The organism is Corallococcus sp. AB011P (genome assembly GCF_003611605.1).
GTDB lineage: Bacteria > Myxococcota > Myxococcia > Myxococcales > Myxococcaceae > Corallococcus > Corallococcus coralloides.
Genome location: NZ_RAVX01000003.1, coordinates 225115 through 282785, shown reverse-complemented (window position 1 = coordinate 282785; position 57671 = coordinate 225115). Strand labels below are relative to the sequence as shown.

Below are 57671 nucleotides of genomic sequence, written 5' to 3'. Positions count from 1 at the left end.
CCCTCCCCGCGAACATGGACGTCATCGACGTGCAGGGGAACATCATCACCGCCGCGGACCGCAAGGTGTCCGTCTGGCGTGCCGTGCCGAGCATCGCCGACACCGGCTTCTCCGGCCCCTTCCAGTTCGACGGCCGCGAGACCGACCTGGTCACCCAGGCCCAGAGCGCCGTCACCAGCCACAGCCAGGGCGGCACGGTGGCGCCGGCCGTGCTCCAGCGCATCGCCGCGTTCGAGCGCAGTGTGTTCAGCTCCCCGCGCGCCCGCTTCGTGTCGGAGCTGCTGGAGCGCGGCTGGCCGCTGAGCGCCATCCCGGATCCGGACGCCCTGCTCCTGCTCGACGCGTCCGAGCGGCGCGGCCGCGACGTCTATGCCCTGGCCTGCGAGGCCTGCCATGGCGACCGCACGCGCAACCGCATCGTGAACCGCGACACGCACGACGCGCTCTTCTACGCGCTCAAGCCCGACGGCAACATCCAGTACACCGTCACGCCCGGCGGCCTGCCCGAACCCGTGCGCGCGCCCCGCCCCCACAGCGAGTTCCTCAACGCCGGCTACGCGTACATGACCTACCTGGGCCAGCGCGGCGTCGTGCCCCTCTACAACACGACCGTCGACTTTCCCCAGTACCGCTTCCGCTTCTACACGGATGGCACGCGCCAGCACGCCGTCACGGACCTGCCTCCCATCCCCGTCACAGCGAGCGGCGACCCGGATGACATCAACCCCGCGCTGGATGAGAACGGCGCGCCCATCGTGGGCCCCGCGCTCGCGGCGCAGTGGTACTCCACCGACCCCGGACGCGCGCTGATCAGCGGCGACCCCGCGGAGTTCGAGGCCTTCGACGTGCCGTCCCTGCGCGGCATCGCCCGCACCGCGCCGTACTTCCACGACAACAGCCACGCCACGCTCGCGGAGACGGTGGACACCTACAGCCGCTTCATCCTCCCGGGCATCCCTTCCGTGGGCGCGCTGCCGGTGCACCCGCCCGAGTTCCCGGGCGGGCCGCCGGAGTCCCTCGGCCCCGCGCAGAAGAAGGACCTGCTGCGCTTCCTCCAGCGGCTGTAAGCGCCCTTCAGCGCCGCCACTCCAGCTCCGGCGCCGGCACCCGGGGCGGAGGCGGCAGGAAGGTGTGCGCCAGTCCCCGCAGGCCCCGCGCGAAGAACTCCTCGCGGATCCACTGGCTCAGCGCCGCCGCCTCGCCCTCGTGCCCCGGCATCAGGCCGAAGGTCGCGTGCCACTCCACGAAGGTCTGCCCGGTCGCCGTCACCGGCGTCACCCGCAGCTTCGCCACGTAGTCGCGCACGGGCAGCGGGCCCTCCACCATCGCGTACGCATAGCTGCGTGCATGCGGGTCGTGCTCCAACCGCGCCTCCAGGTACACCTCGCCGTCGCGCGTGGTGAGCCGGCGCAGGGGGCCGGAGTCGGGACGCGTCACCCGCTCGCTGGAGACGACGCCCGGGTGCCAGCGCGGGAGGCTGTCAAAGCCTCCCACGCGGTCCCAGACCACGTCCGCGGGTGCCTGGATGAGCTGACTCGCATAGGCCTCGGCCATCAGTGCCTCAGGTCGTTCTTGCATGGACATGCTCAAGAAGGGGCTCCGCCCCGGGGGCGGCCATGCGACTGGAGGGCGCCCCACCGTCCACGGGCGGGCCTCCGGGCGCAGGGCGTGCCCCTTGGACGGAACGCGCTCCCCTCAGGCCGTGCGGCCCTGGAAGCCCTCGTAAAGCCATACAGTCAACGGACCCGATCCCCCACCACATCGCATCGCATTCATGCCGCCCCCCATGTCAGGCATTGAGGCGCGTGATGTGGAGCAAGAGCAGCGGAGTCGGAATCGTCCGAAAGGGCTGTTGTAAGCGCTCCGCATCCCGGGTCAGTCTGCGTGTGGCCCCGCGATCACCGGCCCACCTGGGGGGACTCGCCCTCCAGGGCATCGACTGGCGGGATGTGAAGCATTGTCCCGGCATGTCTGTTGAAGGCGCATGGTGCATGCCCCCTTGCCGAGGAGATGCCCGATGACCTCCGCTTCCATCACCGAGTACGAAACGCGCCTCTACTGGCAGGGAGACCGGGGCGCGGTGCTGACGAGCGACCATGCGCCCCCCGTTCCGATTGGCCGCCCGCTGTGCGGCCAGCAAGGCGGGCCCGAGGACGGGCGGTGGGACCCGGAGGCGCTGCTGGTGGGCGCGGTGGAGGGGCGCACGCTGCACGCGTTCCTGGACGGGGCCCGGGAGGCGGGCGTGGACGTGCTCTTCTACCAGAGCTCCGCCACGGCCCGGCTGGTGAGCGGGAGCCCTGAGCAGGCCGCCCACTTCACCGACCTCATCGTCCGGCCGCACGTCGCCGTGGGCAGTCCGCGGGAGGCGGAGGACGCACGCCAGCTCTTCGCCCGGCTGCCGGAGCGCTGCTTCCCCAGCTCCATGCTCCAGCTCACCCCGCGCATCGAGCCGGTGGTGGAGGTCTGGGCCCACGCCCGTCGTGTGGACACCCCCGCAGCTGTCGAAAACCACGCAACTGCTCCCGGCGAGGCGGACGCGGCGGTTCCCTGGGGGAGCGGCATGCGCAGTGTGGAAGGACATGCCGACGAATCCACAGACGAATCCGCCCACGAAGCCGGTGAAGGAGCCGGAACCGAAACCCACGCCTGAGGTTGATCCGCCCCGGCCGCCCGCGCCGGAGAAGGATCCACCGCCGGGTGAGCCCCAGCGCCGGGAACCCCCTCCACCCCAGCAGGACCCGGAGGTGGAGCCGGGCATCCAGGACCCACCCGCGCATGACCCCAACCATCCGGGGCCGCCGACGATCATCGCGTGACCGGCCGCCCGAGGCGCCCGTGCCGCGCGGCGGGTGAGCGCCCGCCCGCGCGGCGTCGCGGATCACCACAGGCCTGACACACACTGCGTCCGAGCGCGTTCACCAAGAGGAAACGACTTACGCTCTCCCCTGGACCTTCGTCCAATGACTGCGTTGGATGCCTTCACGCGGCGATGCACGTCGATGCGAGGAATCATAGAGTGAGGTGCGCTCGTCGCGCGCCATGCTCCCGTCCTCCTCGCCCTCTCACCTCCTCCGGATTCTCGCCGTCGCCGCCGCGTGCGCGGTGCTCATGGGCCTGGTCGCGGCCTGGAGCGAAAGCCAGTCAGCGGGTGTCCGCATCGCCCTGCTGGCGGTGAGCGCGTTCGTGCTGGCGGCGGTAGGCGCGGGGGCCGCGCTTCGCTCGCGGGCCCGGAGCGAGCGCGAGTGCGCCCGGCTGCTCGACAAGGCGGATGACGCGCGGGCGCTGCGCGACGCGGTGATGGACATCACGCCGGTGGGCTTCGCGTTCTACGACCGCGACCTGCGCTACGTGCACGTCAACGCCGCGCTCGCCGCGATGAACGGCCTGCCGGCGGACGCGCACCTGGGCCGCCACGTCTCGGAGGTGCTGCCGGCGCTGGGCACGGCGCTCGCGCCCCGGCTCGCCCGCGCGCTGGAGTCGGACGCCCCCCTGCAGGACCTCAGCCTCCAGGTGGAGACGCCCGCCGCGCCCGGCGAGACGCGCTTCTGGTTCGGGAGTTACTCGCGCGTGCGCGGCTCGGGCGGCGCGGTGCTGGGCGTCATCGCGTCCCTGTCGGAGGTCACCGAGCGGATGCGCGCGGAGGCGTCCCTCCAGGAACACGAGGGGCGCCTGGATGTGCTCACCCGGTCGCTGCCGGACTACCTGTGGGGTGGAAAGCTGCGGGACGGCGTGTTGCGTGACTTCTATTGCACGCCCGTCGTGGAGCGCACCACCGGCTATCCGGCCAGCGCCTTCACCGGCGGCGGTCCCGAGGGCACGCCCTCGCCGCTGTGGGCGGAGATGATCCACCCGGAGGACCGGACGCGCTATCGCGAGTGCATCGAGTCGCTGGCCCTGGCCCCGAGCACGGAGGTGGAGATTGAACACCGCATCATCTGCGCGGACGGGCGCGTGCGCTGGGTGCGCAGCCGCGCGGCGGCCTCCGGCCTGGATGCCCGGGGCGGCGTGCACCTGGGCTGCGTCGTCACGGACGTCACCGACCGGCGGCTCGCGGACGATCTGCGCCAGCGATTGAACGACAGCTTCCGCCGCTCCGCGACGGAGTGGAGCCGCACCTTCGACGCGGTGTCCTCGCCGCTGCTGGTGCTGAGCGCGGAGGGCATCATCCACCGGCTCAACGACGCGGCCCGCGTGCTCTTCCGGGAGGCGGACCCCTCCGGCCAGCCGCTCTCCGCGACCGCCGGGGCGCCGCCCTGGTCCAGCGCGGGTCCGCTGGTGGAGGAGCTGCGCGCGACGCACGGCCGCACCAGCCACGAGGTGCACGACACGGAATCCGGGCGCACCTGGGAGGTATCGGCCGCCTGGGTGGACGAGAAGGCCAGTGAGGACCCTCGCATCATCCTGGTGGCCACCGAAGTCACGCGGTTGCTGGAGCTGCAGGCCCACGTGCGCCGCGGTGAAACGATGGCCGCCATGGGCGCCATCGTCGCGGGCGTGGCCCACGAGGTGCGCAACCCCCTCTTCTCCATCTCCGCCGTCGTGGACGCGGTGGAGGCCACCTACGGCGCCCGGCCGGAGTTGAAGCCCTACCTGGACGTGTTGCGTGGCGAGGTGCGCCGCCTCACCCACCTCACCCAGGAGCTGTTCGAGTACGGCCGTCCCACGCGGGGCGAGTGGACGGACGGCGCCGTGGGCGCGGTGGTCTCCGAAGCCCTGTCCGCCTGCACGCTCACGGGCGACAAGGCGGCCGTGAGGCTCGAGCGCGAGGTGTCCGACGCGCTGCCCCCGGTGCGCATGGACGCGCGCCGCCTGTTCCATGTCTTCCGCAACGTGGTGGAGAACGCCGTGCAGCACTCCCCCCAGGGCACTACCGTTCACGTGACGGCGGAGGCCGTGGAGGAGGCGGGGCGCCCCTGGGTGCGCTGCACCGTCCACGACGGAGGGCCCGGTTTCAAGAGCGAGGACCTGCCCCACGTCTTCGAGCCCTTCTTCAGCAAGCGTCGAGGAGGGACCGGGCTGGGGCTGTCCATCGTCCAGCGCATCCTGGAGGAGCACCAGGGGCGCATCCGCCTGTCCAATCACCCCCAGGGAGGCGCGGAGGTGACCATCCTGCTGCCCGCCCTTTCCCCCGCCGGTAGCACCGGCCCAACTCCGCAGTCACAGGTGTCATGACCCGCACCCGCATCCTGCTCGTGGACGACGAGCCCGGCGTCCGTCTGGGTATGAAGGGCTACCTCACCCAGCACGGCTTCGACGTGGATGAAGCCACCAGCGTCGCCGAGGCCCAGGAGGGCTTCCGCGCGCACCGGCCCGATGTGGCCGTCATCGATTACCGCCTGCCGGACGGCACGGCGCTGGAGCTGTTGCCCCGGCTCAAGGAGCTGGACGCGGCGGTGCCCCTGGTGGTGCTGACCGGGCACGGCTCCATTGAGTTGGCGGTGCAGGCCGTGAAGGAAGGCGCCGAGCAATTCCTCACCAAGCCGCTGGAGCTGGCGGTGCTCAAGGTGGTGCTGGAGCGGCTCGTGGCCCAGCGGCGCGAGCGGCAGCGGCTGCTGGCGGACCGCTCGCGCGCGGTGCGCACGCAGGTGGACCCCTTCCTGGGGAACAGCCCCGCCATCCGCGCGCTGCGCGACCAGGCGGAGCGCGTGCGCGACAGCGACAGCCCGGTGCTCGTCACGGGCGAGACGGGCAGCGGCAAGGGCGTGCTCGCGCGCTGGCTGCATGAAGGTGGACCGCGCAAGGAGTCCCCCTTCGTGGACCTGAACTGCGCGGCGCTGTCCAAGGACCTGCTGGACTCGGAGTTGTTCGGCCACGAGAAGGGCGCCTTCACCAGCGCGGTGGCCGCGAAGCAGGGCCTGCTGGAGGTGGCGGACCGGGGCACGCTGTTCCTGGATGAGATTGGCGACATGGACGTGGCCGTCCAGCCCAAGCTGCTCAAGGTGCTGGAGGAGCAGCGCTTCCGGCGTCTGGGCGACGTGAAGGACCGGCGCGTGGACGTGAGGCTCGTGGCCGCCACGCACCAGGACCTGCAGGTGGCCGCGAGAGAGAAGCGCTTCCGAAGCGACCTGTACTTCCGCATCAGCACGCTCCTCCTCCACGTGCCGCCCCTGCGCGAGCGCGCGGAGGACGTGCCGGTGCTCGCGAGACACTTCCTGGCGGAGATGGGCGCGCACCGGGGCCGCGGCCAGGTGGAGCTGGAGCCCGACGCGGAGCGGGCCCTGATGGCCTACAGCTGGCCGGGCAACATCCGCGAGCTGCGCAACGTGCTGGAGCGCGCGGTGCTCTTGTCCGGCACGTCGCGACTGTCCCGCGGCGCCCTGCGCTTCGAGTCCCTGCTGCCCGCGGAGGAGCCGCTGGGCGAGGACCTCACGTTGGAGGAGCTGGAGCACCGCCACATCGAGCGCGTGCTGGCGCGCGAGGGCGGCCACGTGGAGCGCGCGGCGACGAAGCTGGGCATCTCCCGCAGCTCGCTCTACGCGAAGCTCAAGGGATGGCAGCACAAGGGGTGAGAGTCCCCTGGGCATGATCCGCTTCAGTGGGCTCCACGTCTCATTGAGTTCGTGGAGCCCCCGCCCGGCGCGAAGGAACGGTAAACGCCTAGCGCGCCCATGGGGCACTTGTCTTCCATCCGGCCATCCGCCTGATGTGTTGAATTTCTTTTAGGTTTTCCTTTCGCACGGGGTGGGCTTTACGCAGAAAGAGCAAGTGCCGCTCTGCTTCATCCAGCTTCCGCCGCGCCCTCTCTGACTGGCCGGGAAACTGCTTGATGGTCAATGCAAAAATACACGCCACGTGGGCTCGCCTTGCTGGATTGTCGTAGCCCAGCTTCTCAGTGCGACGCAACGCGCGGCTGAATTCAGCCCAGGTGCACTCGCGCCCGTAAGCGCCCAGCAGAATGTCTTCGGCCGTCCTTCGCTTGATGACAAGCTGCTCTTTCGGCGTCTTGGCCTTGCGCAGCCATGCTCGCTGGTGTTCCAGAAATGTGCGCTCGAACTCCGCAAAGGTCGCCTTTGACAAAGAGAGGTGAAGCCTACCGCTCTCCAGTGCGCCAATGGGCTCGCGTCCTGTTTTCTGCGACTGGCGGTTTCTCATCCTCCTGGACACCTTTTTCCGTTGGCAGAGCTGGGCCAAAAACCTCTGCGCGTGCAGTATTCGTAACAGGCTTTACATTGCGTCTCACTGTGGACGCGGCCGGGCGTTTTTCCGCCCCCTTTGTCTACGCACCTATCGTAGTGTGGCTCGCATATTTCTGATCGCCAGCGTTCTCTCTCCGCAGGTGCTGGTAACTCTTCTGCGCTTGCGGGGTCCGTAGCCCCCGGCGGCGGGAGGAGGATGGGAGGTTGAGGCGATCTTACAGGCGCTTCAGCTCCGCAACTCTCTGGGCTGTACGGATGCCTCTTGAGGCAACAGGAAATAGTAGAGTCGCCTTGGTTGCACTCAGCTTGCGCCAAGGCAAACGTCGTCCGGCCTATTCCATGAGAGTTGGCGGAAGTACAGCCGAAGGAAAACAATAGTGCTGCGGCTGCCAAGAGCGAGGCGAAGTGCGCTCGGGCTGGTCTATCTGCTATTGAATCCCGCATAACTGCCTCACCATCGAGTAACTCAGCGAACTGGGAATACCAAAACACCTGACACAGGGAATCCACGCCGAAGACCGCCCCCAATACCGGAGGCCGTCCTAAACAAAACCGTGCACGAAAGCGCATGGGCGTGCAGCGCTTGCGGAGACGGCAACGTCTCGGTCATTCTCCACCACATTGACGAGTGGTCCGACTCCAGAAATCACGACGAGTCCAATCTAATTACACCATGCCTCAACCATCATGGCAAGGAACATACAAAGCGCGAACTTGGACAGAACCTGACTCCAAGCCGACTTCGCGAAGCCAAGGCACCATTGAATACCAAAGTGACCCCAAAGAGAGCCACAGCCATCCTTCAGCCCGCCAACGAGATGACATATGCAGCCTGGGATTACCTCAATCACACCCGGCTCCCACAATGCCTCCAACTGGCAGGCATCGACGTCTCCCTTCAACAGCCCATGCACCAATGACTGCGGGGCCTTGGCGCAATAGATGAAGACGGCACGGCCCGCATTCCTGGCGGCAAAGATCCAGCAAAACATCATGTAACCGTTCACCGGCTCATGCTGCGTTCGCGAACTGAGGGGCCTCCGCGAGAGGCAGCAGCGAGGGTGGCAGTAGGCCCCAACGGTGCGTGCGCAGCGTGTCCGTCAGGAAGTCCAGCCAGCAGGGCTTGGGCCACCTTGCCGCTACGGTTTCGCGCGATGTGGAACACCACCACCCGGGCCGTGGCTGCCACCCACAGCCAGGCACGATGGCTCCGGCCTTCCTTGCGCCCCTCCACCCATCCCCTCTCGTCCGCGTGGGCCTTGTCGGCCGCCTGCACATACGCGCGGGCCCCGGCTACTGCTGGGGCCAGCGCGTCGGTCATCTCCGCTTCGAGATTCACCACGCTGCCCACCGACACGTCCACGCCCAGCATGTCCGAGAGGGCGTCTTTCACCAGCCGTCTGGACAGCCGGTACTTGCCCACCAGCAGACTCGCCAGCGCGCCCAGTCGCTCGCCGAAGGCGCTGCGCGCGTGCGGGCACGGGCGCCCGCGTCAGCGTGCCGCACGCGCTGCACGCCAGCGCATGGCTGCGGTACTCGGTGACGATGGCCGACAGCGGCGGCACCTCCACCACCTGGTGGCGGCGCGGCTCGCAGTCCCTGCCCACCAGCCGCCGCCGACAGCCCTTGCACTGACGGGGCACCAGCTCGACGACGTGCTGCACTGCCTCGGGCGGCAGCAAACGCCGCGCGTGCTTCTTGTGCCCTGGCTGGCCACCGGGGCCGCGGCCCGTGCGCTTCTTCGGCGGGCGCGGGGTACCAGGCGCATCCGAGGAGGGCGGCTTCGAGGAGTTGCTCGAATTGAGATTCAGCCGATCCTTCAACTGCCGGTTCTCTTCACGCAACTGCCGGTTTTCTTCCTCCAGGTGCGCGATGCGCTCGAGCGCCGCTTCCAGCAGCGCATCCAGCTTCGCAATTCGCACGTCCCTGGGGTCGAGTTCCGCCACGAGTGGCGGTGTGCCACTCCGCGGCCCCGCCGTCGAGCGCCGCCCCGCCCACCGTCCGCTGCCCGGCAGTCCCTTCAAGCAGCCTCCAGCCGGTGAACGAGTTCGAGGCGAGGGCCGTGTTCCACGCACGGATGCCTGTCTTTGTCGCACCAGCCATCGGGCTGTTCGCGGACCAGCTCGGCATCGACATCGGCGCGAGCACCACCGCGGAGCGCACCCGGGCCTACGTCAACGCGTTCTTCGACCAGCACCTGCGCGGCTCTGGCCGCAGCCACTGCTGGCCACGCCCTCGCCGTGGTACCCCGAACTCATCTTCTGCCACTGAGCACACGAAAGCGGCGCGCACTTCATGAAGTAGCATTGCGTCTTGAAACGCTGGACGCCTACCACTGCCCTGCCCTCGTCTGTCCTGCCTGATCATGGATCAGCGCGAGCATCCCGGGCTGCGCCAACCCAGGCGGGTGGAGCTGGACTCAACCCCTCGTCCCGCCACGCATTTGACATTCAATACACATACTCCGTATACGCCGCCCGTCTGTCGCAAACCCACTGTCAGTGAAGGCCCGGTGACCTGGTGATTTTGAAACTCGGAAGACTTTCCACGGTCCTCGCATGTCTGGCGGGGCTGGTCGCATGTGAGGAGCGAGCGCCAGAGGAGGGCTCCGGTGACTTCTTCGCCCAGAAGGAAGCCGCGCTCGACGCAGGGGGCGTGGTGGAGCTGGAGTCGAACGTGCTCCAGGGATCGGTGCGACTCACCAACATGAATCCGCAGGTGCTGGCGCTGCTGGCGACGGACTCGTGGATCCACGGCTCCAACAGCGTTTCCGTATCCAGCACATCGCCTCCGGGCTTCAGTGCCACCACCAGTTCCACCGTGCGGGTCAGCCCCTCGGAGTTCCGCTTCGAGATGCAGGTCGAGGCAGGGGCTGGCGGCAACCCGGGCGTCGTCTACAACCTCAGCGCCAGCCGGGGGACCTACGCCATCCCTGTCATGTCCGGGGTGACGGTCCGGCCCGTCGAGGTGCAGCCCGCCCCCACGGAAGTCACGGTCCAGAGCTGCATTGGCGTTGTCCAGTTCCAGTTCGGAACGGATGCGACCTGCCAGACCCTGACGGCGGTCAGGGACGTCCGGCTCGACGGCGGCCTGTATCTGTCGGATTGGGGCGCGGGGCGCTACATCCACTACGTGGCGGGCGGCACGAGCCAGACCGCCTCGCTCGCCTACAGCGTCAGTACCTCGACGGGACCGGTGAGGAGCACGTATCCCGTGCAGCTCGCCGCGGGTTGCGATGAGATCGTCCAGGCGTGCATTCCCGTGGGGACTCCCGTTCCCCCCGCGCTCGGCGGCCTGACCGGTGCCTTCGAGATCCACGGGGAGACCGCCTCCTCCAAGAGCATCTATTTCGGTGGGCCCGCCCAGGCGCACACCCTGAACCTGCCCGGCGGCTGGTCTCCCGTGAACGATGCCGGGAGCTGGTGGACGAGCCCCAACCTCACCGTCGGCACCTATTCAACGTATGCCAGGGCCAGCCTGCGCTCAGGGCGGAACTTCACGCAGGTCAACACGCCCTATTACGCCTTCCCGGTGTCCGTCACCGAGGGCCCACCGATGCCGCTGACGCGGCAGGTGAATGGGCAGACACGCCACGCCTATGACATGCACCCCGCCTATTTCTACGGCTCCGTCCATCTGGCGGACCCCTTCATGCGCCAGCATCCGGGGGCCTGGAGCTCGCTCCAGGCGCTCTACTTCGAGGGGGATCACGACAGCAATGGCGATGGCGTGCCCGACTCCACGGCCATTGGAAGCAGGGGCACCTACTTCCATACGACCGGTTCGGGCGGTTCCAGCCACACCGCCTTCCCCGGCACCTTCGACGCGAACCTGGGCGAGCTGGTCTCCACGTATGAGCAGGTGTTGCCCCTGACCTTCGACCTGCTGGTCCTGGACTGGACCCAGCACAAGCTCGCCCTGAGCTTCTGGTCCGAGCCGACCGGCAGCGGCCCCTTCACCACCCGGCCTGGGCTGTATGACCCGGCGCGCTTCCGCTACGGGGCGCTCGCACTGCGCTCAACGATTGATGGCGCCAGGAGCGCCCGGCTCAATCCTGAACAGCGCTTGCGCATCAACCACGAGTACTGCTTCAACGAGGTGCAGATCCAATACACCTCCACCACGGGCCGCTTCTTCAATCCCTTCGCGGACGTGTCCGGCAGCTACACCGGCAGGGATTGGCGCAACCAGCCAGCGGCCTACGTGGCTTCGGGAACCGCCTACGGGACGCCCGCGGTCTGGAACACGCCGAATCCCGCCTCGTACGCGCAGACGAGCGGGCAGATCTCCATGGCACTCCCCCAGGGAACCTTCACCCTCCAGCCCGGCGCCTTCATGGTGAGCGACTCGGGCGCGGTGAACAAAGCCAGCTTCGCGCCCATCGGTGTGACGCTGGGGTGTGGACAGCGGCTCAAGCTGGTGCCCCCGCTGTCCGTCAGCCTGGCCTCGCTGGCGGGATGCGCCGCATCGGATTCCAAGCAGGTCTCCGGACAGGTGAAGAGCCGGCCCGCCCAGGTGGACCGCGTCTGGTACCGGCTCAACGGAGGGCCGGACGTCACGCTCTGCACCGACTGCGGCTTCGACCCGACCTTCTCCTTCCAGGTGCCGTTGCAGGCCTGCGACAACAGCATCCAGGTCTTCGCCTTCACCGAAGGAATGAGCGAGCCCGCGAGCGCCATCGAGCAGCTCGTCTGGGATGATCCGGCGGACGGTCCGAGCTGCCCCGGAGCCTTCTGTGTCAACCGGCCCCCGGTGGCCCGCTGCAAGGGAATCATCGTTCCCGCTAACAGCGCGTGCAGCGGCTGCGGCTCGGTGGATGACGGCTCCTTCGACCCGGACACGGGCGACACCGTGAACTGCGTGCAGACCCCTGGCTGTCCGCACGCGCTGGGCTCGCATACGGCGACGCTGACGTGCACGGACAGCAAGGGACTCGGCTCGTCGTGCACGGCCAGCGTGACGGTGCGGGACACGCAGCCGCCCACCCTCACCTGCCCCGCGCCCATCACCGTCCAGGGCACGGGCCCGGAGGGCGCCCTGGTGACGCCGGGCGTGGCCACCGCGGAGGACGCCTGCGCGCCGCCCCAGGTCTCCGGCCCCGCGGCTGGCATGTACCCGGTGGGCACCACGCCGGTGACGTACACCGCCACGGACGTCGGCGGGAATCAGGTGCAGTGTGTCTCCACCATCCAGGTCACGGAGCCCCCGCCGGACGACACGCTGAACGTCACGATGTGCAACCTGCCGCGATACACTCGGGAGACGACCCTCATGGCCTGCGGTTGGACCACGCCCCGTCCCGGCGGCGCACCCGTCACCCAGGCCTCCTTCCAGGTGGACGGGGGCGCCCCCATCCCCGTGACGCCGGACCTCAGCGGAGGCTTCGTCCTCACCTTCCTGAACCTGGGGGAAGGCCCCCATGTCGTGGAGCTGACCGCCACCGATTCGAGCGGTGCCGTCACGCGAAAGCAGCTGCCGGTGACGGTGGACCTCACGCCTCCCGTCCTCGCCATCCTCGCTCCGCGGGGGGACGAAACGCTCTCCAGTCCCCTGGTGACCGTGACCGCCTCCGTCCAGGACGCCACGCCCACGCGTGTGACGACGCAGTGGCTGGAGACCACCATGCTGGACAGCGGCACGGGCACGGTCAGCCACACGGTGGACCTGGTCAACCGGGGATCCGTCCCGCTGCTGGTGCGCGCCACGGATGCAGCGGGAAATGAAACGCAGGTCGTGACGCAGGTGCACATCGGGCCTGCTCCGGGCCTGACGCGCCTTCAGGAATCCGCCGGGGGACCGCGGTAGACGGCCCGTGTCTCAGAACGCGACCTGGAACCGGGACATCACGACGTTCTCCGCTTCCCTGTCACCGTCCAGGGCCCCGCCCACGTACGTCGTGTGGTGATAGTTCAACGCGACGCGCACGCGCCGGTTGAAGGCGAAGAGGGCGGCGACACCGAAGCCGCGGGCCTGGCTCACGGAGACGGTGGGGTCCGCGAAGATGGGGAACGCGTCGTTGTCCATGTCCAGGCCCTGGTAGCGCACGGAGAGCTCCAGCGCGCCGCCCTTGCCTGTCTTGGGATCGAAGGCGCGGTGGGGCTTGGGGCCCGTGAAGGACGCTTCCCCGCCCAGCACATACGACGCATAGGCCTGCCACGCGTGGTGGCGCAGGCGCGCGCGCTGGTCACCGACGCTCACCTCCTGGGACGACAGGACGTACTCCGCGAGGAGCCCCACCGGGCCCCAGTAGAAGTAGCCCTGGGGCGACAGACGCACGTGCTCGCCGTCCGCGACGACGGTCGGTCCGGTCGTCCCATTGTTCAGGAAGCTGAAGATGATCTCCTGGCCGGTGCTGCGCTGCGGCACCAGGCCGGTATTGGAGGTGGTGGAGGAGGGCGTGCCGAACTGGAGGCCCCGGGAGACGGCGACGCCCAGGCCCAGGCCCTGGAGCGCGGAGTTCGTATCGCCCTTGAAGGGCTGGGCGAAGACGCGGGCCACCAGGTCGAAGCTGTCGTCGGTGTTGACGTCGATGCTGGCGCCGTCGGGATCGCCGTTGACCACCGCGAACGCATAGCTGAGGCGCCCCCCGGCGATGTCGCCGTACAGCTGCAGGCCGGCGTCGCGGACGGGGACCAGGTCGAAGGTGAGCGAGCGTTCGATGAAGGGGACGTCCGTGTTGGCCTGGAGCAGCTCCAGCCCGAAGGGCGTCTTGAAGCGGCCGGCGCGCAGGCGGAGCCACTCGACGGGGCGCAGGTCGATATACGCGTCCTGGATGAGCGGCTGATTGACGCCGAAGTCCGGCATGATCCGGAAGTCCACGAAGCCGAAGAGCGTCCCGTCCAGGAAGGGGCGCAGGCGGCGGATGAGGAACGTGTTGTTGGCGCTCCGGTCCGAGTCCGCAATGTAGAAGCGGCCATCCCCCTGGAGCTGTCCGCGGATCTTCAGCACGAAGGCCTTGTCGGCGGTGGAGAAGATGTAGCCCTCCTCGGAGAGCTGAATGCTGGGGGGCTCCGGGGGCTTTTCGGGCTCGGTCGCCTGGGCGCGGGCCGGGGGCGCGGAGAGCAACAGCAACCCCAGGGTGGCGAGGTGGGCGGCGGAGAAGGCGGACACGCGGGACCTTTCAGGCGAGGGGCGCCAGGGCTGGAGGGGGCGCCGGGCGTGCACCCTCTCCGCGTGCAGGTGATGCTGTCAAGAATCGCCGGGCGGGCGTGTTGTCACCTTCACTTGCCGGATCCGGATCAGTGGGGATCCGCCTGGTAGCCGCTGGGAATGAAGAAGCGCTCCGCCCGTTGCGCACCCACCTGGATGTCCGTCAGCTCCCGAAACATGACCGGCCGGGGATTGACCGTCCCGGAGGGCTTGCACAACACGCAGGCCGCCACCTACACCCTGGTGCCGGATGGGCTTGCCAACGACGCGCTCAAGGGTGCGGTGACACACGAGCTGATGCACGCCATCCAGTGGTCCTACAAGACGAAGGGCCCGCAGCCCCGTTACGGATGGATCCGCGATGCGACCGCGAACTGGCCATCGACCAGGTGTATGGACAAGCGCTGCAGCTCGAGCACGACTACGCCGACAGGACTGGCTGTCGCACGCCTCGCGCTCGGACACGTCGGCGATTGGTGATGGACGCATCGTGGACATCGCCGTCAGCGGTGGCCCGGACTGCCGGGGCCCGGAGAAGGATGCCCCCGGGAACATCCTCTTCACGGACTCGGGTTCACCGCCGCTCGCGAAGCCCAATGGTGAGCTGTCCGGGACGTTCCCCTACGCGGACGCCACCTTCACCTGGACGCTGCAGCCGCGGAGCGAACCCTGAGGCATGCTGGGGCGGGCGTCGCTCGGGTTTACGCGTCCCGAGCGCGCGTGAGACAAGGCCCCATGCCCGACTGGAAGCGGTTGCAGAAGCTCAATGGCGGGGATCCCATCTGGTACTCGGATCCCCAGCTCGACACGAAGGACGAGGTCTGGCTCTACAACCAGGGCGGCGCCCTGCGTGTCTGGAGCGAGGGCACGCTCACCCGGGAGGACCCGAACGTCTTCCAGGGGCTCGCCCCCGTCGAGCGGCGGCACACCCTGTACCGGCTCAGCACCCTGCTCCACGTCGATGTCGAGGTGCGTGGCGCGCAGTCGCTCGTCTGCCGAGGGACGCTGAACGGCGCGCACCTCGTCTCCCGCATCGAGACCTCCCGCGTCGAAGCCCTGCTGGCGCGCTACCGCAAGCTGGGCTTCAAGGATGGCGCGCCATGGAACGCGACGAAGAAGCTCGTGACACGCCGCCAGTATCACCGGGCTCCGGACAAGTACTGGGAGGTCCGCGTGGACGGCGAGCATGTCTTCGAGGACTACTCGGAGCAGACGACCCTCGCGAGCCGTGAAGCCGCCCTTGCCCGGGCCGAGCAGCGCGTTCGTGCCAAGGAGAAGGCGGGCTTCGTGCTCCGAAACATCGAGCTCACCGAAGCCAGGTTCTCCAATCCGGAGCCCAAGCCCGCACCCGGCGCGCCCAGGCGTGCGCCCCTGCCCAAGGGGCCCTCCTTCCCGCAGCCCCAGGACGCCTTCGAGGCCGTTGACGTGGCCATCTCGATGCTGAAGGACCTGCACGAGCGCTTTCCCACGGGGCACTTCGTCGCGGAGCAGCTTGATGCCGAGAAGGAGAAGAAGCGCATCGCCACGGCCGAGGAGCATGCGTCCTTCTTCAAGCGCATGCACAAGGCGCGCATCGGTCGTTGGAGGACTGCGAAGCCAGGCAGGCCGAAGAAGCGCGAGTCCAGTTGGGACTACTTCCTGCGCGTGTATGGCTCCATCACCTGGATTGTGGGCAGCGGAGCCGACCAGGACCTGCCCATGTTCCTGTGCGGCAACGTCACCGGCGGAGGCTGGAGCTGCCTGGAGGTGGCGGAGGACCTCTACGCGATGGACGACCTCGTCGAAGCCACCGGAAATACGGACCTGGAGGAGCTCCTCGTGTTCCACGGAGGGTGGCACACCTCCAGGTCCTTCGCGTTCGACCCCCGCGTGGTGTCCGCCACCGGCGAGCTGGCCATCATCCCGTTCGACGAGGGCATGGAGAAGCTCCCCAGGCCCATGAAGCGCGAGCGCGTGCAGCCCTTCGGCCTGTGGCTCCACAAGCGCGTCACCCAGCTCGTTCGCATCGCGGAGCGGAACCTGCGCGAGGCGCTGTGAGCCGCTGACGCCCGAAGCCCCGCTCAAGGGCTACGGCGTGACATCGGAGATGCTGTATGTGAATTCCGTGTCGTAGTAGGTGACGTAGACACCGAACCCCTGGAGGCGACGAAGCGAGAGGAAGTAGCGCGCGGTGGAAGGCGCCGTGAACTCGGCAATCAGACTCAAGCTATCGGGGTCCTCGATGTCCTTCGCGAGGACGGTGCCCTGGGCATCCAGCACCGTCGTGGAGGGATAGAAGGAGAATCCGTTCGAGTTCACCCGGTACGTGTGACCTTCCACGAGGTCCACCGCGAGCACGTCCACATCACCCACGGGCCAGAACGTCACGTCGGTCGTCGAGGGCACCGTCACCACCGTGGCCTCTGGCAGCGCATCCGGATGATCGTCCACTCCGTCGTCCGTCGTCTTGCAGTGATAGTCCCCCACACCTCCCACCCAGGAGAAGACTCGCAGGAAGAGGTCCTCTCCGGTGTCGTTCTCGGCGGACAGCGCTTTCTCCCCGTACCTGGAGCCCGAATAGACAAACGTGTTGAGCACGGTGCCATCCGCCCTCACGATCGCCGATTGGGGGCCTGGGCCGCCCACCCTGACGCCGCAGACCACCCCCAGGATGCGCCCCTTTGGAATGGAGAACCGGAAGACATCCACGTCATCCGGGGCGTTCAAGACGCCGGTGAAGTCCGACGGGACCTCCTTGGAAATGGCGTCCTGTGCCGTGTTGGGCTCGGCGTCCTCGGTCTCGGAGAAGTCAAAGGTATACCGGCCGACCTGGGCCTGCGAAGGGCGGGACGCACCCACGTCCACGATGGCGGTTTCGTCCACTGCCGCACGCCAGGTAGCGTAGCTGAACTCGTAGTTCCCGCTGATCGGGAGGGGCTCCAGCGTTTCCGGATCGAGCCTCCGTACCACACATCCAGACAGGGTGTCCGCCTGGCAGCTGAACCGGTAGAAGTGTCCGGCCTTCGTGGCCAGTTCGTAGCGGACCCGCTGCCCCTCCTCCGTGAGCTCCCCTTCGCCGTGCGTCCCGGGATTCATCACTCCCGACCCGGCGTCCGGAACTGGATCGGGCTTCGCCGGGTCCTTTTCGCAGGACGTCAGCAGCAACCCTCCCAGCAGCAGGGACAGCGCTCGGTAGTTTCGAAACGAGGTCTTCGTCTTCATAACGCCTTCGCCTTTCATCGGTTGCCATCGGGATTCTTGCATCATCTTCCATGTATTGGATTCTTCAAGGCATGCCCCCCTTTAGTCGCATTGCCCTTTTGGCCACCGTACTCCTGCTCTCCCTGGCAGCCTGCAGCGCTCGGCCCGCCGGCTCCGTCCAATTCGCGGCCTCCGTCCAGCAGGCCCTCTCTTCCCAGGAGGTCTCTCGCGTCAAGGTGACGCTCTCCACGGCGGAGATGCCTCCCCGCGTCATCGACCTGGGCCGGTCCAACGGCTCCTGGGGCGGACTCATCGGTGACATCCCCGCTGGCGCCAATCACTCCTTCCTTGCCGAGGCCTTCGACGCCTCCGGCACCCGGCGGTTCCAGGGCCAGACTTCCGGCGTCACCATTGCCGCGAACCAGACCACCACCGTGGTCATCACCCTCCAGGAGCTTGCCCCACCCGCTCCGTATGGCAATGAAGCCCCCCTCATTGACTCCGTCGTCGCCTCCACCACCACGGTCCAGGCTGGCGGCTCACTCTCGCTGACCGCGGCGGCCCATGACCCCAACACCGGGGACACCCTCACCTTTGCGTGGACGGCCTCCAGCGGCACGTTCTCCGCCCCCACGGACGGCGCCTCCTCTTGGACGGCGCCTTCCGCGTCTGGCATCCAAACCCTCGTCTTCACCGTGACGGACTCGCAGGGTGCCGCCGCCTCCGTCTCCCTCGCCGTCAACGTCGTCTCCAGCACCCCCACCGGCGACGCGGCCATCGACGTCTCCTTCAACCTCTGGCCGGTGGTCTCCAAGGTCTCGGCCTCGCTCAGCCGGCTCGATGCGGGGCAGTCCACCGCCGTCTCCGTCAATGCCTCGGATGCGGATGGCGATGCACTCTCGTACCAGTGGGCCGCGACCTGCCCCGGGACCTGGACGGATGCGACTTCCAGCACCGCGTCCTTCATCCCCTCCTCCGTTCCAGCCAGCGCGTGCAACAACTGCCGGCTCACCGTCACGGTGCAAGACAACCGGGGTGGGCAGACCACGGGCTCGCTCAACCTCTGCGTCGCGGCCTCATCCACCGAGCGCTTCGCCCCCCTCCTCACCCAATTCTACCAGTCCGCCACCTCCGCCTCTCCAGGCCAGACGGTGACCTTTGACGTCACGGCCATGGACCCGCAGTCCAGCTCCATGACGTTTGCCTGGACCGCCAACATGGGCTCGCTGTCCGCGGTACAAAGCACCGCCAATACCAGCCAGGTCGCATGGACAGCGCCCTCCTGCGCGGTGACGGGCCCGCCCCCCTCCATCACCGTGGTCGTCACCAATGCCTACGGCATCTCGGCCTCCAAGGCCTTCTCCCCCTCCGGCCTGCGAACATGCGTGACCGGATGGTCCTTCGCGGGCCTCATGGCCACGGGGCGCTACAACCACACCGCCACCCTGCTCGCCTCCGGCAAGGTGCTCGTCGCCGCGGGCTACAATGGCGGCACCTCGTCAGAGGTATACGACCCGGACAGCAACGGCTGGTCCTCCGCGGGCCCCATGGCCATGGGCCGCTTCCATCACACGGCCACCCTGCTGTCCTCTGGCAAGGTGCTCGTCACGGGGGGCTTCAATGGCAGCGCCCTGGCCTCCGCGGAGTTGTACGACCCGGACACCCACGGCTGGTCCTTCGCGGGCCCCATGTCCATGGCCCGCTACCAGCACACCGCCACCCTGCTCCCCTCCGGCAAGGTGCTCGTCACGGGGGGCTACGGCAATGGCGGCGCCCTGTCCTCCGCGGAGCTGTATGACCCGGCCACCGACTCCTGGTCCTTCGCGGGCCCCATGTCCATGGCCCGCTACCAGCACACCGCCGTCCTGATTCCCTCCGGCAAGGTGCTTGTCACGGGGGGCCTCGATGGCAACTCACTGGCCTCCACGGAGTTGTATGACCCGGCCACCAACGACTGGGCCTCGGTTAGCGCCATGAGCACGGCCCGCTACCAGCACACCGCCACCCTGCTCGCCTCCGGCAAGGTGCTGGTCGCCGGGGGATACACTGGCTACTTCGCCGCCTCGGAGGTGTACGACCCGGCCACCAACGCATGGGCCTCCGCCGGTACCATGGTCACAGGCCGCGCCCTCCACACCGCCACCCTGCTCACCTCTGGCAAGGTGTTCGTGACAGGGGGCTTCAATAGCTACCTGGACTCCACGGAGCTGTATGACCCGGTGACCCACGCCTGGTCCTCCGCGGGGTCCATGGCCACGGCCCGCAACCAACACACCGCGACCCTGCTCTCCTCTGGCAAGGTGCTCGTTGTAGGCGGGTTCAATGGCGGCGCCCTCTCCCACACGGAGACCTACGCGCCTTGAGCGCGCACCTTCGTCACCTCGGGGCGTGAGGGCATTTCGAGCTGGGCCTGCACGAGCCGCGTGTAGGCCCCGCCTCGTGCGAGCAGCTCCGCGTGCGTGCCCTGCTCCACGATGCGGCCCTTCTCCATGACAAAGAGGATGTCCGCACCGGCCACGGTGCTCAGGCGGTGGGCGATGGTGACGCGGGTGCAGGAGAGGGATTGCAGCGCCTGTTGCACGCGCCGCTCGGTGACGGCGTCCAGCGCGCTCGTCGCCTCGTCCAGGAGCAGCACCGAGGGCCGACGCACCAGCGCTCGCGCCAGGGCCAACCGCTGCCGCTGCCCTCCGGACAGACTGGCCCCCTGGTCTCCCAGGGGCGTGTCGTAGCCCAGCGGCAGCGCGAGGATGTCCTCGTGGATGCCCGCGCGCGTCGCCGCGTCCACCACGGCCGCCAGCGGGATGGACGGATCCGCGAAGGCGATGTTGCTGCGCACCGACGCGTTGAACAGCCGCGTGTCCTGCACCACGATGCCCAGCTGCTGGCGCACCGAGTCGCTCTCCAGCTCCGTCAGGTCCATCCCGTCGAAGAGCACCCGCCCCGCCTCCGGCCGGTACAACCCCAACAGCACGCGCGCCAGCGTGGACTTGCCACCACCGGAGGGACCGACGATGGCCGCCCACTGCCCCGGGGCGATTCTCAGCGACACGTCCTGCAGGGACGGTGACTCCAGCGCTCCGTAGCGGAAGCGGACGCCCTCCACCGTGATGCCACCCGCCAGCTTCGGCGCGGGCCGCACCTTTCGCGCGTCCTGCTCCGGAGACGTCTCCAGCAGGTCGTCGATGCGCTCCATGTAGCCGCCAGCGAGCTGCAACTGCCCACCCACCGCGACCAGGGAAGCCAGGGGAGCCAGCGCGCCCAGCGCCAGCGCCTGCGCCGTCAGCATCGCCCCCAGCGTCAGCTCACCGCGCAACACCTGCCACAACCCCGTGCCCAGCAACACCGAGGGCGCTCCCACCTGGAGCCCCGCCGCCAGCGCGTCCACCACGCCCTGGTAGTAGCGCTTGCGCGAAGAGGCATTGAGCTGCCTCGTGTAGAGCTCCTCCCAGTGCCCCACCGCCTGTCCCTGCGCACCCGAGGACTTCAGCACCTCCAAGCCGGACAGCATCTCCACCGTGAAGTCCTGGGACTTCGCCTGCGCGTGCATCTCGCTGGCCAGCAGCTCCTCGCGCCGCCGCCGCGTCAAGAACAGCACCAGCACCTGCGCCGCCGCCACGGCCCCCACCGCCAGGAGCAGCGGCCGGCTCAGGCCCGCCAGCATCCCCACCGAGGAGAGGATGAGCAGCCCGTCCAGCATCACCGCCAGCGTGGCCCCGCCCAGCGCCTCGCGGATGATGGCCAGGCTGTTGATGCGCATCATCAGGTCGCCCGACGAGCGCTGCTGGAGGAACGCATACGGCAGCGACACCAGGTGCCGCACCAACTGGCCCGCCATGCCCACGTCCAGCTCCACGCGCAGCCGCACCAGCAGGACCGAGCGCAGCGACGTGGCCAGGACGTGGCACACCAGCACCAGCCCCACGCCCACCCCCAGCGCCGCGAGCAGGCTCGTGTCCTGCCGTGGCACCACCCGGTCCACCGCCATGCCCGTGAGGAACGGGAGCACCAGCGACAGCACCTGCAGCACCAGCGACACCGCGAAGATGCGTGTCCAGTTGCCTGCGTGCCCGCGCAGCAGGGCTGGCAGGCGGCGCAACAGGGCCGGCCGCGTGTGGCCTCCCCGGAGCGCGGACGTGGGCTCGAACAGCAGCGCCACGCCGGTGAAGGCGTCGCGGAACTCGTCCCAGGACAACCGCCGCCGCCCCAGCGCCGGGTCCACCACGTCCACCCCACCCCGCCACAGCCCGTCGAAGACGACGTAGTGGTTGAACTCCCAGTGGAGGATGGAGCCGCGGTCCAGCGCGGGCAGCTCGTCCAGGCCCAGGCTCACGCCACGCGCGTCCAGACCGAAGCACCGCGCCGCTTCCACCAACGCCAGCGCGTGCGCGCCACCGCGCCCCGCCCCCACCGCCCCGCGAACCTCCGCCGGCCGCGCCGGAGCGCCATGGTACGCCAGCACCATGGCCAGGCACGTGGGGCCGCAGTCCGCCGCGGTGAACTGCTGGAGGAACGGCACCCGGCGCCACCGCCGCCTCAACTCACGCCACGCGCCCATGCCTCACCTCCGCCCGCCGCGCGCCTGCGCCCACAGCGCGGCCGCCAGCGACTCCGTGCCCACCTGCACTTCGACCGTGCCCGGGGTGCCCGGCGCGTCGCCGCCCGCCGACGAAAGGTCGTGGGCCCGGACGAGCACGCCCGACGCCAGCCTCCCGAGCCCCCCGTTGAACGCCTCCGGCACTCGTGTCTCCGTGTCCACCCACTCCACCGCGAAGTCGCGCGCGCCCTGCGCCATCTTCGCGCGCACGCGCAGCCCCGGACGCAGCGCGCCCTGGTGCTCGGCGGGCACGGAGAAGAACAGCCGCGTCCGCAGGTCGCTCCCGGGCGACGGATCCATGGGCGAGCCCTGGGACAGCGCCTCCACCACTCCCGGGACGCTCACCACGCGGGCCACCGGCACGCGCGTCGCGAAGAGGCCCAGGATGGCGAGCGCGCCCCCCAACGGCAGCGGCAGCCAGCGCACCCACCGCGGGTGCTCCAGCCGCACCGGCTCCGCGGCGCCCCCGCGCGCATGACGCTCCAGGGCCTCGCGCCTGAAGGGTGTGTTCCCTTCCTCAGCGGCCATGTCCCGACTCCAGCGGCGGGCGGAAGGACGCGAGCAGCATCCGGTCCCACGCCGGCTCCTCGTCGCTGATGGCCGCCAGCAGCGCGAGCGCGATGCCCACCGAGCCCGTCAGGAAGCTGGCGTTGTCCTCCACCCGGTCCGGGTAGATCTCGCGAGGGAACCACACCGCATAGCCACCGACGCCCTCGCCGGGCACGCGCCGCGCCAGCAGCCGCGCGAAGCACTCGCGCGCCTCGCGGCCGAAGGCCTCCTCCCCCGTCAGCCGGTACATGCGGTGGAACAGGTGCGCCAGCCCCGCCTCGCCGTGGCACAGCCCGCCGTCCATCACCTCGCGCGTCTCATCGGGCCGGCGCACCGCGCGAAGGCCCGTCTCCACCGCCACCCGCTCCCACTCCGCGTTGCCCACCGCCCGCGCGGCCATCAGCAGCGTCGCGGCCACGCCCGGATCCCCGTAGCACCACGCCCCCCGCGACACCTGGGAGCGCCGCACCTCGTCGTCCGCGTAGTAGGCGAAGGCGGACAGCGAGCTTGGGGGCTGCCGTTGCGCGAGCAGCCACCGCACCGCCTCCTCCAGCGCGGGCCCCACCCGCGCCCGGTCGATGTCGTGCGCCCACGCGGCCGCCAGCAGGCCCACCACGCCTGGGTTGCCGTGGGCCACGCCCAGGTTGTAGCCGCCGTCCTGCTGCTTCTTGCGCGTGGTCGTGGGGATGAGCTCCGGAGGAGTCCGCCACGCCCGTCCCTGCGGCCCCAGCTCCGACACGGCCAGCAGGTGGTGGACGACGCGCTCCAGGCACCGGCGCGCCCGGGCCCCCGGCAGCCGCTCCAGCGCGAAGACGCCCAGCCCCACCAGCCCGGCGATGAGATCGTAGTGCTGCACCCAGTGCTCGACGCCCAGGGTGTCCTCCAGCGCCGTCTCCACGTCCTCCAGCAGGTCTTCCTCGGCGCCCAGCAGGTCCGGCAGCAGGTTCGCGCCCAGGTGGTGCATCACCCACGCCACCTGGACGAAGCCGCCATGCAGCGCGGGGCGCATCCCCCGGCGCCCCACCTCATCCAGCGCCCCGTCCAGGAAGCGCGCCGCGTGCTCCGGGTCATCCCTCCCGGGCCACACGCGCGCCAGGTAGCCGTGCAGCAGCGCCTGACTGGACAGCCGCTCCGCGATGCGCGCGCCCTGGTGGGTGAAGGGCTTGTGAAGCTCGGTGGTGATGGCGCGCACGGTCTCCGCGGCCTCGTCCGCCAGCGAGCCATTGAGCAGCGGCCACCACCGGGGGGCCGCCTGAGGGGGATGAATGGATTGGGCCATCATGGGCGGGGCTCCTGCGCGCGGGCGCGCGCGAGCTGGGACTGGTACGTCCGGGCGAGAAAGTCGTAGAGCACCAGCTCCTGCGCGCGCGCCGCCGAGCGCAGCATCCGGTTGGCGTGCATGTGCAGGTGGGTGGCGGCCACCGCGGGCAGCGCCACACCAAGCCGGCCCTCGCGCAAGGCCGCCTCCATGCGCCGCCGCAGGGGGGCGAGCCGCTCCGAGCGCTCGCGCAGTACGGCGAGGCCCTCGACGAGCAGCGGGCTTTCTTCCGCGTCCGGAGCCCAGGCCGCATCCAGGGCGGCGCGGGCCTGGCGATAGCGGGCTCCGAGCTGGTGCGTGAAGGCCGTGTCCATGCGGAACTCCCGCCCGAAGTAGTCGCGGGAGCGCTCGGCCACCGTCAGCTTCGCGCGAAGGTCCAGGCCCAGGTCGCCCAGCAGCAGATCCAGGCCCCGCAGGGTGAGCTGCCACCGGGCCTCCGCGCCCGCGTCCCCGTCCAGCAGCGCCAGCAGCTTCAGCACCGCCTCGCTGTCCGCGTGGAACAGCTCCTCGGCCAGGGTCATGCCCTCCGAGCCGCCGTGAGGCGCTGGACCCGTACTGGGACGTGGCGGTGCGCACGCATGGCGCGCTGGCGGAGGAGCTGCGCCCGGTGTTCAAGGAGTACATGCGCCAGGCGCTGCTCATCGACCGGCGGGGACAGGTGAAGGACCCGGAGCACCGCTACTTCCTCGCGCTCCTCTTGAACGTCGAGCGTGGCGAGCACATCCAGCAGCTCGTGCGCCAGCGCTTCCCGGACCGGGATCCGGTGGACCTGATCATGAAGTGGGTCACCGCGCTGACGCAGCCGGCGGAAGGCGGGGCCCGGTCGCGCGATTCGCTCGGGGTGCCACTGGACGAGTCCGCCCTCATCGTCTTCCGCGAGCTGCTCCATTCCCGCGGCCACGCGGAGGTGATGGCCCGCCTGAAGGAGACCTTCGACGACGACGAGGTGGACGGCCAGTCGGACGACATCGCCGCGCTGGCGGCCTCCCTGCGCGAGTCCACGCTGTTCCGGCCCCTCTTCCGGGGCTGAGCAGGCCCGGCCGGCAGTGGCCGCGCGTCAGCCCTTACCCTTCGGGCGGCTCACCGTGTACATGACGATGTTGTGATCCGAGCCGCCGGTCGGGCCGGCCCTCACATTCGAGACCTTGCACCCGTAGGACATCGCATAGTCAATCTTGCCGTGGCCATGGCTCTCCACGCCGCCGTGGGTCTTCATGCCCGCCTGCTGCGCAATCCAGCCGGGTGACCACTTCCCCTTCGTCGACGCCGGCTCGTTCCAGTCGCCGCCGATGAGCAGACCCTCGTCGGGGTTCTTCGCGATCTTCCGATTTGCGAAGCCGAGCAGCTTCTCGGAGAGCGACTTGTAGGTGCTCACGCGGTTCTTCGGCCCGACGGGCTCACCGCCCTTCCAGTCGACCGAGGGCGGCTGGTGGGCCGAGACCACCTGCAGCCAGCCCGCGAGCTTGACCGCGGTGGCCGCCCGCGGCGGAGCATGGCCACCGCGCACGGTGGTCCATCCGCCACCCTCGCCCTGGATGGACGTCTTCTGCCCCTGGAGCAGGCTGTCCTTCACGAGGATGCCCGTCTCGCCATGGTCCTTGGCCCCGGGGAAGGTCACCAGGTGGTAGCCAGGGATGTTCTCCAGGGCCTTGTGGTAGCCGTTGATCTCCTGGAGCTGGATGAAGTCGAGCTTGTTCTTCTTGGCGAAGTCGCCCAGCCACTTCTTCACGTCTTGGGGATTGCGGTCGCGCTCGACGTTGTAGGTCGCGCCCTTGAGCTGCGACGGGGTCTTGCCCTTGCTTTCGCTGCCGCCCGTCTGGCTGGCCTGGGCGGTGGGGGTGGTGCCAGTGCTGGTGCGCTTCAGCGAGTGGTCCATCCGCTCGCCGACGACCCCCTGCGGCTTCCCCTCCCAGCCGTTGTCGCGCTTGTAGGCGACCACCGCCCTGGCGGTCTTGGCGTCGAAGCGGTCGTCAGCAGCACCCTTGAGGTAGCCCGCCGACTTCAGGCGCTCCTCGACCTTCTGAACGCGGTTGCCAGTCGATCCGACGTGGAGGGGGCGGTGGTGGGAAGTGGTTCGCATGATTTCCCTGATTCTCGCCCATCGAGAGGAAATGTTTCTTCGGTTCCTGCCTGCATGGCCAGGCTTGCCGCGCTGCGACAGGGAAGCCCGGTTCCGTAGGAAAGGATTCAAAGAACGAAGGTCTGGCTCGACACGGGCGTGCGGACCCTCCACATCCAACCGCTCACGAAGGGAATGACACGATGAGCGCTGGAAGCTTCATCTGGTACGAGCTGATGACCCATGACCCCAGCGCCGCCGCCAGCTTCTATGGCGCGGTCGTTGGATGGAAGATCCCCGACCCGCCCGCGCCCATGCCGGGCGGAGTGGACTACCGCATGATCATGCGCGGCGATGGCGGCTCCGCCGGCGGCGTGCTGCGCCTTTCGCAGGACATGGTGCGGAATGGCGCACAGCCCTGCTGGCTCGGCTACCTGCACGTGGCCGACGTCGATGCGTCCCTCCGGGCCCTGGTGGCCGATGGTGCCAGGGTGCTGATGCCGCGCATGGAGCTGCCCGTCGGCACGATCGCGATGGTGGCCGATCCCATGGGCACTCCCTTCTACGTGATGGCGCCGATTCCACCGCCCGGCAAGCCCGAGGCGAAGAGCGACGTATTCGACGTGAAGGCGTCGCAGCACATTCGCTGGAACGAACTGGCGAGCCCCGATCTCTCGCGCGCCAAGACGTTCTATGCGAAGCACTTCCACTTCCAGTTCAACGACGTGATGCCCATGGGCCCGATGGGCGACTACTGCTTCATCGACCACGACGGCGTTCGGCTTGGCGCCATCATGCAGAAGCCCGCCGCGGGCCCCGGTCCCACCGGCACCTGGCTGTTCTACTTCGGCGTCTCCTCGGTAGCCGAGGCGCAGCGCGCCATCACCGCCAATGGCGGCAAGGTGCTGCAAGGTCCGCACGAGGTGCCTGGCGGCGACTGGATTGTCGTTGCAACGGACCCCGCCGGTGCCGCATTTGGCGTTGTAGGACACAAGGGCGAGTGAGCCCAAGGAGCGCAATCATGACGACCCCCGTGAACAAGACCGTCCTCTGCCTCTGGTACGAACGCAGCGCTGAAGAAGCGGCGGAGTTCTACGCCCGCACCTTCCCCGGCAGCTCTGTCGGCGCCAAACACCGCGCACCGGGCGATTACCCGGACGGCAAGGAGGGCGATGTCCTCACGGTGGAGTTCACCGTGCTGGGCTTCCCCTGCATCGGCCTCAATGGCGGTCCCACGTTCAAGCACAGCGAAGCCTTCTCGTTCCAGATCAGCACGAAGGATCAGGAAGAGACGGACCGCTACTGGAATGCCATCGTCGGCAACGGCGGGCAGGAAAGTCAGTGCGGGTGGTGCAAGGACAAGTGGGGCATCTCCTGGCAGATCACCCCCGCCGCCCTGACGGACGGCATGAGCGATCCGGATCCGGCCGCGCGCAAGCGGGTGTTCGCCGCGATGATGGAGATGCAGAAGATCGACATCGCGAAGATCAACGCGGCGCGCAGGGGTTGAGGGAGGCCCGGCGCATCCGTGAGCCGGCACACGGACGAGAACCGCGCCCCTACCGGCGCACCTGGGCGCGGGCAATGAGCGCCCCCCGCGTCACACCGGCCTGCTCGAAGTGTTGATCCGCGGCAGGACGGACGAAGCGGGTGACAGCCCTCGCCAGCCTCGCCGTGGGCAAGCCTGTAGCAGGCTGGCTTAGAGCCAGGGCCTCAGCCGCTCCCGCAGCGTGCGCACTCCAGGCCACGCCTGCGCCAGCGTGCGGTAGAGCGGCCGGCCGAGCCGGAGCGTGGCCTCCGCCCATTCCGGAGGAGTGGCAGCCGGGGGCTCCGGGGGCGCTGGCGGCTCCGGAGGCGCTGGCGGCTCCGGGGGCGCTGGCGGCTCCGGGGGTGGGGGCCGCGAGGGGCCAGGCGCTGACGCCGCTTCGAGCGCCGCGGCGCGCAGCGACTGCACGCGGAGGGCCTGCTCCTGCTCGCTCTCATCGCCTTCGACACACCTCAGGCTGACGAAGAACTCCAGATCCCCTGGAGGGGTCGACGAGAAGTCCGCGAGCTGGAACGGGAACATCCCCAGCTCCGCCAGTGTGGCCGCGGCCTCCAGGAAGGAGCGCGGAGTGAAGACCCAGCAGTGCACGTCCGTGTAGCTGGTTGAGGCCACCGCTTCCTGGGACTTCTGCAGCGCGTTCTGGAGCGTGCCGGAGCACGGGAGGCTCTCCGCGTCGATGGCGCAGTTCCACATGGCCTGCGTGTCCACCTGGCAGTAATAGGCCCAGAAGTCGAAGACCTGCTTCACCGTGGGGGCGGTGCGGCGCGACAGGAAGGCGTCCACCAGCTCCCCGGGGGTGCTCTCCGGGCGCTTCGCATCGAAGCAGAAGCGCTTGTCTGGGATGGCCAGCGAGATGATGCCGCCAGGACGCAGTGCCTGGCGCAGCTCCCCCAGCCAGCCCACGGGGTCCGGCACGTGCTCGATGACGTGGCTCGCGAGCACGAAGTCCACCCGCCGGTCGCCCAGCGCACCGGACAGCGTTTGCGACGAGAGGACCAGGTCCACATCCACGATGGTCGCGGTATCCCAACCGTGCCCCTCGTACTTGCGCCGGAGCATCTCGGTGGTCGCGTGGTCGGCATAGAGGATCCGCCCGGCGTCACGGGTGACGATTGGACTGGCGAGCGGCCCTATCTCCACCCCTTCCATCGTCGAGAGCTGGATGGCGCCCAGCAGTCGATCCTGACGAGACTTCACCTGCACCGGCTGCATCCACGCCTCCTCGTTCTCATCGCGGCCGACCACCAGGCCGGCACCCTCCAGCGACCTCCAGCAAGTCCTATCATGACTGCTGCTCCACACCCGTGCGGACGTGTGGGATTCTCCGCGGCGGTTTCCGGCGGGCAGGTGCTTTTCTACCCAGACGGCTCACCAGACACGCCAATCGTCAGCCTGACTGGCCCGGAGCGGCGAATCGGGCTGCGACTTCAACTCGCTCATCAATCGCTCCAGCATGAACAACAATCTGGATGAACCACGCACCTGGAGCGCGGACAGCCGCTCCAGGCAGGCACGGACCGAGCTCAGTTCCCCGCGCGCTGGCGCCGCCGGGATGTCCCCGCCAGCAGGGCCAGGCTTGCCAGCAGCCACGAGGCATCCCCCGGGCCCGCCGAGCACCCGCCCCCCTCACCAGGCTCCGGTGCCGGGTCCCTCGGGAGGTCGACCGTCCAGGAGTGGCTCGCCGGCGTGGCGTCCGCGTTGCCCGCCCCATCTCTCGCGCGCACCTGGAAGGCGTGAGCGCCCGAGACCAGGTTGGCATAGGTGACCGGCGAGGTGCAGTCCGTGAACTCAGCCGCATCCAGGCTGCACTCGAAGCTGGCACCGGCGGAGCTGGTGAAGGTGAACGTGGCCGTGGACTGGTTGCTCTTGCTGCCCGGAGCGGAGGTGAGCGTGGTGGCGGGCGCGGTCAGGTCCACCGTCCAGACGTAGCGGGCCGGAGAGGCATCCACGTTGCCGGCCTCATCCCTCGCGCGCGCCTCGAAGGTGTGGGTCCCCTCGCGCAGGTCGGCGTAGGTGGCCACCGGCTCGCAGGGGCTGAAGTCCGAGCCATCCAGGCTGCACTCGAAGCGGGCGCGCTCGTCGTTGCTCCCCAGCGAGAAGCTGGCCGTGGGCTGATTGCCGAGGCTGCCCGGCACCGACGTGAGGAGCGTGGTCGGCGCCGTCAGGTCCACCGTCCAGGAATGGGAGGCCACGCGGGTGTCCGCGTTGCCTGCCATGTCGCGCGCGCGCACCTGGAAGGAATGGCTGCCCTCGCGCAGGTTGAAGAGGGTCTCCGGCGAGGCGCACGGGGTGAAGGCCGCGCCGTCCACGCGACACTCGAAGCTGCTCCCCGGCTCGGTGGAGTCGAAGAAGAACATCGCGCCGGTCTGACTGCCGGAGCTCTCGGGAGCGAGGGTGATGAGGGTATCCGGTGGCGTCAGGTCCACCGTCCAGGAATAGGAGGCCGGGGATTCATCCACGTTGCCGGCGTCGTCGATCGCGCGCACCTGGACGAGGTGGGGGCCCTCCCCGAGGCCGCTGTAGCGCACGGGCGGCACGCAGGAGCTGAAGGCCGCGTCATCCAGGCTGCACTCGAAGCGGCCACCGCCCTCGTCGGAGCTGAAGCCGAAGGTCGCGACGGTCTGCCGTGTGGGATTGGCCGGCACGAACCCGATGAAGGTCATCGGGGCCGACAGGTCCACCATCCAGGAATGGGTGGCCGGGGTCTCATCCACGCTGTTGAGCGCATCCCGGGCTCGCACCTGGAAGATGTGGAAGCCCTGGCCCACGTAGCTGTAGGCGACCGGCGAGGTGCAGACCTCGAAGGACTCGTAGTCCATGCGGCACTCGAAGCGGGCGCCGGCCTTGTTGGATTCGAAGGCGAAGGTCGCGCTCTGCTGCTGGGTGGACGTCGCTGGAAACCCGGTGAGGGTGGTGTCCAGCGGCGTCAGGTCCACACGCCAGGAATGGGAGGCCGGGGATTCATCCACGTTGCCGGCCCCGTCCCGCGCGCGCACCTGGAAGGAATGGCTGCCCGAGCCCAGGTTGAAGAGGATCTCCGGCGAGGTGCAGGGGCTGAAGTCCGAGCCATCCAGGCTGCACTCGAAGCTGGCCCCCTCCTCACTGAAGAAGCTGAAGGTGGCCGTGGCGCCGGAGGGATTGGCCGGCGTGGAGGTGAAGAGCGTGTCCGGCGGTGTCAGGTCCACCGTCCAGGAATGGGAGGCAGGGGTGGCATCCGCGTGGCCGAACGGGTCCACCGCGCGCACGCGGAAGGTGTGGGCGCCCACGGCCAGGTTGGCGTAGGTGGCGGGCGAGGTGCAGGGGTTGAAGTCCTCGGCGTCCAGGCTGCATTCGAAGCGGGCGTCCACATCGTCGGAGGTGAAGGCGAAGCTCGCGCCGCGCTGCTGGGTGGAGGTGGGGGGCGTCGTGCCGAGGCGGGTGTCCGGCACCTTCAGGTACAGCTCTGCGTCGTCGGCATAGAGGCTGCCGCCGCCGATGGACGCCCCGCCCGCCACGAGCACGCTGCCATCCGCCAGCAGCGTGGCCGTATGGTCCCAGCGGGGCTGGTTCATGGCACCGGTGACGCTCCAGGTGCCGGTGACGGGATCGTACAACTCGGGCTGGATGAAACCGCCGAAGTAGTCCGTCGGCCCACCCGCCACGAGCACCTTGCCATTGGCGAGCACCGTGAGCGTGAAGTAGTCGGACCGAGACCAGGCCAGTGAGCCCGTGAGCGTCCAGGTGCGGCTGGTGGGGTCGTACAGCTCGGCCCTGGCCGAGGAGCCCGAGCCCACGCGCCCACCCACCACGAGCACCTTGCCCCCTTGCAGCAGCACCGCACGGTGGTCGACGGAGGACGTCGAGAGCGAGCCGGTGGCGCTCCAGGTACCGGTGTCCGGGTCATACAGTTCGGCGTGGGCGAAGCTGTAGCCGCCGCTTCCGCCCGCCACGAGCACCTTGCCATTGCCCAGCAGCGTGGCCGTGTGGCCCGAGCGGGCACGGAGCATCGGGCCGGTAGCGCTCCAGGTGCCGGTGGCCGGATCGTACAACTCGGCGCTGATGTGATGGTTTTCAGACCCGGCCCACCCTCCCGTCACGAGCACCTTGCCATTGGCCAGCAACGTGGCCGTGTGGTGGGCACGCGCCTTGGCGAGCGAGCCGGTGGCGCTCCAGGTGCCGGTGGCCGGATCATACAGCTCGGCATTGGCCAGATAACTGGAGTCTAACCCTCCCACCACGAGCACCTTGCCATTGGGCAGCGGCGTCAGGGTGCCGCTCGAGTGGCGCAGGGCCATGGAGCCGGTGACGCTCCAGGAGCCGGTGGCCGGGTCATACAGTTCGGCGCTGGCGACGGGGCCGGTATGATTCTGCCCACCCGCCAGGAGGACCCGCCCATCGGGCAACGGCGCGGCCATGTGCGAGAAGTGGGGCAGGAGGAGTGCGCCCGTGACGGTCCAGTTCCCCCCGGCGGGGTCCAAAGCCAGAGGTGCTTCTGACACCTGGGGCTCCTTGGCCAGGGCCTCCCCTGCCCCTCCGGCGAATCCGATACACAGGAGCACGGTCAGTGGCCCCATGAGGTGCATCCCCTGCCACGTCTGCCTCACTCGAAGCTTGTTCACGAACGCTCCCCCCGGATGACGAGCCCACACGGACTCGACATTGACGGAACGACAACCGGAGGAATCCGTGAGGCTCTCGCTCTCTCACCCCGGGGTTGGGGACGCGACGCACCCTTGCAATGCCTTGCACTGGACACCTGGGATGGCGGCCCTGCGCTCCCTGATGCACAACGGACCTTCCAGGCAGGAAGCTCCACTTCTCCCCTACTCCAGGAAGCCGAGGGCCGTCACGCATGGACACCACAGGCGAGCCCCCCTTCATCTCCACCGGGCAGCTCCCCGCCGCGGAGCGGGTCCGGGCGTTGGTGGACGAGGCCTACCAACGCCACCAGGGGAACACCGAGGGACAGTGCTCGCAGGTCTACCCGGCGCTGGCGAAGGTGGATCCCCGCCTCTTCGGCGCGTGTGTGGTGGGCATCAACGGCAGCAGCCATGGGGCCGGGGACGTGGACCATCCCTTCTCCATCATGAGCGTCTCCAAGCCGTTCCTCTTCGCGCTCGTCTGTCAGGCTTTGGGGCCTGAAGTGGCCCGGCGCAAGCTGGGGGTCAATGGCACGGGCCTGCCGTTCAATTCGGCCATGGCCATCGACCTGAGCCCGGATGGACGGACCAACCCCATGGTGAACCCGGGAGCGCTGGCGACCACGGGCCTCGTTCCAGGCAGCAGTCCGGAGGCCCGGTGGCGGTTCATCCATGAGGGGTTGTCGCGCTTCGCCGGGCGCCAGCTCGCGCTCGACGAAGAGGTGTATGCCTCCGCGCGGGAGACCCACCAGCGCAACCAGGGGCTCGCCTTCCTGTTGCACGGGCTGGGCCGCCTGGAGGCGGATCCGCTCCTGACGACGGAGCTCTACACCCGCCAGTGTTCCCTGGCGGTGTCCGCCAGGGAGCTCGCCGTGATGGGAGCAACCCTGGCGGACGGGGGCGTCAACCCGCTCACCGGCGAGCGGGTCGTCGACGAGGAGGTCTGTCATCACACGCTCGCGGTGATGGCCACGGCGGGGATGTATGAGACCTCCGGTGACTGGCTCTACGACGTGGGGGTCCCGGGCAAGAGTGGCATTGGCGGCGGCATCGTCGCCGTCGCGCCGGGCAAGGGCGGGCTGGGCACCTTCGCCCCGCTGCTCGACGCGGCGGGCAACAGCGTCAAGGGACAGCTCGTCGCGCGGTTCCTGGCCCCACGGCTCGGCTTGAGCCTGTTCATGTCACGGCCTCAGCCCAGCGCGGCCCAGACGTAGACGGCCGAGTACGTCTGCGCCTCCGTCCAGATCGCCTTGCCCGAATTCACGATGGTGGTGCAGTCGGCCAGCCACCGGGTGGACTCGAACTCGAAGACGCCGGGCGAGGCCGACACCGCCACCGGTTCGCTCGCACCAAAGGTCACCGAGCTGAGCGGCATGGGGGACATGTTCGTCGCGCTGAAGCGCCCGAAGAACGACTGGAGCAGCACCGCGGTATGCCTCAACGCCACCGGCGCGCCCGTCTCCACCCGCAGCTTCGTCTTCCCCCAGTTGATGTCATTGACGGTGTAGGTCGACTCGTCGGCGACGATCCCGAACCACGCGTTCTCCTGGGCCTCCCCCAGCACGAGGCCCGACGGGCTCACCGTGCAGTTGGAGGCGCCCTTGCCCGTCAGCGTCCCGGCGCCCGTGACGTAGGCGCTGCCCGGGGCGGTGAGGGACGCCGAGATGCCCGCCGACGCGCCCACGCCGCTGACGTCGTGGCTGCCCGAGGCGAAGTCGAGCTTGAAGCCCGACAGCACGGCGGCGGAGAACTCCGGCAGGGACACCACGGCCTCGGGCCTGGACATCTGCCCCGTCGCCAGCTCCTCGCCGCTCACGACATAGCGAGTGCTGGACTCGCCTCCGACCCAGGCGATGACGGTGATCCACACCCTGGCGGACGACAGCGGCGTGCCCGACACCTCCGCCTTCACCTTGACCTGCCGCCGGCTGTCCTCTCCCGCGTTCTCCCGCGTCAGCTTCACGCCGAACCCGGAGATGGCGGAACCCCCCAGGTTCCCTCCCGAAGCGCTGGTGGCGAAGTTGATGTCGAAGCGCGAGATGCCATACAGCGCGAGCCCCACGTCGCCCGAGAAGTCGAACGTCGCCGTGTCCCCGGAGACCACTTCCTTGCGGCTGAACTCCCAGCTCATGACTCACCTCCAGGCAGCGGCCTTGCGATTTCGGCGATGACGAACGCCGTCAGGTTGCTCGTGGGGGGCGGCGCGATTCCGTAGTCGTCGCCCGCGCGCGAGTTGAAGATGTTCAGGATGAGCGCCCCGGAGATGGTCTTCCCATTCGAGATGCTCAGCGTGTCGCTCGTGACGCCCGCCTCGAACAGCTCCAGGTCGCTCGTCTTGTCCCTCTCGAAGTTGATGTTCACGTTCTGAAGGAGCACCCCGGCCCGGCGCACCGTCTCGCCCGGGTTCAGGGTGGGCGTCACGCTGAAGGCGCACGTCACGCCGTCGCGCTCGTCGTCGACCTCCGTCCACTTGCTGGACGCCGTGTCGATGGAGAGGACCCGGTAGGACGTCACCCCGTCGGTGGACAGGAAGGCCACGTCCGCCGTCCCCGTCCGCTCCTCGTCACCGCTCTGGGCTGCCTTCCCGCTCACCTTCGCCTGGGCGCCTCCGGGCTTCTCCACGGAGGAGGTGAAGGACAGGCTGCTCACCTCCTTCGCGCTGCTGCCCGCGATGTAGAAGCCGGCGAGGAACGCGCGGGCCTCCGCCGACGCGGAGGCGATGGGGATGGCTTCTCCCCACTGCCCGGAGAGCCCGTAGAGGTTGCCCGCCACCGCCTGGTACGCGGGGTTCATCAGCCCGAGCACGGCGACCACGGTGATGCGCACGAAGCTGTCGTGCCCGCTGCCGTCCGTCGAGCAGGCCGCCTCCGCGCCATTGTAGTTGGTCATCACCAGTGACGCCGTCACGTGGACGGCGTCCTCGGTGAGGTTCGGCACCAGCGTCACGCTGGCCTGCCCCACCGCCTCGGAGGTGGAGCCGTTGTCGGCGTAGTACAGCCGGAAGTAGCTCAGCCCCGCCATCGCCCCGAGCACACGCTCACCCGGCAGCAGGTCCTCACTGAAGTCCACCTTCATGGGTGACGCCCAGGTCTTGTTCTTGGGCATCACCGCGGTCTTCACGCAGATTCGCATCGACTCCTCCTCTTCTCAGGAAATCCCAAAGGCGCCGACGAGCCGGCCGGACGGACCGAAGTCCATGGCACTCGAGCTGCCCATCACGCTGGGGCCGGTCATTCCCTCCAGCATCGCGCTGCCCGCGGATTCGAGCTTGCGCGTCACCCGTTCCTTGAGCTTGTAGCGGTTCTTGACGTAGCCGAATGACGTCCCGCCCACGCCCACGGTCAGCCCCCAGGCCCCGTCCAGGATGACGTTGAGGGCGTCCTTCCAATCCGTCCCGAACTCGTTCTCGCCGTAGACGACGAGCGTCACCAGGTTGGTCAGTGGGATCGAAACCAGTCCGGCGACGGTGTAGCCGATGGTGTTGCCCAGCGCGCTGTGCGGCAGGGCCACCATGAACTGCTGCCACGCGTCCTCGGCGGGGTTGAGCTTCTTCTGCAGCTGGTCCCAGTAGGTGGCCTCGGACATCCACTTCTTCGCCTTCGTCCCGAACGAGGCGTCCGGCTTCGCCGCGTTCTCTGCCAGCATCGAGGCCCGCTGCCCGAAGCCGCCCCGCACCTTCTCCTCGCGGCCCGCCCTGGCGCGTCCCTGGATGCCGCCGGAGATGCCCCCGCGGATGAAGCCGCTCACTCCGCCCACGATCACCGTGCCGGTGAACTCCCCCCAGCTGAAGTCGTCGGCGGTCAGCGCGTAGGTCATGCCGTTCCAGCCGGCCGCGGAGACCATGCTCGCGAGCGCGGACAGCCCCGCCGTCCGCCCCATCGTCGTCACGTCCAGGACCAGCCCCGCCACGGTCCCCGCGGCGGCGACGGCACCTGAGAACACGACGACCACCATCCGACCGCTGTCCGAGATAGCGCCCGTGCGGTCCACCCGCGTGGTCGGGTGGTTGCCCGCGTAGGTGTAGGGGCTGGGGAACTCGTCGGCCGGGTCCGGCGCGTAGAAGCGGCCCAGCACCGGATCCATGAGGCGGGCGTTGAGGTTGTAGAGGCCCGTCTCCGCGTCGTACTCGGCGCCGGAGAAGCGCAGGCGCATCCACGGCGCCGCGCCTGTCGACTCCCGTGCCGCGCCGAAGGCGGTGTAGCCGAAGCCCTCCACCAGCGTGCCCTGTGCGTCGAACAGCGCGCGCGTGGAGCGCAGCCGGTCGCTCGAGGCGTGGTAGCGGACGCCGTCGCGGTACACCAGCGGGCAGCCCGTGGGGCCCGGCACGTACAGCACGGTGCCGCTCTTCCCGCCCGTCACGAACAGCGGCTGGTTCTCACCCGGGAAGCGCACCTCGCGCTCCTCGCCGCCGGGGCCTCGCACCCGGGTGGCCACGCGGACGCCGTCGGCGTCGTAGGCGTACTCGACGGTGCTCGCGTCGCTGGCGCCGGGGCGGATCTGGATCCGGCCGGGCAGCGCCATGCCGGGCGAGTAGGTGAAGTCCAGGTCCACCGGTCCGGTGCCCCGGGTGCGGCGCGATGACACCGTGCCGTCTGCCCGCCAGGTGAACGCCGTCTCACTGCCGTCCGGCCACGCCACCGTGTCCAGCCGGTTGCCGCCCGGCACGTACGACAGCTTCGCGCCGGAGAGCTCGTGGATGTTGCCGTTGAGGTCCTCCTCGTACTGGAAGCGCTCGGCGGCGTCGGTGCCCTCCACCGACTGGGAGGTGGTGATGCGGCCCAGCCCGTCATAGCCATAGGCGAGCTGCTCCCGCTGCGTGCCGATCACCGCGCTGGTGCCACGCACGTTGCTGTCGGGCGCGAAGGTGTACGCCTGCGTGGCGATGGTCCCGGCGGAGGCGGTGGATTGCAGCAGGTGGCCCGGCGAGTCGTAGGCCATCTCCCAGTTCACGGGGCCGGAGCGGCCCGTCCGGACCCGCGCCATCGCATCCCACCCGAACGACGCCAGCTCCGTGCCCGCCTCGTCCTGGATGGAGGTGATGTTGCCCTGGACGTCGCGGCCGTAGCGCAGCGGCCCGGGCTGGGGGAACAGCTCCAGCGGCAGCCCCAGCCGCACCAGCGCGTTCGTGTTGTCGTAGCCGAACGTCACCTCCAGCGGCGCAGCCTCCTCGCCGTCGTCCCACGTCACGCGCAGGGTGCGTGCCTCCGGCTGCCCCAGCGGCGTCCAGCGGTACGAGGAGTCCACCGTCGCGGGCGCGCCAGTGTCCTGGGAGCGGGAGCCCACCAACTGTCCCAGCGCCAGCGCGTCCCAGCCGTCGCCGTCGTAGCGCCACACGCCCGTCGTCACCGCGCCCGAGCCCGGATCCGTCAGCGGCCAGCCCGGGAGCTCCGCCCGCTCGAGCAGCAGCGGTTCGTTCCATTCGGCCGTGACGTGGCCGCGCGCCGTCATCCGGCTCATCGCGTCGTAGGTCGTCCAGGTGATGCGGCCCTCGGCCGCGTCCGCAGCGGTCTGGGCGAAGCGCGCGCGCCCGCCCCGGTCATGGACGTAGCGCGTCTCTCCCGCGTCGGGGGTGGACTCGCGCAGCAGCCGGCCCAGGCAGTCGTAGTCGCGCACGATGGCCGCGTCCGTGCCGTTCCGCCAGCCGTCGGGGAGGATGACACGCGTGCGCGTGCCCGTGGACTGCATTCCCAGGTCCATGGCGGAGACGTACGTGGAGTCGTCCGGCAGCGGCACGAGCACGGCGAGCGCGGCGTCCTTCGCGTCACGCACCTTCAGCCGCCGCTCCCCCACGGGGGAGATGAACGTGGTGACGCGGAAGTCGGTGGCCGGCAGGTCCAGCCCCGGCAGCACCGCCGCGTCGGACGCGTAGCGCACCTTCGCCGTGGGCCGTGAGTCCTCCGGCGTGGTGTACGGGTCGACGATGGCCCACGCGGCGCCCGGCAGGCCCACCTCCACGGTGCGCCCCAACGGTGACGCTTCCAGCAGGCGCCGCGAGTACGGGTAGCCGCCGTCCGCGGAGCGCCCCGCCTCGCCATTCCAGTAGTCCGTCGCGTCGCCGGCCATGACGCCGCTGCCCGCGAGCGAGTCCTGGAAGGCCGGCAGGTCCACCAGCCCCGTCCGGTAGAGCAGCGGGGCCAGCGCCGCGCCCGAGCCGAAGTCGCCGGGCACGGACTTCGTCTTCACGATGGTGCGCCCCAGCGCGTCCTCGATGAGCTGGTTGACGAGGTACGTGTCCCCCCCGAGCGCCTGGAGCTGACGGTCCGCGCCGGTGGAGTCCTGCAGGCGCGCTTGAATCACCGGGCCCTCCATCCACGCCAGGTTGCGCAGGCCGAGCGCTCCGGTGCCCGACGTGAGCGCCGCACCTCCGCGCACGCCCGCCGCCACGGAGAACACCAGGCCGCCGTCCGTCCAGAACAGCAGCCGGCCTCCCGTCACCACCAGCAGCAGCGAGGCCGGGCTGGAGGCGCCCGGGCCCACGGGCGAGACACCCTGCCCGCCCACGTCCAGGCGCCAGCCGCCGCCGTCCCACGAGAGCCGCGCGGCGGTGCCCACCGTGAAGCCGAATCCCGGCGACAGCAGCACCGGGCCCCCGTCCACCGCGGTGGGCTCCACGTAGAGGGCCCACGCCTCCGTCTCCGGCGCGGTGGCGGTGAGTGACGCATCAGGGGTGCCCTCATGCAGCAGCAGGCCCGCGTCCGCGCGCCAGGCGCCCTCCGCCGAGGGCGCCCATGCGTCACGCCACGCCTCGCCGTCGCGGAACGTCTGCATGCTGCCGTCGCGCGTGGCCTGGACGACCAACTGGGTGTTCGGGTCCCCCGGATTGAAGGCGGCGTTGCGCTGGCGGGAGCTGAACTCCAGCTGCACACCCTTCAGCGCCCCATTGGCGCGCACCTGGCCCACCATGCGCCGAGTGGGGCCATAAACCGCCCGGGACGTCAGGCCTCCGGGGCCCACGTTGGCCGTCAGCTTGTGCGTCCCCGGCTCGAAGGCCTGCGCCATGACGTTGGCATCACGCGGGTAGAAGCCCACGTCGTCCACCCACAGCTCGCCGCCGCCGGCCTCGACGCGCAGCCGGACGGAGAGCGGGCCGTCGGACGCGAGGCGCGCGGAGTGCTCGCCCAGCGCGATGGCCGCCTGCACCCAGGTCCAGCGCCCGGAGGTGTCGTCCAGCGCGAGCCGGAGGGGCTCGCCCACCACCGTGCTTCCCGAGGTCACGGTGATGATCAGCACGGGTGACGCACCGGCCGCAGCGTTGCGGGGACGCGCATACCAGCAGCCGGCGACGTAGGTGCGCGCGTTGTCGGCGGGCGTCAGCGGTGCGCGCTCCACGGCGGCGTCACCCCCTGGCAGCCACGCGCAGCGGACGCCGGTATGGGCACGCTCCGAGGTGACGGCGGCGCCTCCGGTGAAGGTCCACGCGTTGAGCGGCTCCTGCGATTCGAAGCCGGTGGCGTCTGCCTCCTGCGCGGCCAGGTCCGCGTTCGTCACCATCAGCAGGGGCAGTTGCCCGGTGGCATCCACCCGCGTGGAGTGAGCCACGCCCGATGCGTCCTTCGACAGCGTGGCGATGCCCCGGCCGTCGCGCGTCAGGATGCGCGTGCGCATGAACCACTCCGGGGGAACGGTGTCCGCGCCGAACGGGAACCGGGCGCCGTTGGAAGCCGTCGGGCCGCCCCAGTCGTAGCGGGCGGACACGTCGAGCACCGTGCAACCTCCGGCCGTCTCGAAGGGACCGTAGGTGGTGGCGGCGCACGCGGACACGGAGTCCATGCCGTCCTTCGGCCACACCCGGGTGCGCATCTGCGCGACGGGGGTCAGCACGTTCTCCCACGCCAGGGCGCGCCAGGCGGGCACGGCGGCGGCGAAGGTGGTGGCCATCTCCGTCGTCCACGTCACGCCGTGGACGTCGCGTGTGTCGAACGACTCGGAGGTGGTGCCACCCGTCAGCGGCGCGGGGAGTCCTCCCAGGTAGCCATAGCGAGTCTCCAGCGCGAGGCCGTCCTGCATGGAGCGGATGCTCGCCGGCCGCACGTAGGCGCCATGCAGCATCACCGCGCTCCACGTTCCCTGGACCGCGTCCTGGAGCGACGTGAAGCCGGCGCGCGACGTGAAGACCTCCCAGGTGTTCGTCTCGCTGGCGACCAGGCGGCCGGTGTAGCCGCGCACCGCCGTGGGGGACTTCGGATCCTCGTCGCTGTCCACCGTGTAGCGGCGTTGGGTGGTGGGGTCCTCGACGGACCAGTACAGGTAGCGCCCGTCGACGCGGCGGGCTTCGTAGACGGCCTGGGCGGACAGCGCCGCTTCGGCCGGGAACAGCGCGCGCAGGGCCTCCGGCACGGGCGTGCCCGGCGGTACGTCAGGCGTGAGGCCCAGGGCGGCGGAGCCAGGCGCGGCGAACAGCGCGGCGCCCTCGAAGGTGAGCGTCTGGAGGGGCTGGCCGTCCAGCATGCTCAGGCCCTCGTCCGTGGCCCCGTTGTCGTAGGTCGTCACGGTCCGCCCGCCCTGCGCGGCGGACGGATCGTCACAGCCATCCCAGGCCGTGGAGCGGTAGTACTTGATGATCTCGCCGGACGGATCACACGCGGCGCTCACCCGGTCGAAGCTCCACACGGAGCGCAGCCGCTCGCCCAGGCCGGTGTCGATGGTCAGCGAGCGCACCGGGTAGTCCACCAGCGCGCCCTGGATGTCGCCGCCCACGAAACGGTGCAGGGTGAGGCTCGGCGCGCGCTCGAAGTCGGGCGCTGTCTGCGGATAGGTGACGAGGGTGGCGGGGCCGGCGGGGCTCTTGCCGGCGCGAGGTGGAGACACCAGTCCCTCGGGCGACAGGGGGCTGACGAACGTCTGGCCGGCGATGGTGGAGGTGGCCTTCGCGCGGCCGTTCTCCAGCAGCGCCAGGGCGATGCGCGCGGCGCCCTGCCCCGGAGGCAGCCGCCACCCCGCGAAGTCCGGGGCCGCATCGACGACGCTGAAGAAGTCCGTGCCTTCCGGTGCGCCCTCGTAGACGGGCTGCTCGCTCTCCGGCCCCTTCCAGCCGGGCGCGGCGCCGCGGTACCAGACGGTGTTGGAGGCGACGATGAAGTCCTCGCCGGTGGCCGCGGGGTAGCCGAAGTCCTCTCCTGGCGGCAGGGCCGGCATTGTCCTCGGCGCGCGCGCGAAGGTGCCGCTGTCGGCGTCGTAGGCGAGCAGGCGCGTGGTGACGCCATCCGCCACGTTGAGCACCTGCAACACCACGTCGCGCCCGTATGCGTAGGCCAGCCAGCCCGGCCGGCCGCGTCCCTGGTCGGTCAGCGCCTCGGAGGTGTTCCAGCCCACGCCATCGAAGCGCCACAGGTACCGGTCGGTGCCCACCAGCTCGTTGCCGGACACGGACGGCACCGGCGGCCATGAGGGCCTGGGCACCTGCGTGACGGAGGACAGGCGCAGGTTCTCCGCGTCCACGCCCTGCCCTGCCTGGAACTGGTAGTCCGCGTCCCAGCGGCGCACGCGCAGGGCGTAGCGGCCGGTGGCGCTGGAGTCCGTGGCCTCGCACCACGCCACCATGGATGGGCCGTCCGCCCAGGCCATCTCCGTCTGCCGGGGCCCCAGCTCCACGTCCAGGGAGCCGCCGTCGTTCCACCGGTGGTCGCCGTCCAGCCACGCCAGCGACACCGTCCCCTTGCCGTTGAGGTGCTGCCACAGCAGGTAACGCTCGCCGCGAGCAAGCACCTGCATCGTCCGTCCCCGCACCGCGGGCGCATCCCCGCCATTCCAGGCGCGCCGCTGCCAGTCCCAGGTGAGCCGGTAGAGGTTGTCACCGGCGCCGTCGAAGCCGGAGACGGTGGCCAGGAGGAAGCGCTCTCCGGCGGCGAGCCGGGCGCCCGTGGCCTGCGGGAAGGAGAGCCACGCGGTGCCGTCCCCATTCGAGTACGGCGCCCACTCCCACGTGCGCAGCGTGCTGCGCCGGAACGGGAGCACACGCACCTCGGTGCCGACGCGGAAGGTCAGCCCGAAGAAGTCCGAGGAGGTGGCGCCCGCGAGCGTGTTCGCGTCCAGCGCCTGCTCGCCCTCGTAGACGAGCCCCTCGCTGGGGGTGGAGCGCTGCCAGCGTCCCGTCCACGTGTGGACCTGGAGGCTCAGCCGCTTGCGCTGCGCATCCAGCCAGCAGGTGACGGCGTAGTCCGGCCCCAGCCAGACGAAGGGAGTGTTGCCGGTGGCGCCGAAGCCCGCGGGCGGCGTGACGGTCAGGTCCCGCTCGCAGATGTCCAGCGGGATGGCGCCGTCGTACGCGAAGGTGCCGGTGGCGCCCTCGGGATAGGTGACGCGCGTGAGCGCGCCCGGGTGGTCCGCGCCCTCCTCCAGCGCATAGGCGAACACGTAGCCGGGCAGGCTGCGTCCGGCCGGGTCCTGCTCGGTGATGCCCGTGAGGAAGCGCTTGCAGAGGTCGGCGGACGACGCGGCGGGTGTGCCGGGCACGGCTTGGGGCCGGGCGTAGTCCAGCGTCACGCGGTACAGCTCGCGGCCCGCATCGTCCAGGACTCGCAGCCGGTCCAGGTACAGCGTCTCGTAGCGGTCCTGGAAGGCGTTGGGGGTGGTGAGGTTCTCCGGCGGCACGCCGTCAGCGGCGGGCGCGAGCACCTTGTGCGGATCCTGGTACTCGTGGACGGTGGCCGTGTACCACTTGGGCGCGTAGTCCAGCGCCACGCTCCGGCCGCCCACGCCGGTGATGCGCGAGAGGTAGCAGGCCTTGGTGTACGGCAGCCCGTCGGAACCCACGCGCTGCTCGACGGTGGGGAGCAGCCCGTCCGCGCCGCGCTCGAAGGTGTTGTACGCGTAGGTGACGCGGTCGCCGTAACGGTCCACGCGCGCGATCAGGTTCCACGCGTGCGCGTACTGCGCCTGGCCTTCCCGGCGCGTCGAGCTGCCCACCCAGCCGCCCCGCTCGCCGCCGAAGCGCACGCCCCACTCGATGCCGTGGCCGGTGCTGGTGGCGAAGCCCTGGGAGGTGACGGAGACACCACCGCCGAAGACCCGCTGCGTTCCCGAGTCGTCCACCGCCACCCAGCGCTCGTAGGTCGGGTAGTAGCGCACGCGCCAGAAGCTGAAGTCCTGCGGCTCGAAGCCGAGTCCGCCCGCCGCCACCGCGAGCACCGGAGGACCGGCCGCGCCAGCCTGCTCGGACAGGACGAAGGACTGCTCGTGGAGGGGATCCTCCACGTCCCACGGACCCTGCCCGCTCACAGTGGCCTGCGGGGACAGCGGGAGACCGGCTGCGGCGAAGGCGGTGATGAGCTCCTGCGAGACGAGGGGCCCGCCGAGCCGCGAGCTCAGCGCCGCGTCCAGCAGCGCGCGGACCCACGGGCGGGTGGTGGGCACCAGCCGGTTGCGAGCGCCTCCGGACTCCAGGATGAAGCGCCGCGCGGCGAGCGACAGGGCGCCGTCGGACTCCGCGACGATCCGCTCGCGAGGGAGCATCCATCCCAAGCCGACCACGCCCGTGGGAGCGTCGAGGTTCCAGCGCGTCGCGGCGAGGTGGATGGAGCTGTCATAGGAGAGGCCCAGCTCCACCGCGAGCGAGTCGTCTCCGAGCTTCCCCGGGAGCTGGACCAGCGGGCGCTGGTAGCTCACCGATCCGCGGAAGAGGTTGATGCTCTGCCTGAGGGAGCCGACGTCGGTTGACGCGAACTGGGCAGGGCGCTGCGGAGGGGCCTGGTTGGGGGCGCGCGAGGAGGGCATGACGGTCCAGGGAGGGGATTTGATGAGCGCCCGTGATCAGCGGCGCTCAAGCCCGGGGCCTTTGCGTGGAACGTGCCAGCGCAGTGCGAGAGCGCACGCCTGGGGAACACAGGGATGAAGTACGGGATGGCGCGTTGCCTGGACACGCGCGTGCGTTCTGGCGGGACGCTCGGCGGCTTGGGGTTTCTGCGTCGGATTCGCTAGAAACGCCTTCGTGCCGCCCCCATCCCTCTCCTCGCGCGGTGGCTTCGCGTCCTCCACGCTCGCGCTCTGGCTGATGTGTCTGGCCCTGTTCGGCATCTACATCACGAGCCCGGCGCGGTTGCAGACGGACTCGCTGTGGTCCATCCCTTCCGCGGCCAGCATCCTCCACGAGGGCAACACCGACCTGGACGAGTTCCGGCAGTCGTTCTTCCCGGGGACCGCCTATGCGCGCAACGAGGCCGGCGGCCGCACGTACTACGTGTACCCGCCGGGCGTGATGGTCTCCGCGCTCCCGTTCCTGGCCGCCGCCGAGGGATTGATCTCCCTGATGGAGCCGGTGCTGCCCAGCCTGGGGACGTTCGGTGCGGATGCGCTGGCCTGGCGGGGGCTGTTCCGGAACACAGTCAGGGTGGACCTGAGCGCCTTCGCCGGCACCGAGAACCTCATCGCCTCGTTCTACGTCTGCGCCGCCGCGGCGGTGCTCCTCGTCACCCTGCGCAGGCGGGTGTCCCCGGGGGCGGCGCTCGTCACCGTGCTGCTCTTCGGCTTGGGCACCACGGCGTACTCCACCGCGAGCCGCGTGCTCTGGCAGCACGGCCCCGGGCTCCTCGCCATCGCCTGCGTCATGCTGTTGCTGGCCCGGCCCGAGCAGACCGCGCGCACCGCGTTCCCGCTGGGCTTCTGGGTCGCGGCCGCCTACGCCTGCCGGCCCACGCACTCCCTCAGCGTCCTGGTGGTTACCGGGTTCATGGCCCTGCGCTTCCGCCGCCAGCTGCCGGCCTACTTCGCGGGTGCGGCGCTCGTGGCGATTCCCTTCTGCGCGTACCACCTGTCTGTCTACGGCTCGGTGTTCTCGCCCTACTACCGTCACTCGGTGGATCCGCTCTCCAGCCCGTTCTTCATGGCCCTGGCCGCCAACCTCGTCAGTCCCTCGCGAGGCCTCTTCGCCTTCTCACCGTTCCTCGTGCTGGGCGTGGTGGGCCTCGTCCAGCGGTGGCGCCGCCGCAGCCTGGAGCCCTACGAGGTCGTCTTCGCCCTCATCTTCGTCCTGCACTGGGCGGTCATCTCCTCCTTCTTCATCTGGTGGGCCGGGCACTCCATTGGCCCACGCTTCTTCACCGACGTGCTGCCGTACCTCGCCTACTTCCTCGCGTTCCCCGTGCAGGCGGTGCTGGAGGCCCCCTCACGGCACCGCGTCCTCGCGGGCGCGCTCGTCGTGACGGCCGTGTTCAGCGTGTTCGTCCACTGGCGGGCCTCCAACTCCTATGACGTCCACAACTGGAACTCCTTCCCGGTGAACGTGGACAGGAATCCCTCACGCGTCTGGGATTGGAAGGATGCGCAGTTCCTGCGCGCCCTCCCCGCCCGCTACTGGTGAAGGGGCTTCCCCTGAGGGTTCACTGCTTCGGCGCGGGCTTCTGGGCCGGGGTGTTGCGCAGGTCCGCGCGCACCACCGCGTCGCCGAAGCGCTCCACGTTGGTCAGCCAGGCCGCCGCGTTCTTCACGTAGCGCGCGGTGCCCGCCGTGTCCCACTTGTTGTAGAGGCGCGTGAAGCCACCGTCGAAGATGGCCCGCTTGCCGCCGTTGTCATAGAAGGCCGCCACCAGGTTGCCCGCCGAGCCATGCAGCAGCGGCGTGAGCCGCGGGCTCGGCTGGATGGTGGCGATGGTGATGCCCTCGTAGAGGTACTCCAGGCCGGTGGTGAGCAGGTGCCGGCGCAGCAGCCCCGGCCCCTCCCCGTCCTTGCGCAGGCCGACCGTCTGGTCGCCGATGAGGTTGCCCTCCATGCCCGTGCCCAGCAGCGCCTGGCCCACCACGTTGGCGTCCGCGTAGTAGGGCGCGTTGTCGCCCCAGATGTACACGCCGTGCCCCGCGTCGAAGAACTCCTTGATGACCTTCACGTGCTCGGGCGTCAGGTGCTGCGTCTCGTCCGAGATGATCCACAACTGACTCGCCTTCTGGAGCGCCTTGCGCAGCTCCTTGGGGTCTGGCGCGCTGTTGCTCCAGCGGTAGACGGAGAAGCCCTTCTCCTTCAGCGCGGCCTTCGCCAGCGAGAAGTCGAACCCCTGCGTGTAGAACTGGAGCACCGCCACCGTCTGACCTTCGAAGGCGCCGTCCACCGCGAGGTCGTTCTGGTTGCCTTTCGCATTGCCAAAGCCGTCGCGTGCCGCGGGGCGCACCGATTCGCGCACCTCCTGGGAACCGTCATTCCGCGTCACCACCCGGCGAACGCTCTCCATGGGAGCGTTTTCACCCGCCACCTGGTTGTACTGCGCGAGGGCTGGAGTGGACGACAGGACAAAGGCAATGCAGCAGAACAGCGGGCGGAGGGCACGCACGAGAACCTCGACGGGAAGGGCGTGGCACCTTTCACGCACAGCCCCGCGAAAAGTTCTTCAGCTGGCCTCCGCCACCAGACCGGGCGCGGGCGATACACCGAAGAAGCGTGAGAGCTCGGCCTGGGCCTCGCGGGCTTGCGCCCCGCTGATGCGCCCCTCGCGCTCCAGCCTCCCGATGATGACACCAGCACGGGAGCGCAGGGTCTCGGGCCGCTGCGCCGGCAGCCAGCGACGGGGGGCGGGCAGCATGGCCGCGAGCATCGCGCCCTGCGCCACGCTGAGCGACCGGGCCGAGAGGCCGAAGTGCTCCCGCGCCGCCGCCTCGATGCCGTAGACGCCCTCTCCCCACTCCACGACGTTCAGGTACAGCGCGAGGATGCGCTGCTTGGACAGGTGGTCCTCCAACTGGCGCGCGAGCAGCAGCTCCTTCCCCTTGCGCAGCAGGCTGCGGTCCGTGGAGAGGTAGAGGTTCTTCGCCAACTGCTGCGTGAGGGTGGAGGCGCCGCGCCCCAGGCGCGCCTCGCGCACCGACTGCTCGAAGGCGTTCTCCACCTCGGTCCAGTCCACGCCCTCGTGCTTGTAGAAGCGCGCGTCCTCGGAGATCAGCACGGCGTCCACGGCGTGCGGGGCCACCGCTCCGAGCGACACCCAGGCCTGGCGCGCGCGAGGCTTCTTGCCCGCCTCGTGCGCCTCCTCGGCTCGCTGGGCCATGAGCGCGGTGGTGCGCGGGTTCTGCGTCCGCAGGGAGCTCACGTCGGGCATCCGCGCGAACTCCACGCCGAGCCAGAGGGCGAGCATCAGCCACCCGCCGAGCACCCAGCGGCCCCAGCCCGAGCCGGAGGGCTTCCCCACGACGCGCCGGGCGCCGGAGGAGAGCTGCTTCGTCTTCTGCGTCCGGATGTTGGAGGCGCGCGCGGAGGGCGGACGGGATGTCATCGGTACACCTACATCTGCCCCGATCAGCCCCCTCTGTCCAGAAGACGGCCGGGACGGCCCCCGGCGGCGCGCCCTTTCCGAGCGGACGCGGATTTGACCCGGCTCAATTCGTCCACCGCGGTGGTCCGCGCGGTCGGGTCAGGGGCCGGCGCGCCGTTTCCGGTCCCCACCCAGTAGTCAGTGAAGAGACCCCAACCCCCGGCACCGGAGGCTCCCTCACTTCCTGCAGATGGCGAAGGTGACCGCGCTGTCGGAGAAATACGCCTTCTGGGGGCCCCATGCGCCGTGGAAGGTGTCTCCCTCATCGCCCGACGTCTTGTACATGCGATAGCAGCCCGCCTCCTTCCGCGCATACGAAGTGCGGGTGCTCGCGAACACCTCCAGCGTGATGCGGTCACCGCCATCCACCGCGACCACCCCGGCGGCGTGGTAGGGGGAGGTGCCCTCCCTGTCCCACTTCAAGTTGACGATGACATAGGCCTGGCTCGCGAGCGGCATCGCATTGTCATTGCTGCCCTTGCCACTGCTCAGGGAATTGGCGACGAGAATGTTTTCCAGCGTGCTGTTCCCGAAGTCGCAGCCCATCTCCACGCTCCTGCTGCGCGTCGCTTCGTCCTTCGGGTCGAACTGCGACTGATACATGATTTCTTCGGCGGTGTGCAGGCAGTCCTTGATGAACGTCGTGGAGACGCAGGGGACGTAGATCTTGCTGTTGAACAAGGTGTCGCTCAATCCCTGCTTCCGGTGCACGTCGCTGTTCAACGGGGCGGATGTCGCGAAAATCACCTGCCCACCCCAGTCATCCGGGATGAAGAAATTGTCGTTCTCCGACATCCATCCCTCCACCCCTTTACTCTTCGATGGGAATGTCACCCTCTTCATGTGGCGTGTCCTCGTGAAGTGGCCGCGGGAGCTGTCCGCCTGCGCCGGCAGCAAGGTCCGCTGATTATAGACAGAACCATCCACGCGCGGCGCTTGCTGGCTGGGATGTCGCGGACCACCCAACCCCATACAACACGTGCACGGGCCTGGTCTGTCTACCTCACGGGCCCTGGCGTCGTGACGCTTGAGCATGGCGTGCCGTGCGTCCCAGACTGACTCGGCTGCGTGATGACGAAACGCAAGCGGCGGCGGTCCCTTCCCACCCCTGGAAGCCCCCCATCATGCGACCCATGTATCAGGACGGTGCCGCCGACGTTCGCTACGGCCAGCGCATCCAACTGGGCACGTCTACCCCCATCAACAGCTCTGGCAGAGCGTCCCAATGGCAACGCCGCTTCGGTCATCGGCACCACGCTGCCTTCGGTGGCCAACGCCATGGCGCTTCTCCCCCAGGCTGCTGTTCGGATGGAGGAGTCCCCCGGGAAGCCCCTTGGGCAGCCGCGCCGTGGCGTTGGCCACCGACGGCAAGCCGGTCGAGGTGTTCCTCGACATCAGCGGCAGCCAGCAGGGGTTCACGTACCGCGGTTTCTGGTTCGGGGACGAGCCGGGGCGGACCTACGACGATTCGCCCATCGTGCTGCCGGAGTGAAGGAGCCCGGCGCGGGCGGTGACGGACGCCACCGCCCGCTTCGGTCCTTCAGGGACTACTGGACGGTGTACGCCACCGTGCCGCTGCAGCTCCCGCTGTTGTAGCAGCCGACGCGGATCTGGTAGGTGCCCGCCGTCGTGGCCTTGAAGCTCGCGTAGGACAGCGTGCCGCAGGCGTCGTCGTTCGAGGCCACCTGGGTGGCTCCGTTGTACAGGCGCAGGTACGTGTCACCCGTGCCGGAGGCGCCCGGCACCGTGCAGGTGCCGAACTTGAGGGTCTGCCCGGCGGCCAGGGTGACGTTGTGGTTGACGGTGTTCTGGTTGGCGCTGTTGGTGTTGGTGGCGGTGAAGGTGAACGTCACCGGCGTCGCGGGCGGCGGGTAGCCCGCGCACAGACGCGTGCTGGTCGCCACGCCGCAGTACTCGTCGATGGCCGGCCGAACGTAGGTGATGTCCTCGCCGCGGCAGCCCGTCTCCGTGCAGGTGTTGACGACGTTGCAGCTCCCGTTGGCCTTGTAGTCGGTCTCGCCGCGCACCAGGATGCCGGCCACCGTGTAGCCGTTGTTCTCGTACACGCCCGAGCCCGAGTTGCCGCCGAACGTGTCCGTGGTGCCCACGAAGTAGTCCAGCGTGCCCGCGCGCGCGTCACGCACCGAGCCGCCCGAGTCGATCTTGAAGGGAATGCCGCTGCCCGAGCCGATGACCGTCACGTTGGTGCCCACGGGCAGCGCGGCGTTGCCCGCGCGAATGGGGGCGGGCGTGAAGCGCGGGGTGGCCGGCCGGTCCAGCCGGACGATGGCGAAGTCCAGGTTGCGACCGCCCACCGTGGCCTGCTGGCGCGCGACAATCGCCTGGCAGGAGAAGATGTCCGCGGTCGTCACCTTCTGCATGGAGCCGGCGGCGGTGCGGTAGAAGTTGAAGACGAAGCGCGTGCTGGTGCAGGCCGAAGCGCTGGTGATGCAGTGGCCCGCCGTGAGCACCAGGTCATCGTCGATGAGCGTGCCGGAGCAGAAGGCCGGGGTCTGGTCGTCCAGGAAGCGCTCGGAGGTGCAGAGGTTGTACGCGGAGCGCAGCGTGGACGCGTTGAAGGTGACGTCGTCGGGTTTGGTCGCGTTGAAGTCCGAAGGGTTCATCAGCGCGACGGTGGACTGCTGAGCGCGGGCACGCAGCGTGGCGTTCGTGTGCGCGTACACGTCCGTGCGGTTGTCAGTCCCGTAGACGACGGGCTGCTTCTCCGTGCCCAGGGGAGCGTTGTCGGTGGACTCGGCCTCGGGGGCCGGACCACAGGCCACGAGGGAAAGGGTACACAGCAGCGTTCCGAGCAGCGTCCTACGGCCGGAAGTCCGGGGGATTCGCATGTGCTGAACACTCCTTGAGGGTGAGGACCGCCCGCCAGGGGGCGAGCAGCGGACCGCATGCTCGCGCCAACCATGCACTCTCCGCAACGCGTCCTTAATCAGGACTCGGCGTGGTCCCGGAACTCCCAGCAAGGAGGAGAGTGCATAATTCCTGCGGGAATGAACTTCGTTCCCCCTCCGGAGAACAGCGCGCCACGCTCTTGAGCTCCCAGCCGCTCCAGCGAAACGAGGAAGCTGGCATCCCGCGTCCGTGACGGACATCCGTGTCGAAAGCGCTGACCAGGGCGGCTGACGGCAAGCCGAACCTCCCTTCAAAGCACCCTCCCAAGGGCGCATTGGTATCACCCGGCTGTGAGCAATCATTGCTCACCGTCAAACCCGAGGCCCGGCGCGACAGGACCGCGTTCAAGCGCTTGAGATGGGTATTCGTGTAACGAGGCTGAACGCAGTCGCCACCCTCCGGAAGCATGTGAGCCGAATCGGCGGGGAGCTGGATACCCTCAAGGGGCAAATGGCGGCGCTGGAGCGGCGCGTCTTCGGCCGCAGAGCGGAGAAACTGCCCTCTGTCGCCGAGGAACTGAGAAGCGAGTCACCCAGCCCCGAGGCCGAAGCGGCGCGGACGCAGGCGGCCCTCGCGAAGCGTCGCGAGCGGGCCGCGCTCAAGGTCCGGCAGGCATGTGAACACGCAGGGCTGAAGGGGCTCTGGTGGAGGCCCCAGCAATAGCTGAGTCTGTCCGCAGTGGGTCCAACGGCCCAGTCGACGGGCTTCAAGCCGGGCTGCGTCCACCCCTGAAGGGGTCAACTCAAGTGCGGGGCATCACCTCCCTGACCTTCGTGCGCCGCGTGCCGACTCCGCCGGCGTGTCCCCGCCAGCAGGCCCAGGCTCGCCAGCAGCCACGAGGAATCTCCCGGGCCCGCCGAGCATCCGCCTGCCTCCTCCTGCTCCACTGACTCCTCCGCGGCGAGCTTGACCTTGAAGCTCACCGCGAGGCTGACCAGGCTGGTGTTCCCATTCTCGTGGGCATGGGCCGTCACGACATGGAGCCTCTCCGCGGAGAGAGGCTGCGAGGAGGTGACACACCAGAGGCCGGCCGCATCGACGGTGGTGGATCCGATTTCCTCCAGATCCACGATGACGGAGATGGTGAGGCCAGGACGGGCGGTGCCGGAGAAGACAGGCATCGGTCCGTCCAGGGTCGCGCCGAGGAAGGGCGAGGTGATGCCTGGGGCCCTCAGCGTCGTCAGGTCCACGAGCCAGGAGTAGGAGGCCGGGGTCGCATCCCTGATGCCGCGCTTGTCGTATGCATGCACCCGGAACGTATAGGCATTGTCGGGCAGGTCGGCGTAGGTGACAGGCGAAGTGCAGGCGCTGAAGGCCTCGCCATTCAAGCTGCACTCGAAGCGGGCTCCCGCGTACTCAGCGGTGAACGCGAAGCTCGCGACGCGCCAGAAGGAAACGGGCAGCGGAGCGGAGTAGATACGGGTATCGGGCCCGGGCGAAAGCACAATCCAGTCGTGGCTCGCGGGGGTCGCATCCACGTTGCCGGCGCCATCCATTGCCCGCACCTGGAAGACATGAGGCCCCTTGGACAGGTTGGCGTAGGCCACTGGCGAAACGCAGGTGCTGAAGTCCGCCCCATCCAGGCTGCACTCGAAACGAGCACCCTCCGAGCCCGTGAAGGTGAAACGGGCCGTGGATTGGCCGCTGGGACTGGTCGGCGCGAAGGTGAGCGTGGTGTCGGGCGCCGTAGCACCAACGCTCGAGGCCCCCTGGGCCCGTGCTCCACCTCCCGAGCCTGGAACGCCCAGGAACAGGAGCCCGGTCAGCGCCCACATGAAGGCCGTACTCCGCCACATCCGCTTCAGCGGTCTCTGGTGCAAGCGAATCCCCCCAATGGCAAACCCACGCGACATGAATCCAACGGCGATGGGTCGAATCCCTGAGGGCGTGTCTGGCGAACGGAGGCCAATCCCTGTCAAAGCCCTTCCAATGCTGGACAGTGGAGTGCCCTGAGGTGCGTGGCGGGGTGGTGCTTGCCCGGCGTGCGGCAGCCTACCCCTTCGGCCTCAAGGCGCCATGGCCTCGACGATTCGGGCCTTGCCTCGGTACGCGGGCGCCCCAGGTTTGAACTTGGACCATTGGAGGGACCTCATGAGCTACAAGATTCCAAGACTGGGTTGGTTACCGGATCCGCTCGATCCCCGCGACCTGACGGTGCGGGCGCCGGAGGTGAAGCGTTCCCTGTCCGCGGTCATGCCCCGGCTGTCACCGAAGGGTGCGGTGGGGGTGACGGCGGCGGGCGCTGGGTCGGTGGGCCCGCTGCGGGTGGACCTGCGCAAGTGGTGCTCCGCGGTCGAAAACCAGGGACAGATTGGCTCCTGCACGGCGAACGCGGTGGTGGGCTTGTATGAGTACTTCCAGCGCCGGATGACGGGCGAGAACATCGAGGCCTCGCGCTTCTTCCTCTACCGGGCGACCCGGCGGCTTCTGGGATGGGAGGGCCGGGGCGACACGGGGGCCTTCATCCGCAGCACGATTCGCGCGCTGCGCCTCTTCGGCGTGCCGCCAGAGGAATACTGGCCCTACAAGGAGAGCGACTTCGACCGCGAGCCACAGGCCTTCCAGTACGCCTTCGCGCAGAACTTCCGGGCCATCCAGTACTTCCGCCTGGAAGAGAAGATCGGGCATTTGAAGAGCGCGCTGGACGCGGGATTGCCGTTCGCCTTCGGCTTCACCTGCTTCAGCTCGATGTTCTCGCCGGAGGTGAATGCGAGCGGGATCATCCCGTACCCGGCGCCGCAGGAGGCCGTGGAGGGAGGTCACGCCGTCCTCGCGGTGGGCTACAGCGACTCCCACGTGCTCTTCAAGAACAGTTGGAGTGCGGAATGGGGAATGGGCGGCTACGGCTTGCTTCCGTGGACCTTCTTCGACCGGGAGCGCCCCCTGGCGACGGACTGCTGGGCCCTGCTGGATGCCGCCATCATTCCTCCGGAGGAAGCGACCCGGGAGGGCGTCGAGGAGGAGGAGAAGCCGGGCAGGCGGAGGGTGCGTCCGAGCCGTGCGGAGCGGACGCCAGCGCTCATCCAGGTGGTCCGCGGGAATGATCCATTCACCGAGATCCCCCTGCGCATCACGTCATCGGGCGTGGAGGCTGCGCATGACGCATTGCGGATGGGGCTTCGTTCGACTCGCGAGGAGATCTCGGTGCGGCTGCGCCGCGTGAGCATCACCCCGTCCTTCGACTTCACGTTGCTGAGACAGGCGTCCAACGATCTCTACCTTGTCGGGATCGCCTGGGACCTCTCGGGCCGGACTCCATCGCTCCTCTCCTCGGCCGCGGAGCCGATGAAGGGCGTCTTCCATCAGGACGGAGCCGGCAGGGAGATCCGCTTCGGGGATGGCGGCCTCCAGGTATGGAAGGGAGCGCCTGTGATTGGCGCGCTCTACCTGAACCTCCTGCTCGTGGAGAGCAGCAAGGGGGCGGAGGAGCTCTCCAAGACGCTGCACGACGTGGAGAGCATCGTGAAGAAGAGCCACCTGGGGACCGCCCTCGCCGGACAGGGAGCAGAGGTGGAGGCCGAGTCCCTCGTGCGGACGGAGGAAGCGGCGCGCCTGCTGCTGGGCGAGGTGACGGCGGCGCTCGGGAAACAGGGACATGTCATCCCCTGCTTCAAGGGGGTGTTCGGGGCGGACTCCTTCCTTCAAGGACAGTCAGATGTCTATGACCAGCTCGGCACGGTCGTCGAGTTGGAGCGGGCCATCAAGGAAGAGACCCGAAGCACCGCGAAGCATCGGCTCACCGCGCTCCAGCAGATGCAGATGGCGCTCGTCGAGGAGCGCCTGCGCGGAAGCGGCAAGGTGACCGAGTCTCCGCAGGAGGACGTCCTCCCCCCGAAGACGGAGGAAGTCGCGGCCCCGAAGCGGCCTCATGGGCCCCGGGCCTGACCCTTGTCACCCATGCCGGCGGCGTTGCCCGCGCTTCGCCGCCGCATCCCTCGCGCGGACGCCACCGACGCCAGCAGCTCCGGCCCGGGCCAGGCATTGCCCGGCCGTCCTTCCGCCAGGAAGTCCACCGCGGGTGACAGCACCTCCGGCGCATAGAGGATGCGGAAGTGCCCCAGTCCTTCCGTGCGCGTGAGCTTCGCGCCCGGCCACGCGCGCGCCACCGCTTCGCCTGCTTCCAGCGGCACCTCGCGGTCCCCCACGTCGTGGAAGATGCGCAGCGGCACGTCCAACCCTGGCGCGAAGGCAGGCAGCGCCAGGTCCGCCAGCCGCATGTCGAAGCGCGCCTCGATTCGCGCCGCCATCCGCCGCCACAGGGCCTCCGACAGGCCCACCGTGTCCGCGAAGGCCCGGATGCCCGCCAGCGGATCCGCCGGTGGCGAGATGAAGACCGCGCGCTCCACCTTCATCCCGTCCCGCAGCGCCACCGCCGTGGCCGCCGCGCCGAACGAGTGCGCAACCACCGCGTAGGGCCCGCCTGTCGCCTGCCCCACCGCCGCCACCATCCCCGCCAGCTCCGGCAGCGAGCTGGTGCGCCCGGAGGACGCCCCGTGCCCCGGCGCGTCGTACGTCACCACCGAGAAACCCGCGTCCACCAGGGGCTGCACGAAGGCCGTGAGCTGCCCGCCGTAGCCGCTCCACCCGTGCACCAGCAGCACCCGGGGGCCCTCGCCCCAGCTCCACACCGCCACCTTCTCGCCCTCCACCCTCAACACCCGGGGCTGGCCCCGCGCCAGCACCGCCTCCGCCGTGCGCGAGCGCCGCGGCCGCTGGGGCGTCAGGAACAGCCGCTCCGACCACTCCGCCGCCAGCCCGGGCGCCACCGCCCCCAGACTCCGCGCCGCCGCCCGCACACCCCACAGCGCCATCTTCGTCCGAACGTTCGTGCTATTTTCAGCCATGATGAGGTCCTCCTCGAAGGACACGGCAACAACAAGGTCAGGAAGTGGGGGTGCGCGCGGCGGTGACGAGCGCGTCGAAGGCCCGGCGGGCTCGCGCCTCGGCCTGGGGGTCCCGCATCAACCGCTTCGCGTGGTGGAAGCCCAGCATCACCGCGTACTGATCATGGGCGAACTGCTCCACGTCCAGCGCGTCGCGGAAGTGCCCTTCCGCCACGGCGATGCGCGCGGCCTGGGCCAGGCAGTCCAGCCAGTCCCGCTGCCCCTGCACCAGCGTGTCCCTCGCGGGCCCGGGCGCGTCGTCCAGCTCCGCCGCCGCCGCCACGAAGATGCAGCCGCCCTCGAGCAGCTTGTCCCGGTCCCACGTGAGCCAGCCGTCGAAGAGCGCCCGCACCCGGGGCTCGCCGCGGGCCCTGCCCAGCGCCGGGCGGATGACGCGCTCGGTGAAGACGACGGTGGCCGCCTCCAGGACCTGCACCTGCAGCTCCGTCTTGGACTTGAAGTGCGCGAACAGGCCGCTCTTGGAGAGGCCCAGCTCCTCCGCCAGCCCCCCGATGCTCAGCCCCTGCAGCCCCACCCGGCTCGCCAGCCGGACGGCCGTCTCCAGGATGGTCTGATGGGTGAGCTCGCCCTTGCGCATGGGCTCTTCATAAAACGGTCGTGCTTTTTTCGCAACCGCCCTGGCAACGAACAAGCCCCAGAAGGGCCAGGTTCATTGCCCGCATGGACCGCGTCGGACCAAGGTGGGCGGAAAGGAAACCCATGACCCCTTCATCCTGGCGCTGGGCCTGTGTTCTTGGACTGCTGACGTCGGTCGCCTGTTCCGATGCGACACCGGATGAGGGCGAACCCATGGATGGGGGACTCCTTTCCGACGGCGGCAGCGATGGAGGAAGCCTCGGGGACAATGCCACGGTGGCCGGCGCGATAAGTCTGCCCTTCCCGACGCTGCACCACCTGACCGTGGAGTGGGCGTTCAGCGGAGATGCCAACGCCAATGGCGTGGTGACGGTCCGCTACCGGGCCTCGGGCACCGGCCCCTGGCGCGAAGCGCTGCCGCTGCGCCGCGTGGCCGCGGGCAGCAACGAGGGCTTCAGCTGGACGGGCCGCCATTCCGGCAGCGTGTTCGACCTCCAGCCGGGGACGACCTACGAGCTGGAGCTCACCCTCACGGACCCTGATGGCGGGACGACCACTCGCACCGCGACCGCCACCACCCGCCCGGTGCCGGTCCCCATGGCAGGCGCCCCCGTCAAGGCAGTGACACCCGGCACGTTCGCCAGCGTCGCCGCGAGCGCACAGCCGGGGGATGTCCTCCAACTGGGCGCGGGAACCTACGCTGGCTTTGATTGGTCCCGGAGCGGCACGGAAGGAAAGCCCATCGTGCTCCGGGGGACGGCCGGGGTGGTGATCAACGGCGCCATCAACCTCTTCGCCCAGTCCCACGTCCACCTCGAAGGACTCACCGTCAACGGCCGCATCCGCTTCAACGGCTCGAAGCACATCATCATCCAGCGTTGCGCCATCAATGCCAGCAGCGCCCATGGAGGCGACGGCATCGTGACCTTCACCCGCGCGGAGAACGCATACATCGCGGACAACGTGGTGACGGGCCTGACGCAGTGGGCGGAGGCGTCGCTCGGCGCCAGCGGAGACAACCTGGGCGAAGGCATCGCCGTCAACGGCCCGGGGCACGTCATCCTGCACAACCGCGTGACGGGGTTCCGGGACGGCATCTCCCTCATGGAGGACGAGGAGTCCGTGGATCAGTTCAGCATCGACATCCTGAACAACGACCTGACCGGCAACGCGGATGACGGCATCGAGGCGGACTTCTGCTTCCACAACTGCCGCATCGTCCGCAACCGGCTGACGAACAACTTCATCGCGGTGTCGTCGCAGCCGGGGTTGGGCGGGCCCACGTACTTCGTCCGCAATGCCATCTACAACGCGGTGCACGTGGCCTTCAAACTCTACCGGGGCAGCACGGGTGACGTGCTCCTGCACAACACGGTGGTCAAGCACGGAGATGCGTTCGGCATCTACGCGGGCCGTCCGGTGGCGCACCTCTACGCGCGCAACAACCTCTTCCTGGGAGGGACCGGCGGCACGTTCAATGGGTACAGCAGTGGCACCGGCCGGGTGTTGCACGTCCCCGACCTGGAGGTCGCCAGCTCGAGCCTCGACTACGACGGAGTGGGTTCCACCACTGACACCGTCACGGGCCGCCTGGGCGCCACCCCGTTCACCAGCCTCCAGACCCTGCGAACCGGAACGAGCGAACAGCATGCCGTGCAGGTGGACCTCACGGCGTTCGCGACCTCGGTGGCGTATCCCGCCGACCCAATGACGCTCTACGCGAAGCCGGACCTGCGCATCCGGGCGGATTCGGCCGCGGCGAACGCGGGCCAGCCCCTGCCAAACATCAACGAGGGTTTCACCGGCCCGGCGCCGGACCTGGGCGCATTCGAGGCGGGAGCGGACCTGCCCGTCTATGGCCCGCGCTGACAGCACCCGACGAAGGCCAGGACTGGATAGGT

At 69.4% G+C, this 57671-nt stretch carries 40 protein-coding genes and 2 pseudogenes (1 of these 42 running past the window's edge); 20 read left to right on the top strand and 22 right to left on the bottom strand.

What is annotated here, in order from left to right; translation table 11 throughout:
• Nucleotides 1-1067, top strand: the 3' portion of a protein-coding gene (locus tag D7X30_RS10920) for a cytochrome-c peroxidase (protein ID WP_120562829.1). 373 nt of this gene lie to the left of the window's left edge; the window shows 1067 of its 1440 coding nt (coding positions 374-1440); the start codon falls outside the window, past its left edge; it ends in the stop codon at nt 1065-1067.
• Between the two features lie 7 nt (nt 1068-1074).
• On the opposite strand, the gene D7X30_RS10915 is transcribed toward D7X30_RS10920, so the two are convergent.
• Nucleotides 1075-1578 (bottom strand): SRPBCC family protein, encoded by a 504-nt coding sequence (locus D7X30_RS10915; RefSeq protein ID WP_158619237.1) that lies wholly within the window; start codon nt 1576-1578, stop codon nt 1075-1077.
• Between the two features lie 439 nt (nt 1579-2017).
• On the opposite strand from D7X30_RS10915, the gene D7X30_RS10910 reads away from it, so the two are divergent.
• From D7X30_RS10910 to D7X30_RS10895, 3 genes are all read left to right on the top strand, one after another.
• Nucleotides 2018-2650 (top strand): OsmC family protein, encoded by a 633-nt coding sequence (locus tag D7X30_RS10910; protein ID WP_120562827.1) that lies wholly within the window; start codon nt 2018-2020, stop codon nt 2648-2650.
• Nucleotides 2651-3039: 389 nt separating this feature from the next.
• Nucleotides 3040-5172 carry an ATP-binding protein gene (locus tag D7X30_RS10900; protein ID WP_120562825.1) on the top strand — a complete coding sequence of 711 codons (2133 nt, stop codon included), beginning with the start codon at nt 3040-3042 and terminating at the stop codon, nt 5170-5172.
• The gene (locus D7X30_RS10895; protein WP_120562824.1) at nt 5169-6509 is read left to right on the top strand and encodes a sigma-54 dependent transcriptional regulator; all 1341 of its coding nucleotides are present in this window, start codon (nt 5169-5171) and stop codon (nt 6507-6509) included. Before D7X30_RS10900 ends, D7X30_RS10895 begins: the two co-directional genes overlap by 4 nt.
• An 88-nt stretch (nt 6510-6597) precedes the next feature.
• On the opposite strand, the gene D7X30_RS10890 is transcribed toward D7X30_RS10895, so the two are convergent.
• Nucleotides 6598-7092, bottom strand: a complete 495-nt coding sequence (locus D7X30_RS10890; RefSeq protein ID WP_120562823.1) for a hypothetical protein — start codon at nt 7090-7092, stop codon at nt 6598-6600.
• Between the two features lie 598 nt (nt 7093-7690).
• On the opposite strand from D7X30_RS10890, the gene D7X30_RS43805 reads away from it, so the two are divergent.
• Entirely contained in the window at nt 7691-8056 is a 366-nt protein-coding gene (locus D7X30_RS43805; protein ID WP_158619236.1) for an HNH endonuclease, read from the top strand.
• Between the two features lie 194 nt (nt 8057-8250).
• Here the strand turns inward: D7X30_RS43805 and D7X30_RS10880 are convergent.
• Nucleotides 8251-9082: pseudogene (locus D7X30_RS10880) on the bottom strand (transposase); the annotation flags it as partial.
• Nucleotides 9083-9174: 92 nt separating this feature from the next.
• Here D7X30_RS10880 and D7X30_RS10875 point away from each other — a divergent pair.
• A complete protein-coding gene (locus D7X30_RS10875) occupies nt 9175-9435 on the top strand; it encodes a hypothetical protein (protein ID WP_199724241.1) in 261 nt (86 codons plus the stop codon).
• Nucleotides 9436-9656: 221 nt separating this feature from the next.
• Entirely contained in the window at nt 9657-12941 is a 3285-nt protein-coding gene (locus D7X30_RS10870; RefSeq protein WP_147443160.1) for a hypothetical protein, read from the top strand.
• Nucleotides 12942-12953: 12 nt separating this feature from the next.
• On the opposite strand, the gene D7X30_RS10865 is transcribed toward D7X30_RS10870, so the two are convergent.
• Complete coding sequence (locus tag D7X30_RS10865; protein ID WP_120562820.1) at nt 12954-14246, bottom strand: OprO/OprP family phosphate-selective porin; 1293 nt, start codon at nt 14244-14246, stop codon at nt 12954-12956.
• A gap of 159 nt (nt 14247-14405) precedes the next feature.
• Between D7X30_RS10865 and D7X30_RS10860 the strand changes: the two genes are divergently transcribed.
• The 3 genes from D7X30_RS10860 (at nt 14406) to D7X30_RS42770 (ending at nt 16322) form a co-directional block, all read left to right on the top strand.
• The gene (locus D7X30_RS10860) at nt 14406-14765 is read left to right on the top strand and encodes a hypothetical protein (RefSeq protein WP_147443159.1); all 360 of its coding nucleotides are present in this window, start codon (nt 14406-14408) and stop codon (nt 14763-14765) included.
• Nucleotides 14766-14775: 10 nt separating this feature from the next.
• Entirely contained in the window at nt 14776-14958 is a 183-nt protein-coding gene (locus tag D7X30_RS10855; RefSeq protein WP_120562818.1) for a hypothetical protein, read from the top strand.
• 62 nt (nt 14959-15020) lie between these two features.
• The gene (locus D7X30_RS42770) at nt 15021-16322 is read left to right on the top strand and encodes a hypothetical protein (protein WP_233591509.1); all 1302 of its coding nucleotides are present in this window, start codon (nt 15021-15023) and stop codon (nt 16320-16322) included.
• 30 nt (nt 16323-16352) lie between these two features.
• Here the strand turns inward: D7X30_RS42770 and D7X30_RS10840 are convergent, their stop codons facing one another.
• Complete coding sequence (locus tag D7X30_RS10840) at nt 16353-17486, bottom strand: hypothetical protein (RefSeq protein ID WP_120562817.1); 1134 nt, start codon at nt 17484-17486, stop codon at nt 16353-16355.
• A gap of 71 nt (nt 17487-17557) precedes the next feature.
• Between D7X30_RS10840 and D7X30_RS10835 the strand changes: the two genes are divergently transcribed.
• Nucleotides 17558-19828, top strand: a complete 2271-nt coding sequence (locus tag D7X30_RS10835) for a kelch repeat-containing protein (protein ID WP_120562816.1) — start codon at nt 17558-17560, stop codon at nt 19826-19828.
• On the opposite strand, the gene D7X30_RS10830 is transcribed toward D7X30_RS10835, so the two are convergent.
• The 4 genes and pseudogenes from D7X30_RS10830 to D7X30_RS10815 all read right to left on the bottom strand — a co-directional run.
• The gene (locus D7X30_RS10830) at nt 19816-22020 is read right to left on the bottom strand and encodes a peptidase domain-containing ABC transporter (protein WP_120562815.1); all 2205 of its coding nucleotides are present in this window, start codon (nt 22018-22020) and stop codon (nt 19816-19818) included. The two genes, D7X30_RS10835 and D7X30_RS10830, sit on opposite strands and share 13 nt — an antisense overlap.
• Before the next feature lie 3 nt (nt 22021-22023).
• Entirely contained in the window at nt 22024-22587 is a 564-nt protein-coding gene (locus D7X30_RS10825; RefSeq protein ID WP_120562814.1) for a hypothetical protein, read from the bottom strand.
• Nucleotides 22577-23890 (bottom strand): lanthionine synthetase C family protein, encoded by a 1314-nt coding sequence (locus tag D7X30_RS10820; protein ID WP_120562813.1) that lies wholly within the window; start codon nt 23888-23890, stop codon nt 22577-22579. The genes D7X30_RS10825 and D7X30_RS10820 overlap by 11 nt, the downstream gene beginning before the upstream one ends.
• A pseudogene (locus D7X30_RS10815) lies at nt 23887-24450 on the bottom strand (thiopeptide-type bacteriocin biosynthesis protein); the annotation flags it as partial. The pseudogene D7X30_RS10815 and the gene D7X30_RS10820, both read right to left, overlap by 4 nt.
• A 38-nt stretch (nt 24451-24488) precedes the next feature.
• Between D7X30_RS10815 and D7X30_RS10810 the strand changes: the two are divergent.
• Nucleotides 24489-24956: a hypothetical protein gene (locus D7X30_RS10810; protein ID WP_120562811.1), complete on the top strand. Its 468-nt coding sequence runs from the start codon at nt 24489-24491 to the stop codon at nt 24954-24956.
• Nucleotides 24957-24983: 27 nt separating this feature from the next.
• Here the strand turns inward: D7X30_RS10810 and D7X30_RS10805 are convergent, their stop codons facing one another.
• Complete coding sequence (locus tag D7X30_RS10805; RefSeq protein WP_120562810.1) at nt 24984-26006, bottom strand: peptidoglycan-binding protein; 1023 nt, start codon at nt 26004-26006, stop codon at nt 24984-24986.
• 182 nt (nt 26007-26188) lie between these two features.
• Here D7X30_RS10805 and D7X30_RS10800 point away from each other — a divergent pair, with 182 nt between their 5' ends.
• On the top strand, nt 26189-26989 hold the full coding sequence (locus tag D7X30_RS10800; RefSeq protein ID WP_120562809.1) for a VOC family protein: 801 nt from the start codon (nt 26189-26191) through the stop codon (nt 26987-26989).
• A gap of 17 nt (nt 26990-27006) precedes the next feature.
• Nucleotides 27007-27495: a VOC family protein gene (locus tag D7X30_RS10795; RefSeq protein ID WP_120562808.1), complete on the top strand. Its 489-nt coding sequence runs from the start codon at nt 27007-27009 to the stop codon at nt 27493-27495.
• Nucleotides 27496-27684: 189 nt separating this feature from the next.
• On the opposite strand, the gene D7X30_RS10790 is transcribed toward D7X30_RS10795, so the two are convergent.
• Together D7X30_RS10790 and D7X30_RS10785 are read right to left on the bottom strand one after the other, a co-directional pair.
• Nucleotides 27685-28776 carry a class I SAM-dependent methyltransferase gene (locus tag D7X30_RS10790; protein ID WP_120562807.1) on the bottom strand — a complete coding sequence of 364 codons (1092 nt, stop codon included), beginning with the start codon at nt 28774-28776 and terminating at the stop codon, nt 27685-27687.
• Nucleotides 28777-29054: 278 nt separating this feature from the next.
• Complete coding sequence (locus D7X30_RS10785) at nt 29055-32009, bottom strand: kelch motif-containing protein (protein ID WP_158619235.1); 2955 nt, start codon at nt 32007-32009, stop codon at nt 29055-29057.
• A gap of 353 nt (nt 32010-32362) precedes the next feature.
• Between D7X30_RS10785 and glsA the strand changes: the two genes are divergently transcribed.
• Nucleotides 32363-33364, top strand: coding sequence for a glutaminase A (glsA, locus tag D7X30_RS10780; protein ID WP_120562805.1), 1002 nt, complete (start codon nt 32363-32365; stop codon nt 33362-33364).
• Here glsA and D7X30_RS10775 read toward each other — a convergent pair.
• Genes D7X30_RS10775 through D7X30_RS10765 form a run of 3 tightly spaced genes read right to left on the bottom strand, consistent with a single transcriptional unit; the run spans nt 33340 to nt 43862 of the window.
• Nucleotides 33340-34281: a hypothetical protein gene (locus D7X30_RS10775; protein WP_120562804.1), complete on the bottom strand. Its 942-nt coding sequence runs from the start codon at nt 34279-34281 to the stop codon at nt 33340-33342. The genes glsA and D7X30_RS10775 overlap by 25 nt on opposite strands.
• Nucleotides 34278-35282 (bottom strand): hypothetical protein, encoded by a 1005-nt coding sequence (locus D7X30_RS10770; RefSeq protein WP_120562803.1) that lies wholly within the window; start codon nt 35280-35282, stop codon nt 34278-34280. Before D7X30_RS10770 ends, D7X30_RS10775 begins: the two co-directional genes overlap by 4 nt.
• 15 nt (nt 35283-35297) lie before the next feature.
• Nucleotides 35298-43862 (bottom strand): RHS repeat-associated core domain-containing protein, encoded by an 8565-nt coding sequence (locus D7X30_RS10765; protein ID WP_120562802.1) that lies wholly within the window; start codon nt 43860-43862, stop codon nt 35298-35300.
• A 214-nt stretch (nt 43863-44076) separates the two neighbouring features.
• Here D7X30_RS10765 and D7X30_RS10760 point away from each other — a divergent pair, with 214 nt between their 5' ends.
• On the top strand, nt 44077-45444 hold the full coding sequence (locus tag D7X30_RS10760; protein WP_120562801.1) for a hypothetical protein: 1368 nt from the start codon (nt 44077-44079) through the stop codon (nt 45442-45444).
• Nucleotides 45445-45463: 19 nt separating this feature from the next.
• On the opposite strand, the gene D7X30_RS10755 is transcribed toward D7X30_RS10760, so the two are convergent.
• The 3 genes from D7X30_RS10755 to D7X30_RS10745 all read right to left on the bottom strand — a co-directional run bounded on the left by D7X30_RS10755 (nt 45464) and on the right by D7X30_RS10745 (nt 48175).
• Entirely contained in the window at nt 45464-46405 is a 942-nt protein-coding gene (locus D7X30_RS10755) for a hypothetical protein (RefSeq protein WP_120562800.1), read from the bottom strand.
• Between the two features lie 57 nt (nt 46406-46462).
• Entirely contained in the window at nt 46463-47341 is an 879-nt protein-coding gene (mtgA, locus tag D7X30_RS10750) for a monofunctional biosynthetic peptidoglycan transglycosylase (protein WP_120562799.1), read from the bottom strand.
• Between the two features lie 216 nt (nt 47342-47557).
• On the bottom strand, nt 47558-48175 hold the full coding sequence (locus D7X30_RS10745) for a hypothetical protein (RefSeq protein WP_120562798.1): 618 nt from the start codon (nt 48173-48175) through the stop codon (nt 47558-47560).
• A 538-nt stretch (nt 48176-48713) separates the two neighbouring features.
• Here D7X30_RS10745 and D7X30_RS41925 point away from each other — a divergent pair.
• On the top strand, nt 48714-48872 hold the full coding sequence (locus tag D7X30_RS41925; RefSeq protein ID WP_158619234.1) for a hypothetical protein: 159 nt from the start codon (nt 48714-48716) through the stop codon (nt 48870-48872).
• A 55-nt stretch (nt 48873-48927) separates the two neighbouring features.
• Here the strand turns inward: D7X30_RS41925 and D7X30_RS10740 are convergent, their stop codons facing one another.
• Nucleotides 48928-50229: a serine protease gene (locus D7X30_RS10740; protein ID WP_120562797.1), complete on the bottom strand. Its 1302-nt coding sequence runs from the start codon at nt 50227-50229 to the stop codon at nt 48928-48930.
• 418 nt (nt 50230-50647) lie between these two features.
• On the opposite strand from D7X30_RS10740, the gene D7X30_RS43800 reads away from it, so the two are divergent.
• Nucleotides 50648-50953, top strand: a complete 306-nt coding sequence (locus D7X30_RS43800) for a hypothetical protein (protein ID WP_120562796.1) — start codon at nt 50648-50650, stop codon at nt 50951-50953.
• 74 nt (nt 50954-51027) lie between these two features.
• Here the strand turns inward: D7X30_RS43800 and D7X30_RS10730 are convergent, their stop codons facing one another.
• Entirely contained in the window at nt 51028-52065 is a 1038-nt protein-coding gene (locus tag D7X30_RS10730; RefSeq protein WP_147443157.1) for a hypothetical protein, read from the bottom strand.
• Nucleotides 52066-52381: 316 nt separating this feature from the next.
• Between D7X30_RS10730 and D7X30_RS10725 the strand changes: the two genes are divergently transcribed.
• On the top strand, nt 52382-54175 hold the full coding sequence (locus D7X30_RS10725) for a C1 family peptidase (protein ID WP_120562794.1): 1794 nt from the start codon (nt 52382-52384) through the stop codon (nt 54173-54175).
• Here D7X30_RS10725 and D7X30_RS10720 read toward each other — a convergent pair.
• Together D7X30_RS10720 and D7X30_RS10715 are read right to left on the bottom strand one after the other, a co-directional pair.
• Entirely contained in the window at nt 54157-55134 is a 978-nt protein-coding gene (locus tag D7X30_RS10720) for an alpha/beta hydrolase (RefSeq protein ID WP_120563267.1), read from the bottom strand. The two genes, D7X30_RS10725 and D7X30_RS10720, sit on opposite strands and share 19 nt — an antisense overlap.
• 37 nt (nt 55135-55171) lie before the next feature.
• Complete coding sequence (locus D7X30_RS10715) at nt 55172-55771, bottom strand: TetR/AcrR family transcriptional regulator (protein ID WP_120562793.1); 600 nt, start codon at nt 55769-55771, stop codon at nt 55172-55174.
• A 212-nt stretch (nt 55772-55983) separates the two neighbouring features.
• Between D7X30_RS10715 and D7X30_RS10710 the strand changes: the two genes are divergently transcribed.
• Nucleotides 55984-57639, top strand: coding sequence for a right-handed parallel beta-helix repeat-containing protein (locus D7X30_RS10710; protein WP_233591508.1), 1656 nt, complete (start codon nt 55984-55986; stop codon nt 57637-57639).
• The last annotated feature ends 32 nt before the right edge of the window (nt 57640-57671 follow it).

Excerpts from the sequence above, each read along its gene's own strand:
- D7X30_RS10795 (WP_120562808.1), top strand. The coding sequence starts at position 27,007 with ATGACGACCCCCGTGAACAAGACCGTCCTCTGCCTCTGGTACGAACGC.
- D7X30_RS10730 (WP_147443157.1), bottom strand. The coding sequence starts at position 52,065 with ATGTGGGCGCTGACCGGGCTCCTGTTCCTGGGCGTTCCAGGCTCGGGA.
- D7X30_RS10825 (WP_120562814.1), bottom strand. The coding sequence starts at position 22,587 with ATGGCCGCTGAGGAAGGGAACACACCCTTCAGGCGCGAGGCCCTGGAG.
- D7X30_RS42770 (WP_233591509.1), top strand. The coding sequence starts at position 15,021 with ATGCCCGACTGGAAGCGGTTGCAGAAGCTCAATGGCGGGGATCCCATC.
- D7X30_RS10765 (WP_120562802.1), bottom strand. The coding sequence starts at position 43,862 with ATGCCCTCCTCGCGCGCCCCCAACCAGGCCCCTCCGCAGCGCCCTGCC.
- D7X30_RS10710 (WP_233591508.1), top strand. The coding sequence starts at position 55,984 with ATGGATGGGGGACTCCTTTCCGACGGCGGCAGCGATGGAGGAAGCCTC.
- D7X30_RS10820 (WP_120562813.1), bottom strand. The coding sequence starts at position 23,890 with ATGATGGCCCAATCCATTCATCCCCCTCAGGCGGCCCCCCGGTGGTGG.
- D7X30_RS10770 (WP_120562803.1), bottom strand. The coding sequence starts at position 35,282 with ATGCGAATCTGCGTGAAGACCGCGGTGATGCCCAAGAACAAGACCTGG.
- D7X30_RS10775 (WP_120562804.1), bottom strand. The coding sequence starts at position 34,281 with ATGAGCTGGGAGTTCAGCCGCAAGGAAGTGGTCTCCGGGGACACGGCG.
- D7X30_RS10715 (WP_120562793.1), bottom strand. The coding sequence starts at position 55,771 with ATGCGCAAGGGCGAGCTCACCCATCAGACCATCCTGGAGACGGCCGTC.
- D7X30_RS10830 (WP_120562815.1), bottom strand. The coding sequence starts at position 22,020 with ATGGGCGCGTGGCGTGAGTTGAGGCGGCGGTGGCGCCGGGTGCCGTTC.
- D7X30_RS10895 (WP_120562824.1), top strand. The coding sequence starts at position 5,169 with ATGACCCGCACCCGCATCCTGCTCGTGGACGACGAGCCCGGCGTCCGT.
- D7X30_RS10890 (WP_120562823.1), bottom strand. The coding sequence starts at position 7,092 with ATGAGAAACCGCCAGTCGCAGAAAACAGGACGCGAGCCCATTGGCGCA.
- D7X30_RS10805 (WP_120562810.1), bottom strand. The coding sequence starts at position 26,006 with ATGCGAACCACTTCCCACCACCGCCCCCTCCACGTCGGATCGACTGGC.
- glsA (WP_120562805.1), top strand. The coding sequence starts at position 32,363 with ATGGACACCACAGGCGAGCCCCCCTTCATCTCCACCGGGCAGCTCCCC.
- D7X30_RS43800 (WP_120562796.1), top strand. The coding sequence starts at position 50,648 with ATGGGTATTCGTGTAACGAGGCTGAACGCAGTCGCCACCCTCCGGAAG.
- D7X30_RS10740 (WP_120562797.1), bottom strand. The coding sequence starts at position 50,229 with ATGCGAATCCCCCGGACTTCCGGCCGTAGGACGCTGCTCGGAACGCTG.
- mtgA (WP_120562799.1), bottom strand. The coding sequence starts at position 47,341 with ATGACATCCCGTCCGCCCTCCGCGCGCGCCTCCAACATCCGGACGCAG.
- D7X30_RS10840 (WP_120562817.1), bottom strand. The coding sequence starts at position 17,486 with ATGAAGACGAAGACCTCGTTTCGAAACTACCGAGCGCTGTCCCTGCTG.
- D7X30_RS10900 (WP_120562825.1), top strand. The coding sequence starts at position 3,040 with ATGCTCCCGTCCTCCTCGCCCTCTCACCTCCTCCGGATTCTCGCCGTC.
- D7X30_RS10915 (WP_158619237.1), bottom strand. The coding sequence starts at position 1,578 with ATGCAAGAACGACCTGAGGCACTGATGGCCGAGGCCTATGCGAGTCAG.
- D7X30_RS10910 (WP_120562827.1), top strand. The coding sequence starts at position 2,018 with ATGACCTCCGCTTCCATCACCGAGTACGAAACGCGCCTCTACTGGCAG.
- D7X30_RS10800 (WP_120562809.1), top strand. The coding sequence starts at position 26,189 with ATGAGCGCTGGAAGCTTCATCTGGTACGAGCTGATGACCCATGACCCC.
- D7X30_RS10720 (WP_120563267.1), bottom strand. The coding sequence starts at position 55,134 with ATGGCTGAAAATAGCACGAACGTTCGGACGAAGATGGCGCTGTGGGGT.
- D7X30_RS10745 (WP_120562798.1), bottom strand. The coding sequence starts at position 48,175 with ATGTCGGAGAACGACAATTTCTTCATCCCGGATGACTGGGGTGGGCAG.
- D7X30_RS10860 (WP_147443159.1), top strand. The coding sequence starts at position 14,406 with ATGAAGAAGCGCTCCGCCCGTTGCGCACCCACCTGGATGTCCGTCAGC.
- D7X30_RS10725 (WP_120562794.1), top strand. The coding sequence starts at position 52,382 with ATGAGCTACAAGATTCCAAGACTGGGTTGGTTACCGGATCCGCTCGAT.
- D7X30_RS10835 (WP_120562816.1), top strand. The coding sequence starts at position 17,558 with ATGCCCCCCTTTAGTCGCATTGCCCTTTTGGCCACCGTACTCCTGCTC.